General features: G+C 50.0%; 56 protein-coding genes and 3 pseudogenes (1 of these 59 running past the window's edge). 17 read left to right on the top strand and 42 right to left on the bottom strand.

Annotated elements, in window-relative coordinates; translation table 11 throughout:
- From DW800_RS02990 to DW800_RS20015, 10 genes are all read right to left on the bottom strand, one after another.
- On the bottom strand, positions 1-367 hold the beginning of the coding sequence (locus DW800_RS02990; RefSeq protein ID WP_119957787.1) for a TraG family conjugative transposon ATPase. The gene continues 2,150 nt to the left of window position 1, outside the view; only the first 367 of its 2,517 coding nucleotides appear in the window; the start codon lies at positions 365-367; the stop codon falls past the left edge of the window.
- Entirely contained in the window at positions 364-696 is a 333-nt protein-coding gene (locus DW800_RS02985; protein ID WP_018709714.1) for a DUF4133 domain-containing protein, read from the bottom strand. Before DW800_RS02985 ends, DW800_RS02990 begins: the two co-directional genes overlap by 4 nt.
- Before the next feature lie 36 nt (positions 697-732).
- Entirely contained in the window at positions 733-1,044 is a 312-nt protein-coding gene (locus tag DW800_RS02980) for a DUF4134 domain-containing protein (RefSeq protein ID WP_018709713.1), read from the bottom strand.
- 180 nt (positions 1,045-1,224) lie between these two features.
- Positions 1,225-1,902, bottom strand: a complete 678-nt coding sequence (locus DW800_RS02975) for a hypothetical protein (protein WP_118233205.1) — start codon at positions 1,900-1,902, stop codon at positions 1,225-1,227.
- Positions 1,896-2,069, bottom strand: coding sequence for a hypothetical protein (locus tag DW800_RS19580; RefSeq protein ID WP_165859882.1), 174 nt, complete (start codon positions 2,067-2,069; stop codon positions 1,896-1,898). The genes DW800_RS02975 and DW800_RS19580 overlap by 7 nt, the downstream gene beginning before the upstream one ends.
- Before the next feature lie 36 nt (positions 2,070-2,105).
- The gene (locus DW800_RS02970; protein ID WP_119957786.1) at positions 2,106-2,522 is read right to left on the bottom strand and encodes a DUF3408 domain-containing protein; all 417 of its coding nucleotides are present in this window, start codon (positions 2,520-2,522) and stop codon (positions 2,106-2,108) included.
- 5 nt (positions 2,523-2,527) lie between these two features.
- Positions 2,528-3,286, bottom strand: a complete 759-nt coding sequence (locus DW800_RS02965) for a ParA family protein (protein ID WP_118233203.1) — start codon at positions 3,284-3,286, stop codon at positions 2,528-2,530.
- Positions 3,287-3,402: 116 nt separating this feature from the next.
- Positions 3,403-3,576 carry a hypothetical protein gene (locus DW800_RS19575; RefSeq protein ID WP_165859881.1) on the bottom strand — a complete coding sequence of 58 codons (174 nt, stop codon included), beginning with the start codon at positions 3,574-3,576 and terminating at the stop codon, positions 3,403-3,405.
- A gap of 23 nt (positions 3,577-3,599) precedes the next feature.
- Positions 3,600-3,902, bottom strand: a complete 303-nt coding sequence (locus tag DW800_RS19570) for a hypothetical protein (RefSeq protein ID WP_165859880.1) — start codon at positions 3,900-3,902, stop codon at positions 3,600-3,602.
- A 37-nt stretch (positions 3,903-3,939) separates the two neighbouring features.
- Complete coding sequence (locus DW800_RS20015; protein WP_262703045.1) at positions 3,940-4,068, bottom strand: hypothetical protein; 129 nt, start codon at positions 4,066-4,068, stop codon at positions 3,940-3,942.
- 7 nt (positions 4,069-4,075) lie between these two features.
- On the opposite strand from DW800_RS20015, the gene mobA (DW800_RS02960) reads away from it, so the two are divergent.
- Genes mobA (DW800_RS02960) through mobC form a run of 3 tightly spaced genes read left to right on the top strand, consistent with a single transcriptional unit; the run spans position 4,076 to position 7,811 of the window.
- Complete coding sequence (gene mobA / locus DW800_RS02960; RefSeq protein WP_165859884.1) at positions 4,076-4,510, top strand: conjugal transfer protein MobA; 435 nt, start codon at positions 4,076-4,078, stop codon at positions 4,508-4,510.
- Positions 4,495-5,766: a conjugal transfer protein MobB gene (gene mobB / locus DW800_RS02955; protein WP_119957785.1), complete on the top strand. Its 1,272-nt coding sequence runs from the start codon at positions 4,495-4,497 to the stop codon at positions 5,764-5,766. Before mobA (DW800_RS02960) ends, mobB begins: the two co-directional genes overlap by 16 nt.
- A gap of 35 nt (positions 5,767-5,801) precedes the next feature.
- Positions 5,802-7,811, top strand: coding sequence for a conjugal transfer protein MobC (gene mobC / locus DW800_RS02950; protein ID WP_118940883.1), 2,010 nt, complete (start codon positions 5,802-5,804; stop codon positions 7,809-7,811).
- A 49-nt stretch (positions 7,812-7,860) separates the two neighbouring features.
- Here mobC and DW800_RS02945 read toward each other — a convergent pair whose 3' ends face one another.
- From DW800_RS02945 to DW800_RS02830, 25 genes and pseudogenes are all read right to left on the bottom strand, one after another.
- Positions 7,861-8,271, bottom strand: coding sequence for a hypothetical protein (locus tag DW800_RS02945; protein WP_118233200.1), 411 nt, complete (start codon positions 8,269-8,271; stop codon positions 7,861-7,863).
- Positions 8,272-8,365: 94 nt separating this feature from the next.
- Entirely contained in the window at positions 8,366-8,971 is a 606-nt protein-coding gene (locus DW800_RS02940; RefSeq protein ID WP_118233199.1) for a GNAT family N-acetyltransferase, read from the bottom strand.
- A 2-nt stretch (positions 8,972-8,973) separates the two neighbouring features.
- Positions 8,974-9,132 carry a hypothetical protein gene (locus DW800_RS19565; protein WP_165859879.1) on the bottom strand — a complete coding sequence of 53 codons (159 nt, stop codon included), beginning with the start codon at positions 9,130-9,132 and terminating at the stop codon, positions 8,974-8,976.
- 77 nt (positions 9,133-9,209) lie between these two features.
- Complete coding sequence (locus DW800_RS02935) at positions 9,210-9,851, bottom strand: RteC domain-containing protein (RefSeq protein WP_118940884.1); 642 nt, start codon at positions 9,849-9,851, stop codon at positions 9,210-9,212.
- 231 nt (positions 9,852-10,082) lie between these two features.
- Positions 10,083-10,526, bottom strand: a complete 444-nt coding sequence (locus DW800_RS02930; protein ID WP_243634899.1) for a dihydrofolate reductase family protein — start codon at positions 10,524-10,526, stop codon at positions 10,083-10,085.
- 298 nt (positions 10,527-10,824) lie between these two features.
- Positions 10,825-12,135, bottom strand: coding sequence for a sigma-54-dependent transcriptional regulator (locus DW800_RS02925; protein ID WP_119957783.1), 1,311 nt, complete (start codon positions 12,133-12,135; stop codon positions 10,825-10,827).
- Positions 12,123-14,447 carry a hybrid sensor histidine kinase/response regulator gene (locus tag DW800_RS02920; protein WP_119957782.1) on the bottom strand — a complete coding sequence of 775 codons (2,325 nt, stop codon included), beginning with the start codon at positions 14,445-14,447 and terminating at the stop codon, positions 12,123-12,125. Before DW800_RS02920 ends, DW800_RS02925 begins: the two co-directional genes overlap by 13 nt.
- 12 nt (positions 14,448-14,459) lie before the next feature.
- The gene (locus tag DW800_RS02915) at positions 14,460-14,930 is read right to left on the bottom strand and encodes a hypothetical protein (RefSeq protein ID WP_119957781.1); all 471 of its coding nucleotides are present in this window, start codon (positions 14,928-14,930) and stop codon (positions 14,460-14,462) included.
- Complete coding sequence (locus DW800_RS02910; protein WP_243634898.1) at positions 14,927-16,189, bottom strand: reverse transcriptase domain-containing protein; 1,263 nt, start codon at positions 16,187-16,189, stop codon at positions 14,927-14,929. Before DW800_RS02910 ends, DW800_RS02915 begins: the two co-directional genes overlap by 4 nt.
- A gap of 20 nt (positions 16,190-16,209) precedes the next feature.
- Complete coding sequence (locus DW800_RS02900) at positions 16,210-16,494, bottom strand: DUF1566 domain-containing protein (protein WP_119957779.1); 285 nt, start codon at positions 16,492-16,494, stop codon at positions 16,210-16,212.
- Entirely contained in the window at positions 16,475-16,849 is a 375-nt protein-coding gene (locus tag DW800_RS02895; RefSeq protein ID WP_118233191.1) for a four helix bundle protein, read from the bottom strand. Before DW800_RS02895 ends, DW800_RS02900 begins: the two co-directional genes overlap by 20 nt.
- 92 nt (positions 16,850-16,941) lie before the next feature.
- The gene (locus DW800_RS02890) at positions 16,942-18,510 is read right to left on the bottom strand and encodes a DUF1566 domain-containing protein (protein ID WP_119957778.1); all 1,569 of its coding nucleotides are present in this window, start codon (positions 18,508-18,510) and stop codon (positions 16,942-16,944) included.
- A gap of 11 nt (positions 18,511-18,521) precedes the next feature.
- On the bottom strand, positions 18,522-20,282 hold the full coding sequence (locus DW800_RS02885) for a fimbrillin family protein (protein WP_119957777.1): 1,761 nt from the start codon (positions 20,280-20,282) through the stop codon (positions 18,522-18,524).
- 200 nt (positions 20,283-20,482) lie between these two features.
- Positions 20,483-21,379, bottom strand: coding sequence for a fimbrillin family protein (locus DW800_RS02880; protein ID WP_119957776.1), 897 nt, complete (start codon positions 21,377-21,379; stop codon positions 20,483-20,485).
- Between the two features lie 35 nt (positions 21,380-21,414).
- The gene (locus DW800_RS02875) at positions 21,415-22,362 is read right to left on the bottom strand and encodes a fimbrillin family protein (protein ID WP_119957775.1); all 948 of its coding nucleotides are present in this window, start codon (positions 22,360-22,362) and stop codon (positions 21,415-21,417) included.
- A gap of 61 nt (positions 22,363-22,423) precedes the next feature.
- Entirely contained in the window at positions 22,424-23,275 is an 852-nt protein-coding gene (locus DW800_RS02870) for a FimB/Mfa2 family fimbrial subunit (RefSeq protein WP_119957774.1), read from the bottom strand.
- 47 nt (positions 23,276-23,322) lie between these two features.
- Complete coding sequence (locus tag DW800_RS02865; RefSeq protein ID WP_119957831.1) at positions 23,323-24,504, bottom strand: DUF3575 domain-containing protein; 1,182 nt, start codon at positions 24,502-24,504, stop codon at positions 23,323-23,325.
- Positions 24,505-24,848: 344 nt separating this feature from the next.
- Complete coding sequence (locus DW800_RS02860) at positions 24,849-26,705, bottom strand: helix-turn-helix domain-containing protein (RefSeq protein ID WP_165859878.1); 1,857 nt, start codon at positions 26,703-26,705, stop codon at positions 24,849-24,851.
- Between the two features lie 239 nt (positions 26,706-26,944).
- Positions 26,945-31,099 (bottom strand): annotated as a pseudogene (locus DW800_RS02855) (helicase-related protein); the annotation flags it as partial.
- Positions 31,100-31,501: 402 nt separating this feature from the next.
- Positions 31,502-32,974, bottom strand: a pseudogene (locus DW800_RS20110) (N-6 DNA methylase); the annotation flags it as partial.
- The gene (locus DW800_RS02850) at positions 32,964-33,413 is read right to left on the bottom strand and encodes a DUF1896 family protein (RefSeq protein ID WP_119957772.1); all 450 of its coding nucleotides are present in this window, start codon (positions 33,411-33,413) and stop codon (positions 32,964-32,966) included. The pseudogene DW800_RS20110 and the gene DW800_RS02850, both read right to left, overlap by 11 nt.
- A gap of 225 nt (positions 33,414-33,638) precedes the next feature.
- A complete protein-coding gene (locus DW800_RS02845) occupies positions 33,639-35,774 on the bottom strand; it encodes a type IA DNA topoisomerase (RefSeq protein ID WP_119957771.1) in 2,136 nt (711 codons plus the stop codon).
- A gap of 147 nt (positions 35,775-35,921) precedes the next feature.
- Positions 35,922-37,688 (bottom strand): DUF4099 domain-containing protein, encoded by a 1,767-nt coding sequence (locus DW800_RS02840; RefSeq protein ID WP_119957770.1) that lies wholly within the window; start codon positions 37,686-37,688, stop codon positions 35,922-35,924.
- A 277-nt stretch (positions 37,689-37,965) separates the two neighbouring features.
- Positions 37,966-38,382, bottom strand: a complete 417-nt coding sequence (locus DW800_RS02835) for a helix-turn-helix domain-containing protein (RefSeq protein WP_118940931.1) — start codon at positions 38,380-38,382, stop codon at positions 37,966-37,968.
- Positions 38,366-38,719 (bottom strand): helix-turn-helix domain-containing protein, encoded by a 354-nt coding sequence (locus DW800_RS02830; RefSeq protein WP_018709308.1) that lies wholly within the window; start codon positions 38,717-38,719, stop codon positions 38,366-38,368. Before DW800_RS02830 ends, DW800_RS02835 begins: the two co-directional genes overlap by 17 nt.
- Before the next feature lie 219 nt (positions 38,720-38,938).
- Between DW800_RS02830 and DW800_RS02825 the strand changes: the two genes are divergently transcribed.
- A complete protein-coding gene (locus tag DW800_RS02825) occupies positions 38,939-40,858 on the top strand; it encodes a P-loop NTPase fold protein (protein ID WP_119957769.1) in 1,920 nt (639 codons plus the stop codon).
- 116 nt (positions 40,859-40,974) lie between these two features.
- On the opposite strand, the gene DW800_RS02820 is transcribed toward DW800_RS02825, so the two are convergent.
- The 4 genes and pseudogenes from DW800_RS02820 to DW800_RS20105 form a co-directional block, all read right to left on the bottom strand.
- Complete coding sequence (locus DW800_RS02820; RefSeq protein WP_119957768.1) at positions 40,975-41,829, bottom strand: hypothetical protein; 855 nt, start codon at positions 41,827-41,829, stop codon at positions 40,975-40,977.
- A 13-nt stretch (positions 41,830-41,842) separates the two neighbouring features.
- Complete coding sequence (locus tag DW800_RS02815; RefSeq protein WP_119957767.1) at positions 41,843-42,784, bottom strand: ComF family protein; 942 nt, start codon at positions 42,782-42,784, stop codon at positions 41,843-41,845.
- Positions 42,785-42,961: 177 nt separating this feature from the next.
- Entirely contained in the window at positions 42,962-43,375 is a 414-nt protein-coding gene (locus tag DW800_RS02810) for a virulence RhuM family protein (protein WP_005650101.1), read from the bottom strand.
- A 44-nt stretch (positions 43,376-43,419) separates the two neighbouring features.
- Positions 43,420-43,611 (bottom strand): annotated as a pseudogene (locus DW800_RS20105) (tyrosine-type recombinase/integrase); the annotation flags it as partial.
- Positions 43,612-43,890: 279 nt separating this feature from the next.
- On the opposite strand from DW800_RS20105, the gene DW800_RS02800 reads away from it, so the two are divergent.
- The 4 genes from DW800_RS02800 to DW800_RS19560 are packed head-to-tail and all read left to right on the top strand — an operon-like array spanning position 43,891 to position 46,946.
- Entirely contained in the window at positions 43,891-45,120 is a 1,230-nt protein-coding gene (locus DW800_RS02800) for a site-specific integrase (RefSeq protein ID WP_119957765.1), read from the top strand.
- Between the two features lie 15 nt (positions 45,121-45,135).
- On the top strand, positions 45,136-46,353 hold the full coding sequence (locus DW800_RS02795) for a site-specific integrase (RefSeq protein WP_119957764.1): 1,218 nt from the start codon (positions 45,136-45,138) through the stop codon (positions 46,351-46,353).
- 24 nt (positions 46,354-46,377) lie between these two features.
- Positions 46,378-46,752, top strand: a complete 375-nt coding sequence (locus tag DW800_RS02790) for a hypothetical protein (protein ID WP_119957763.1) — start codon at positions 46,378-46,380, stop codon at positions 46,750-46,752.
- Positions 46,749-46,946 (top strand): hypothetical protein, encoded by a 198-nt coding sequence (locus DW800_RS19560; protein ID WP_165859876.1) that lies wholly within the window; start codon positions 46,749-46,751, stop codon positions 46,944-46,946. The genes DW800_RS02790 and DW800_RS19560 overlap by 4 nt, the downstream gene beginning before the upstream one ends.
- Positions 46,947-47,096: 150 nt before the next feature.
- Here DW800_RS19560 and DW800_RS02785 read toward each other — a convergent pair whose 3' ends face one another.
- Both DW800_RS02785 and DW800_RS02780 read right to left on the bottom strand, forming a co-directional pair.
- The gene (locus tag DW800_RS02785; protein WP_119957762.1) at positions 47,097-47,402 is read right to left on the bottom strand and encodes a helix-turn-helix domain-containing protein; all 306 of its coding nucleotides are present in this window, start codon (positions 47,400-47,402) and stop codon (positions 47,097-47,099) included.
- Positions 47,403-47,454: 52 nt separating this feature from the next.
- Positions 47,455-47,766 (bottom strand): helix-turn-helix domain-containing protein, encoded by a 312-nt coding sequence (locus DW800_RS02780; protein ID WP_119957761.1) that lies wholly within the window; start codon positions 47,764-47,766, stop codon positions 47,455-47,457.
- A gap of 64 nt (positions 47,767-47,830) precedes the next feature.
- Here DW800_RS02780 and DW800_RS19555 point away from each other — a divergent pair, with 64 nt between their 5' ends.
- The 9 genes from DW800_RS19555 (at position 47,831) to DW800_RS02735 (ending at position 56,995) form a co-directional block, all read left to right on the top strand.
- Entirely contained in the window at positions 47,831-47,983 is a 153-nt protein-coding gene (locus DW800_RS19555) for a hypothetical protein (RefSeq protein ID WP_165859877.1), read from the top strand.
- A gap of 262 nt (positions 47,984-48,245) precedes the next feature.
- Positions 48,246-48,713, top strand: coding sequence for a DUF3408 domain-containing protein (locus DW800_RS02775; protein WP_119957830.1), 468 nt, complete (start codon positions 48,246-48,248; stop codon positions 48,711-48,713).
- A gap of 282 nt (positions 48,714-48,995) precedes the next feature.
- Positions 48,996-49,418 (top strand): conjugal transfer protein MobA, encoded by a 423-nt coding sequence (gene mobA, locus DW800_RS02765; RefSeq protein ID WP_119957760.1) that lies wholly within the window; start codon positions 48,996-48,998, stop codon positions 49,416-49,418.
- 252 nt (positions 49,419-49,670) lie between these two features.
- Positions 49,671-50,492 (top strand): helix-turn-helix domain-containing protein, encoded by an 822-nt coding sequence (locus DW800_RS02760; RefSeq protein ID WP_119957759.1) that lies wholly within the window; start codon positions 49,671-49,673, stop codon positions 50,490-50,492.
- Between the two features lie 80 nt (positions 50,493-50,572).
- The gene (locus tag DW800_RS02755) at positions 50,573-51,193 is read left to right on the top strand and encodes a CatA-like O-acetyltransferase, family 2 (RefSeq protein WP_119957758.1); all 621 of its coding nucleotides are present in this window, start codon (positions 50,573-50,575) and stop codon (positions 51,191-51,193) included.
- Positions 51,194-51,442: 249 nt separating this feature from the next.
- Positions 51,443-52,732: an MATE family efflux transporter gene (locus DW800_RS02750; RefSeq protein WP_207814318.1), complete on the top strand. Its 1,290-nt coding sequence runs from the start codon at positions 51,443-51,445 to the stop codon at positions 52,730-52,732.
- Between the two features lie 12 nt (positions 52,733-52,744).
- Positions 52,745-53,371, top strand: a complete 627-nt coding sequence (locus tag DW800_RS02745; protein ID WP_119957756.1) for a CatB-related O-acetyltransferase — start codon at positions 52,745-52,747, stop codon at positions 53,369-53,371.
- On the top strand, positions 53,368-55,680 hold the full coding sequence (locus DW800_RS02740; protein ID WP_119957755.1) for an ATP-binding protein: 2,313 nt from the start codon (positions 53,368-53,370) through the stop codon (positions 55,678-55,680). The genes DW800_RS02745 and DW800_RS02740 overlap by 4 nt, the downstream gene beginning before the upstream one ends.
- Positions 55,673-56,995 carry a sigma-54-dependent transcriptional regulator gene (locus DW800_RS02735; RefSeq protein ID WP_119957754.1) on the top strand — a complete coding sequence of 441 codons (1,323 nt, stop codon included), beginning with the start codon at positions 55,673-55,675 and terminating at the stop codon, positions 56,993-56,995. Before DW800_RS02740 ends, DW800_RS02735 begins: the two co-directional genes overlap by 8 nt.
- A 263-nt stretch (positions 56,996-57,258) precedes the next feature.
- Here DW800_RS02735 and DW800_RS19785 read toward each other — a convergent pair.
- On the bottom strand, positions 57,259-57,445 hold a 187-nt coding region (locus tag DW800_RS19785; protein ID WP_119957753.1), incomplete at its 5' end, for a hypothetical protein.

Raw genomic sequence — 57,445 nt, 5'->3', positions numbered from 1 at the left:
TGCGTTCCTTCGTCGTCTTGGTCAGGAACAGGTAGCTCCTGTGGCTCAGATACGGGCGCTCGTTGAAGTGCATCCCGTTGCTCCGTGCCAGGAAGCCCGTACCTTCCTTCTCCCAGTCGGGGCGGTACAGCTCCTTCATGTACCAGTCCTGCTTGTGCAGTACCGAGTGGTCGGGCAGTACCTTGATTGCCTTGCACCACGTGGCATGGATACTCTCGTATTCCTCCGCCGTTACGGTATAGACCTCCGGCAGCTCCACCTCGAAGGCTGCGGTGATGTCTGCATCCTTCGAGATGATGCACCCGTGTTCCACCGCCAGCAGCGGGAACCGGCTCTCCAGTGTGGTGGCTTTCATTACGTTTCTCATTCTTTCCTTCCTTTCCTTTTTCGTCTCAACAGATGGGACACCCGTCTGCGGTGGAGCAGGTAGCGCGGGCGCATCCGTGCAGCGCCCAGCTTCATCAGCCCGTGCTGGCCGTACTTCGCGTTCAGCCGGAACGTGAGCCACACCACGGCGGAAGCCGCCGTGACTCCCAGGCCGATGCAGACCCACTGGCTCACGCCCGCCATGTACAGGATGACAAACAGGAGGAAGGCGGCAAGCAGCCCGCCCGCAAACACGAACAGGTACTGCGCCTTCAGCCCCTTGAACTCCACCGGACGACCGATGCCCTTGTTTACCGGGTATTCAGCCATTGTCCTTTTATCTTATTATATATGGGAAACGCCTGTTTAGAGGAAGAACGAGCGCAGGATGGTTGCGCTTACAATCAGGAAGATACAGGCTCCGAACCAGCTTGCGGCGGTCTTGCTCGTGTCCGGATCACCGGACGAGAACTTGCCATAGACCTTGATGCCTCCTATGAGTCCCACTACCGCGCCGATGGCATAGATGAGCTTTGTCGCCGGGTCGAAATACGAGGTCACAAGATTGGTTGCCTCCGTGATGCCCGCCATGCCGTTGCCCTGTGCAAAGGCGGAAATGTTTGCAGCCGTCAGAAGGACTGCCAGAATGATTTGTTTTTTCTTCGATGTTTCTGTCATAATCTTTTCTTGTTTTTATGCCTCCGGGCGGGATATTCCCTTCGGCGGTTGATACTTTTCTTTAATTTTTGCGGCTTCGGATAAAGCCGGCTTGTGGATTTAGTGGATTCGGTGGCTGGCCGGGATTTCAGCCGTAGTCAATTTTCTTTTTTCGCATCTTCGTTACGTTTTTTTACAGTGTTATACATAGTCGCGGATGTTGAAGTTCTCGTATTCCTTCCATACAGCCGCTTTCATCCTTGTTTTCTTCTCTGCGGGCCGGATGCTTGCAAGATAGGTTTCCACCATTTCAGACACCCTTGCCTCGTACCGGGCATTGTTGCGCCGGAACATGTCGTAGAACTCCGTTCCTTCCAGCTCGTGGAATACCTTGCCTGCCTGTAGGATGTCGGCTTTCCCTGCTTTCGGGTCCTTCACCGCCCTTGCCGCACGGTCGATTTCGTCAAAGGTATTTCCGCCTGCCTGTGGCTGCTCCCCGTCAAACTCCCCGTCCGTGTCGTGGACGCGGTTATCCCTGAAAACCTCGTCCAGTTCTTCATCGGGCACTTGGCGCGAGGGCTTTGTTTCCACCGAGTGGCTGCCGGAGGTTTCCATTTCGTCGGCAAAGGTAACGTCCTTCTCGTCCACCGCCTCGCTTTGCATTTCCGTGGCAGCATTTGGCGTCGGAGTGGTAGTTTGTGGCTTCGTTTCCGGCATCCTGAACCTGCTCTTGCCCATAATCTCGTCCGGCGGTCTTTGATGCGCATTTCCGGCATCCTCCCTGTTGTCCGCCTTCCGTGCCTCCTTGCGTTCCCATGTCAGGTAGAACAGAATCCACAGGTTGCACGCCATCATCAGGATTAACAGCAGCGTCACCATCGGCTTATCGTTATCTGTTCGACAACATCGTGGCTTTTCTCCCTGCATAGTTTTTCCTGCTCCGTACCGTGGCGTGCAAGGTGTTCGGTGCCTTCCGGCTTGTGGTACTTGCCCTTATAGGCTTCCTCTCTCTGCTTTCTTCTGAAAATGTGGATGTTCAGTTTCATTTCGTCTTTACTTTTTTATGTGATACAATGTCTTCTTCAAATCAGGTTGTCCCTGTTGCGGCGGTACAGGTCGTTGATTTCGTCCTTGTTCTCCTCAAAGTGGCGCATCAGCACCGTGTCGATGTAGCCGCCCACGGTTATTTCCTTGTCGGCGATGGTGTTCACTATCTTGGAAACGATGCTGTGCGCCTCCTTGCTGATGTACACGCAGTGCCGGAGTTTCACCTCGTTCCGTTTGAGAAAGGTCGAGCCGTAGTCTGGCTTCTTTCTTTTTGCGGGTTCGCTCCGTGCTCTCGCTTCCGTGGGCTGTACCGCATCTTCCGGTGCGTTGCCGGCATCGGGTTCGTCCGTTCCTTCCCTTGCCGGAGGTCCGCCCATCTGACGGGATTTTCCTATGGAGGCAAGCAGCAGGCTCTCGTCTATGCTCTCCGTATTCAGCTTTCGGCTTGCCATAAGATTCACCCGTTGATGATGGAACATATCTCTTCCGACAGCTCGCGGATACGGCTTCCTTTAAGCATGGAGGTGTCCGGCGGCAGGATGGTCGAGCGGAAGACCGACTTGCGGTCGTCCGACGGCTCGCGGCGGAAACGCTTGCTGTCGGGCAGCCTCGTGTCAAGGACACGGAAGTTGTTTTCGGCGAACAGTTTGCCGTACAGGTCGTACAGCCCGGTTTTCTCCCGTCCGTCCACCATCGTCCAGAATAGGGAGATGTCCTTTGTCTTGGCAAGCCCGGTGGTGACGAGGTTGTCGTTGAACATCATCACGAACTGCAACGCGCTTTCCACCACGAAGCGGTCGGCGCTGACGGGCGTGAAGATGTAGTCCATCTGCGACAGCGTCTTTATCACCCCGTCGCTTTTCAGCGTGCCCGGCAGGTCGAAGAACACGATTTCCGGCCGGTACCCTTTCTCCGAGAGCAGGCTGTCCGCATCGTCCAACGCTTGCACGGCGTTGCTTCGGACAATGGGGAATCCCTTGCGTCCAGATTTGCGGAAATGTTCATAAGCGACGGCCTTCAGGCTGTCGTTCTTTTCGATGAGTGCCGTTTCCTTGTCGCGCAGCCCGGCGATGCTGTGCTGCGGTTCGTCGCAGTCTATCACGGCGACGTCAATCCCCATCACGTTGTGGATATAGTTGGCTACGAGCGCGGTGACGGTCGATTTGCCGACCCCGCCTTTCTGTGTTGCGAATGCAACGAATGTTTCCTTGTTCATTTTTCTGTATGTTTTAATCGTTGTTGGTTTATGACTGTGGCGGTGTGTCTCCCCGCCTGTTCGTTTCTCCGCTTCCTCATATATGCGCAGACGCACTTTCTTGCATACCCGCATTTTTACGGAGGTCTTGGTTTGGTTCCCCACCGGTGTGCTGTCGTACGCCGATACGTCAATACGTCAGCACGTATGTATGTCAATGCATCAGTACGTATGTATGTCAGTACATCAGCGGAGCGGTGTGTCTGTCCGTCCGTGCGGACTTGCCTTTTCAAATGTCTGTTTCCATCCATGTTCATTTATTTGCCTTGTTGCTTCATCGTTTCTGTCCGCAAAGGAATATACAAATCCGCCGGTCTGTATCGTTTCCCCCTTGCGTGGCAGCATTTGGCGTTGTTCCGGTAGCTTGTGGCGTTGTCCGGCCCCTTTCCGGTGCGTTTTTACCCCGTATCTTTGCACCCAAGCGGCAGGGCAACGGTCCCGATGCGCACACCGCACCCCAGTTCCGTCTCTCTTTTGGGCAGCTGGGAGGTATCGGTCGCCCGATACCTTTGGGGTTGGTAACAGGCAGGTCTATCCCCAATCCGTCGTGTACGGATTCTTGTGTCCTTAAAGACACAGCAAGGTGTCCTTTGAGTAACTCAAAGGGTTTCCGGTTACTCCCGGAAACGACCTTGCCCCTTGCGGGGGCGGGCTTCCCCTCCGAAGTCGGGAAGCCTGTTTCCTACCTGCGGTATGCGTGCCGGAAGCTGCGCTTGTGCCGTGAAACGAACCACTAAATCCATAATAAAGATGAACAGGAAAAAGAACGTGGATGAAATGCCCAAATGGGGGCGGCATCCGAAAGAGAGCCGCAAGTCGCACTGCGTGATGGTGCGCTTCGACAATGAGGAATGGCAGAAGTTTCTTGCCATGTATGAGAAATCCGGCGTGTACGCGAGGGCGGTGTTCCTGAAAGCGCACTTCTTCGGACAGCCCTTCCGTGTGCTGGTCACGGACAGGACGCTGCTGGACTACTGCACGAAGCTTTCCGCTTTCCATGCGCAGTACCGCATGGTCGGCAACAACTACAACCAGACGGTCAGGGAGCTTCGCTGCCATTTCTCGGAAAAGAAGGCGATGGCATTGCTCTACCGTCTGGAAAAATGCACGGAGGAACTGGTCGCTCTGACGCGGCAGGTCGTGGAACTTTCAAGAGAGTTTGAGGAGAGATGGTCGCGAAGATAAGCATGGGAACATCGTTGTACGGCGCACTCGCCTACAACGGTCTGAAGGTGAACGAGGGCGAAGGCAGGCTCCTTGCCGTGAACAGGGTCTTTGACGACGGCAGCGGACGGGTGGACGTGGCACGTGCCGAGCGGGATTTCAAGCGGTTCATGCCGGAGCAGGTGCGCACACGCAACAAGGTCATCCATATTTCGCTCAATCCGCATCCCGACGACCGCCTGACCGACACGGAGCTGGAACAGCTCGCACGCGAGTATCTTGACAGGCTGGGTTACGGCGACCAGCCGTATCTTGTATTCAAGCACGAGGACATCAGCCGCCACCACCTGCACATCGTCTCCGTCAATGTGGACGAAAACGGCAGGTGGCTTAACCGTGACTTCATCCACCGGCGCAGCAAGCGCATCACCTCCGAGCTGGAAAAGAAGTACGGGCTGCACCCGGCTGACCGCAGGCAGTACCGTACCGACAATCCGCTCCGCAGGGTGGACACATCGCAGGGCGACGTGAAGCGGCAGGTATCGAATGTAGCCAAGGCGGTCATGGCAACCTACAAGTTCCAGACGATGGGCGAATACCGCGCCCTGCTCTCGCTCTATAACGTCACGGTGGAGGAAGCGCACGGCATGGTGGACGGACGCGAGTATCACGGGCTGGTCTATTTTCCGCTATCGCTCAACAACTCGTCCGCCACTGATGATGCCGGCAACAAGACCGGTAACCCTTTCAAGGCCTCCCGTATCGGCAAGTCCGTCGGCTATGAAGCCGTGCAGCGCAGGTTTGAATTTTCCAAAGGGCAAATCCGAGACAAGCGTCTGGCGGAGATAACCCGCAAGACCGTCGCCGCCGCCCTTGCCCGGACGTACCGCCGCGAGGAGTTTGTCGCCCTGCTCAAAGCGAAAGGTGTGGATGTGGTATTCCGTCATACCGAAGAAGGCCGCATCTACGGGGCAACCTTCATCGACCACCGCACGGGCTGCGTTCTCAACGGCTCGCGCTTGGGCAGGGAGTTTTCTGCCAATGCCTTGCAGGAACATTTCACCCTGCCTTATGCCGGTACTCCGCCCATGCCTTTTACTGTTACGGTGGATGGGCAGCAGTCCGAAGACCGTCACGTCGTGGAGCACGATGGGGGATATTCCTCCGGCTTGGGCTTGCTCGGTGGCGACACTTCGGGCGCACAGGCGGAGGAAGCCGCTTTCGAGCGTGACCTCAAACGCAGACGGAAGAAACGCCGCAAGGGGCTGGGGTTATGATTTATTTACCAACAACTTAAAAACAGAAACAGATTATGTCACAACAGGAAGACGATTTGAGGGCACTGGCGAAAATCATGGACTTTCTCCGTGCCGTGAGCATTATTCTGGTGGTCATCCACCTCTACTGGTATTGTTATGAAGCCGTAAGGCTGTGGGGCATCGACATCGGTGTCATGGACAGGGTGCTGATGAACTTCGACCGCACCGCAGGGCTGTTCCATCATATCCTCTACACAAAGTTCTTTGCCCTTCTGCTGCTCGCGCTCTCGTGCCTCGGCACGAAGGGCGTCAAGGAGGAGAAAATCACTTGGCGCAGGATTTGGACGGTGCTTGCCGCCGGGCTTGTGCTGTTTTTTCTTAACTGGTGGATATTGTCCCTGCCGCTCCCGGTGGAGGCGGTCGCCGGTTTCTACACCGCTTCGATGGCGGCGGGCTATGTCTGCCTGCTCATGGCGGGCACATGGATGAGCCGCCTCTTGCGTACCAACCTCATGGAAGACGTGTTCAATGTAGAGAATGAGAGTTTCATGCAGGAAACCCGCCTCATGGAGAACGAGTATTCAGTCAATCTGCCTACCCGCTTTTACTATAAGAAGAAGTGGAACGACGGATTTATCAACGTGGTAAACCCGTTCCGTGCTTCCATCGTGCTGGGCACGCCGGGCAGCGGCAAGTCGTATGCCGTGGTAAATTCCTTCATAAAGCAGCAGATTGAGAAAGGTTTTAGTCAATATATCTATGACTTTAAATATCCCGACCTTTCCACCATCGCCTACAACCATCTGTTGAATTATCCGGACGGGTACAAGGTCAAGCCGAAGTTCTATGTAATCAACTTCGATGACCCGCGCCGCTCGCACCGCTGTAATCCCATACACCCGGATTTCATGGAGGACATCACCGATGCCTACGAAAGTGCCTATACCATTATGCTCAATTTGAATAAGACTTGGGTGCAAAAACAAGGCGATTTTTTTGTAGAGAGTCCGATTATCCTGTTCGCCGCAGTGATTTGGTTTTTGCGCATCTATCAGGACGGGAAATACTGCACCTTTCCCCATGCCATCGAACTGCTCAACCGCCGTTACGAGGACGTGTTTCCCATTCTGACCAGCTACCCCGAACTGGAGAACTACCTTTCCCCGTTCATGGACGCATGGCAGGGCGGAGCGATGGAACAGCTCGCCGGACAGATAGCCTCGGCGAAGATTCCGCTCTCGCGCATGATTTCCCCGCAGCTCTACTGGGTCATGTCCGACAGCGAGTTCACGCTCGACATAAACAACCCCGACGAGCCGAAAATCCTTTGCGTGGGCAACAATCCCGACCGCCAGAACATCTACGGGGCGGCGTTGGGGCTGTACAACTCGCGCATCGTCAAGCTCGTGAACAAGAAGGGCAGGCTCAAGTCCTCCATTATCATAGACGAGCTGCCCACGATTTACTTCAAGGGTCTGGACAACCTGATTGCCACCGCCCGGAGCAACAAGGTTTCCACTCTGCTGGGTTTTCAGGACTTCTCCCAGCTCAAGCGCGACTACGGCGACAAGGAAGCCGCCGTGGTAATGAACACCGTCGGCAACGTTTTCTCCGGGCAGGTGGTCGGCGAGACCGCCAAGACCCTGTCCGAACGTTTCGGTAAAATCTTGCAGAAGCGGCAGAGCATCACCATTAACCGCGAGGACAAGTCCACCTCCATCAACACGCAGATGGAGAGCCTTATCCCGGCGAGCAAGATTTCCACGCTCACGCAGGGCATGTTCGTCGGGGCGGTCGCCGACAACTTCAACGAGCGTATCGAGCAGAAGATTTTCCATTGCGAGATTGTGGTGGATGCCGAGAAGGTCAAGCGTGAGGAACAGGCTTACAAGCCTATTCCCGTCATCACGGACTTTACCGATACCGACGGCAACGACCGCATGAAGGAGATGATTCAAGAGAACTACAACCGCATCCGTGCCGAAGTGCGGCAGATTGTCGCCGACGAGTTGCAGCGCATCCAGTCCGACCCGGAACTGCAATACCTCTTGCAGAACAAGTAACACGCCGCAAGCGAAAAAAGGAAAATCCGTAGCACTCCAATGTGAAATGTTACGGATTTTTCTTTTCTTGTATCTGTCTTTCTGCCTTGAGTAATTTGTTGACGGATGAAATGACAAGGGTCATCAGGTAGTTTTTCAACTCGGTGTCTTCTTTCAGCAGTATTCCATAGTCTTCGGCAAACGCTTCTGTCAGCCAGTGTCGGATGTCTGCCATACTTTCTCCGAAAGGTATCTGCTTCTCCGTTTCCCAATAATAGGTGATGGCTGACACCACCAGTGATTTGAAAGCCGCCTTCTGTTCCCTGTTCAGTTTCTTGAAACGTGTCCTTTCTGTTAGGGGAGGTTCACTGTACGGCATCATGGTTATCGGGTCATAGACGGACATCGGCTCACCTTCGTAATCAAGGATTATCGGTAAGTCGGTAGCTGTGTGCTGTTTCCGCTTTTTCTTTTTTGCCATTCCCGTTATAAATAGAATGCCTTCCAAAAGTATATAATAGCCCTACGTACTCGCATGGAAGGCTTGTTTTCTTTTCATTTGAATTGTCCCCTTGTCATTCTTCCTGCTCATTGACCAATGAAATCAGGTCAAAGTACATCAGACGTGTACGCAGTTTCGTATCCTTGTCAAATCCTGTATTCTCCGCCTCTTGGCTTTCGGTGGAGAACAGGAAAGTAAAACCGTTCTTCTGATAATATCCCAACGGAATTTCCTCGTTATAGGCATCTACTATCAAAAAACGGCAGCCGGTCTTGTTGCCTGCGTCTATGAACCATGACTTGATGAACTCCATCAGTTCGCTGCCTATACCACGGTGGGCAAATTCTGTATTGATACCCAAGCGTCCAATCAGTACGCCCGGATAACGCCGCATCTGCTTGGAACGGGGGATGTCTTTCTGCACTTTCTTTTCCCTGCTGTTCGGCAATATGTCCACACGGATGCTGTCATTGGAGAGCGTGAATGCACAGACAATGACGGAAGGGTCTTCGTCCAGCCGGAAACAATAGCTCTTTCCGAGCATCTGACGGCTGTAAAGCGGTGCGTCCTGCCGGAAAAAGTCGTCCAAGTCGGCATTGCCGCATGAGAAAGGACGGCATTTGCCTATGACTTCCTCGTCAAGCGGAGAAAAACTGCATTTGTCTAACAGGAATCCCATGCCTACAACATATTGGCTTTTTTCAGTATGGCACGGGCTATCTTTACCTGCTTGCTGAAGTCGGTCTTCTCCTTGCTTTTGTAGGCTTTGTCCGCTTCCTTCACGAAACGCTCTGCCTCTTTGCCTTTTAGCGTGGGGATTGCTTTAATTTCTAATGCCATAATCTATTGTATTATAATTGTTTCTGCAAAGGTAAGCAATTTTTTGCAGACTATGACGCCCATGCCTCATTTTCTCGTTATCTTTTCCGCATCCGCTCCCGTTCCTCGTCCTCCTGCATCCGCCGGTTCAATTTCTCCGCAGCCTTGTCGAAGAAATAGGTGCGGCTCTCGTTCTTCCGCCGCTTGATGTCCGCATAGGTATTGTAACACTGGCTCTCTTTTATTTCCATGCCGAACACCTTGCAGAAACCTTCCAGCAGTTCCTTGATACCCGTTTCACCCTCGTTTACCAGCTTCATGGCATCCAGCCCGTAAATCAGCTCCACCAGTTCAGCCATACTGCCCGTCCAGCGCATGGAAGGGGCATTGACAGGAATATCATTTTTCTTTTCACATTCAGAGTGGATGGTTGTGGATAGTGGCGGCACCTGCAGGCGGTTGGAGGGGATATGTTTCTGCATCTTGCGTATGAAAGACAAGGCTTTACGGACAAACAGGGCGGTATGGCTTCTCATACCCGCAATATACTGCGTGTGGTGGTATTGCAGTTCGTTTTCGGCATACGCCAGCGCAATCTTCGCCCCGTCCGTATCGCCGTCATGCATCAGTTCTACAACCGCCTTCACAAAACAATTGTATGCGGTATTCAGACCGGCTGTTTCATCGCTCCCGTTTATAAGACCGAAAAATTCGGTTTCTGTCAATATGAGGTATTCCATATCTCTTTCATTTTTATGTTATTACACTTGGATTAAAAGTGTAATAACATAAAATGATTGGACAAATACCGCTCCTGTCGAAACAGCCTTTCTGCTAAATAATAATATCCATCTGATATTCAGTAAAATAGAGTGAGAAAATATTTTTCGGCACAAACTTTCATGCCTCGTTTTTTGTTCAAAATCTGAACGTATGTTCACATTCTGAACGTCGGAAGCTCTTGAAAATGTTCATGTTTTGAACACAACCACCGGCTGGCGGGGTGTTTTCCGACCATAGGTTATCCGTATTATGTTGTCTTTCCACCGTTTGCTCTCCGTGCATGTCCATTCGCTTTCGGGCAGTGAGCCCTGAAACAGCCTGCTGCCGTTTCCCGCTATGACGGGAAGCAGGTAGAGGATGATTTCATCCACAAGGCGCATACGCATCATGCCGTTGATGATACCTGCCGTCTTTTCGCTGGCTTCTATCAGATAGGTCAATGAATCATCGGAGTTTTCTGTCCAACTGGAGAGGTGGGTAAGTGACGTGTTCTCATTCAGGATACAGATGGCGTCTTCTTTCAGCGCACCTGTCCCGTACTTGTCGGAACCGAGCCATTGTCCGCACAGAGCGGTTGTTTCTGCCGGACATCCGTCCATTGTCAGGACGGCGAGTAATCGGACTTTTGCCATAGCGGTCATTCTGTTGTGACCGTAAGCCGTAAAATAAAAAATAGCGCGCAATTCACGCTACCTCAAGTGTGGGTTCTGGTAAAACCCCTGAAAGATGTACGCGAATGCACGCTATGCCAAGGCATAGCATAAGCATCACGCAATTAGTCTCTTTCAGTTTCAATTTACCAGATTTACACTTGAAACGCCTTGCGGTCTTATTCTATACTATATTTTCATCAGCACATCAAAACACATGTTTGTCTGTGCCGTTCTGTCCTATGTTCATGCAAATATAGCAATTTCAGTTCATATTTGCTCATTTTTCCTTATTTTTCTGCATCATACCATATTCTTTCATCTTGTTATACAAGGTCGTACGACTGATTCCTAACAGTTTGGCTGTCGTTTCCCTATTTCCATCTGCCTGCACCAGTGCCTGCACGATACGTTCCTTTTCTTCATTCTCGTCTTTCAGCAGCAGTATGCAGCCAGCCTGTGCGCTACCTTCCGCTTCCAGTTTGTCGGCAGTGACCAGTTTCCCTTCCGTAAGCAATACGGCAGAACTGATGGTCTGTTTCAGTTCCCTCACGTTTCCCGCCCATGTACGCGCCATGAGTATCTTTTCCGCTTCCTTGTCGAATCCTTCGGTATGCCGTCCCAGTTCCCTGTTCGCAAGCTCCCGGAAAAACTCCGCCAGCGGCAGGATGTCCTCCCGGCATTCACGCAGCGGAGGGACCTGTATGACAAACTCTTTCAACCGGTGATACAGGTCTCTGCGGAAGCGTCCTTCTTCCACCGCCTTATCCAAATGCTCGTTGGTGGCTGCTATGATTCGGACATCCGCTTTCCGTTCCCGGTTGCTTCCTACCGGACGGTAACTTTTTGTTTGAAGTGCACGCAATAGCTTTTGCTGAACTTCCGGTGGCAGATTGCCCACTTCGTCCAAAAACAGTGTACCGCCATCCGCTTCTTCCATGCACCCTTTCTTATCTGCCACGGCTCCCGTAAACGAGCCTTTCCGGTGTCCGAACAGTTCCGAGGCGGCAAGTTCTCCAGTCAGCATGCCGCAGTCCACGGCTACGAACGGTCCGCCCGCACGCCGGCTTCGCTCGTGTACCTTCTCCGCTATGTGTTCCTTGCCCGTACCGTTCTCGCCCAGTATCAGCACGCCCATGTCTGTCGGGGCTACCAGCGAGATACGCCGGTTTATCTCCCTAAATGCGGTACTCCTGCGCTCGAATATGGAAATTTTGCGCCTTGCCTCCGCTTTGTGCGCCAGCTCCTTTATCCGGGGCAGCAGTTTTTCCTGCAACAGTGTTTTGGGAATGTAATCTTCCGCTCCGAGCCTCATGGAACTGACAGCCGAAACTACCTGTGCGTAGTCGGTCATGATGACAAAGGGGTTTCTCATGCCGGAAGCACGCATATATTCCAGCAATGACGTGCATTCCCCGTCGGGCAGACGCAGGTCGGAGAGCACTATATCGTCCGTTTCCAGTGCCGCCAGCAACTTGCGGGCTGTGGCGCAATCGCATGCAGTCCGGGTCGTGTAGCCTTCACTTTCCAGCATTCCGCATACATGGTCGCGGAATACCGGATTATCTTCTATCACTATTATTTTTCCCATTTCGTTTTCTCTATCTCCTTTTTGGCAAGCCGGATGATTTTCTCTCCCTGTAAGAGCACATTCCCGGCTCTTGCCTGTATTTCTTCCATTGTCCGGTTCTCATGTATTGCCTCATACAGTTCCTGCAACGGCTGTTCTGCCCTTATCAGCATCCATGAACTGCGGATATGGTGTATCCAGCCGTCAATTTTATCCTTGTCGGCATTGTCTATGGCTTTCCTGATGCCTGCCATTTCTTTCTCCGTTTCGCTTATCAGGCATTCCAGTCTGTGCCGTTTGTTTCCGTAGGCAAACAGCGGGGTCAGGTCAATGTATCGTGTCCGGTTTTCTCCGATACACTGTTCAGCCACTGCCAGCAGTTCGTCAATGGAAAACGGCTTGAACAGGACAGCGGAAAACCCTGCCTGTTTCAGTTCTTCTTCCGTAACGCTTCCCGAACCGGTTATCGCCAGTACCGGAATGGTACGCGAGTTTCCGATGTCGGATGAACGGAGCAGTTCCAGCACCTCATAGCCGCTGATGTCCGGCATTTTCAGGTCGGTGGTCAGCAGGTCATAGCGGCTGCCACGCAGTTTTTCAGTCAGTCCGCCCATGTCCATGCAGGTTTCATTATGTACCCCGCTTTGCTCGAACATATCATGCAGCATACCGAGTATCATCTGGTCATTGTCCATGGAAAGCACGGAACACCCGGAAAGATGATGCGTTACGGTATAGGAAGAGGGTTGTCTTTCCGTTTCGGTCGACTTTTCCAACGGCAGTGTGACGGTGAACCGGCTGCCTTTTCCCGGCACGCTTTCCACCGTGATGCTGCCGTCCATCAGTTCAGCAAGGCTTCTTACAATGGCGAGTCCCAGCCCGAAGCCGTCCTGCGTGGCGGCATTGCCGAGCCGCTCGAATGGCTTGAATATCCGGTTCTGCTTTCCCTTGTCTATTCCTGTGCCTGTATCGTCCACAGCCAACATGAAATTGCCGTCCGAATATCCGGTAATCAGTCTGACCGAGCCTTTTTGTGTAAACTTCAAGGCATTGGACAGCAAATTGCTGCCGATGCGGAGTATCAGGTTACGGTCACCCATGACAACCTCGTCCGCCTCATTGACCGTTTCAAATGCCAACCGCTTCTTTTCCATCTGTGGCATGAACTCCGTTTCCAGTATTTCCGCTATACTTTTTACCCGGAACGGCAGGGAGCAGACGGTTTCCTTTCCGCTGTCCAGACGGAAATAGTTCAGCAGCGTGTCTATCATTCCTGCCATCCGTCCGGAAGTATCGCCAATGGTTTTCGCATGGCGGATGCAAATGGAACTCTCTTTATCAGTCGCTATCATTTCCGCATAGCCCCGTATGGCGGACAGCGGAGAGCGCAGCTCATGGGTGATGGTCTGCATGATGCTTTGTTTTTCCCTCGTCAGTTCCTCGTTATGCCGGATAGTTTCCTGCAATTTCCCGATCAGTTCTTCCCGTTTCCTTTTTTCGTCTGCATTTCGCTTGATTTCCCGGTGTATGGTTAGGTAGGACAGAAAAAGCAGGATGATGGAGAGGGAGATGGCGGCGGTGAACAGGCGTATGGAGTTGTCCTGTGCTTCTGCCATCTTCCGCTCCCGTGAGGCAAAGGCGGTCTGTGCCTGCCCGTCGAGGTTGTTTATCAATCGGTTCAGCTGTATGTTCAGCGTACGGTTGCGGGTGCGCAAGCTGTCGGCGTAGGCATCCATCTCCTTCTCCTGCTTGCGCTGCATGGCGGTCAGGCTGTCGCTCAGGGCATGCAGTTCCCCGGCGGAGGGCATGACCCGTATCTCTTCTTTCTTGCCGAACAGCCCGGCGATGCCTTTTTTCTTTTGTCGTATGGTGCGTACCCTTGTCGCCCGTTTTGCCACTTCGGGCAGCTGGGTGGCAAGCAGGCTGTCGCGCTCGTCCCGGTGGTCGAGGTTCTGCATGATGCGCAGCAGGTGTGTTTCCTTCTCCGCCAGCAGGTGCCGCAGGGTATCTATCTGTCCGGGGTGCACATATTCCCGGCAGTGGGGCTTCAGCGTTTGCAGCAGGCTGTCCGTCAGCAGCCGGTGGCGACGGTAGTCGCGATAGTCCGCCTCTTCCCATGCCACTACGCTCTCACCCCGGATGGCAAGCCCCGTGATGCGGCTGTGTGCCTTGTTGATGTCAAGGCGCACCGAGCGGATTTTTACCGTTTCCGCTTCTATCTCACGCAGCCGTTTCCGCTCATGCAGCAAAGTGGCGGCCATGCTTCCTATGACCGCCACCAGTACCACGTATCCGAAAAGGATTTTATGTTGCAATGACATCTTCTTTCCCATATTCGGTATCTGTTAGACTGTGTTTTCTTTAATCTGTTTTTGCAGTGTGTCAAGAAACAGCATTGCTTCCATCGGGGTGGATCGGGAAAGGTCGAACGACATAATCCGTTCCCGTAAGGTTGCCTTATCCTTCCGAATCCCCGTATCTTTATGTTCTTTCGGCGGTTTCTGCTCCGAAACCAGCCCGTCGTCCTCACTGCCGTCTATGCCGGCAAAAACGAAACAGTCTGTTTCTTGAACAACAATCTCGCCGCCGCAGGCGGCTATCTGCTCCAGTACATTCGCCAGACGGCTTTCCGGAAATCCGGTGGTCAGCACGGAGTGTCCCCCTTTGCGCGGACGGCGCATGACGCGGTAGCCGGTGGCACGCGCCAATGCAAATGCTCCGCAACCGTAGGCACAGAAGAATTTGCCGGAGCGTGTCACTGCAAAACGGCTGTCCCCGTACTCTTTTTGCTTGTTGATGAGTTCCTGTTCGGTCATGTCATTTTTTTTAGTTCCGTAATCTCATTCCTTATCTCTCTCTTTTTCCGCTCCGCCGGTCTGTACCGTTTTTTCAGGACGGCTTTCTCTATGTGTCCTTCAAAACAGACCACCCTCCACCATTCCTTACCCACGCGCGTCATGACCTTGCGTCTCTGGTTGTACGAGGCGAAATGCCGCATCATGCCCAGATAGGAATTGACCGTGCTGACAAACTCCTCCCCGTGTGTCAGGACATAGTCGGGCGAGCTTTCCGCCAGGCGGTTCAGGCGGTCTATGGCATCGTAGCAGAACCCCACCGTGCGGTTGCTCAGGTATTTCCTTCCCGGCAGTATCATGCCGCCTACAAACAGCACACCTTTCGTATAATGTTGCAGATACATCTTGCGGGGGTGCAGCGACAGTCCGTGTGCGGTGAGCCATGCGGCGATATTCGCCTTGACCGCCAGCAGACGCTCTTTGGACGGATGCACCAGCACCATGTCGTCCACATACCTGCCGTAATGTTCAATGCCCCACTCTCCGGTAATCAGATGGTCCAGTTCATCGAGAAAGTTCAGGGCAAGCAACTGGCTGGTCAGGTTGCCGATGGGCAGGCCGCAAGTGCCGTCGGAATGGAAAAGGCTTTTGTCCTTTGGTAATCCGCGCCAGCTTTGGGGAGGCGTGCGGCGGATGCAGTTCTTTTCCGGTCGGTTGAACACCGTCTCCCGGAGCAGATAAAGCAGCACCGGCAAGTCGTTTCCCTCGTACCGCTCCCGCAGAAGACGCTCCGTCAGGTCATACAGCCGTTGCTTCGATATTTTCATGAAGAACGAGCGGATGTCTATCTTCAGGATGTGGCAGTTTTTGGTGTAGTTTTCCGAGCATTGGCGGATGTGTTCCTCCACCTTCAGTATGCCGTACAGTGTGCCTTTGCCCTTGCGGGTGCTGTAGCTGTCGTCAATAAACTGCGCTTCCAGCAAGGGAACGAGCCTTCGGGCTATCAGGTGGTGCACCACGCGGTCGCGGAAATCCGCGGCGAAGACCTCCCGCTTCACGGGCTTGGTAATGATGAAAGCGATGGAACGCGAAGGATGGTAGGTGCCGGAGTTGATTTCCCGCCACAGCTCTACACACTTGCGTTCGTATTCGCTCTCGAAGGCAAGGGCATTGCAGGTATTGCGCTTCTTCTTGCGGCACTCGAAGTATGCCTCGAAGACATCCTCCAATGGGATGCCGCCGAGTTCCTCTTCCGTGAAAAGACTTTGTTGTAACACCATATCTCAATACTCTTTTTTGTTTATCGTAAAGTTTTTATTGAAAAGGCGAGGACGGCACGCACATCGTTCGTATTGTTCTTATTGTTGTTGTTCGTGTTGCCATTGTTGAAGTTCACGTTCCACGCGTTGTTCGAGTTGTTCGAATTCTCAGTGGACGACCAACAGATGCTGCCTGTGTTTATCTTTGCGAGCTTCCCTGCACGAGAGAAGCCTGCCGGCAGCCCTTTTTCAATTAAAAACAGTTCGCTCCGGGAAGCCTTGACCGCCCGGATTCCGACTGATAAATCATTGCCTTTTTTCTTCATTCTTTTTCATTCCGCGTTCGTTATACTGCTTCCAGCTTGTAGCCTGTTTGCCTATCTTCTCCATCAGCAGCCCGAAAGAGGCGTATTTCCGCTCCGTTATCACCTTCTGCTCCACGCATACGCGGAAGAGCATCTGCAACATCCGGTAGCGGTCGAGAAATTCGGTCAGTATGCCCACTTTCTCATAGCTGCTGTTGGCTTTATAAATCAATGACAGCATATCCAGAGTCAAATCCACCATGCGACTGCCCATGCTGTAACGGAAGAAGCGCGGGAAATCCTGCGTAAGCGCCAGCAGGTTGTTCAACAACCGGTAAGTGTCCCGGTACAGGGGTAAATCCTCGGATAATGCCATAGCTTCAATTTTTTTAAATTTTTCGACCCGCTTCGCGGGACTTTACTCTCTATAAGTCTTTAATAGATAAATAGATTAAATAGGTAAATAGATCAGAAAGCGAGGACGGCACGCACATCGTACGTACGGTACTTACCGTTGTAGCTCGTGTTGCCATAGTAGAAGTACACGCTCCACGCGCTGCCCGAGTAGAGCGAACGCTCAGTGGACGACCAATAATACCAACCTGTACTGAACCAACGGATATGATCTTTATCCAGACTCTTGACATTGTCCATTGATGTGGCAAGTAAATTCGCATTATCACGATTCAAGGAATAAAGAGTTGTCAGCTGGTTGCACGACGGTAGGAACCATCCGCTGGTATTGACCGGTGCGGCGTATCGACGCTGCCAGTCATCACCTTGGTCCGTCCCATAAAGAGAGCACCAATATGCCGCTTCAAAATGTTTCAATTCCCATCCATCCGAATTGTTGTCGGCAAAATTTTCGATGGCTTTCTGATTGCTGTACCCTTTCCAATCCCCCGTATTTGTACTCGTTCCGGCATTCTGACTGTATGCACCATCCTTGTATGCCCAACGATATGATCCCACATCGGTCAGGGCAACCGCGTAACCATGGAATTTGCCATCCTTAAATTGGTTCTGATACACAGACATGGCATCATCCTTTTCAGCGTTATGACCGACATGGAACACCACACCGATCGGATTGGTCGCTGCTTCGTATGCCTCCTGCGGCACGATGAACCAATCATTTCCATCGTTTGTACGGCAAACGAAATCACCTACGCGTATCAAGCCGCTTTCAGAGTAGTTACCAATGTCGAAGCCATTGTTTCGCCATTCGTAATACTGGCTTTCAGCCAGTGTCTGTCGGGTTTCAAGGATGAGACTTTTGTCATTTCCCGACAAACAGGCTCTCAATTCACGTTCCTGATTCGATGCAGGGATGACGACCCTGTACTGATTCAGATTGTTATTGGTCCAGTTCATTGCCTTATATACTTTGCCGCCTACGGTAACGGCTACATTCGTTATCGGAGCGGAAAAACTGTATGAATTTTCGGAAAATTGATAATAGGTATCATACGCATTGGGCAGTACCAGCAGCGTGTGCAGGTATTTCATTTCGAAACGGAGCGTCTTGCTGCTGCTCTCCCATTCACCCTCTGCCGCCATAATCTCGGCAGTGGTATATTTGCTTATATCCGACTGGTCCAATGCAGGAGGAAACGCCTGCCGCAGTTCACTGATACTTTTCAGCCCGCTTGCCTCCTCCTTGTAGGGATAATATGCGATGTAGGTATAACCGGAGTTATAATAGGAGGATCCGTCGGCGAAGCTCCATTTCGAGCCATCATAGTTGAGCGGGACATTATTCAATTCCGGAACGACACTTCCGTTCTTGTCGACAGCAATCAGCCCTGCCTTGTCCCCCGATGCGAATGTGGTGGTGTAATTGGAATTTGTATTGTTCGACCGCGAGGCGGGGGACTGCGAAAAGTTTGCCGCCTCGATTTGGATGACAAAAGAGGTTTCCGGCTGTCCGAGCTCGTCCAAGTAACTGTCGGAAGTACAGGACGCGGACAGCAGTTGCATGATGAATGCAGCGGCGGCAAGAAGATGCCGGTTGCGTTTATGGTGAAATAATTTCATTGCAGGTCAATTTAGAATGTTAATATAGGTCGTGGATTCTGTCCGTAGTTTTTAAAGCCGAGGCGCAGACTGCCGCCTTCTATGTCGTAGATACCGTAGATGTCATTTTTAGTATCGTCCCTTTCGGTACTTGTACCCAAGTATTTGATATTTGTAGCATCGCCACAATTACTTATGGGAGCGGTTATCACACCGGACACATCGATTACCTTTTTCATCTGTGCGGCAGAACCCAGATACCAACCGCTTGTCTGACTCGGAGCGGTGTTTTGGTTATATGTGGTGGCATAATAGACATGTGTATAGTTGTCTGCCGACAAGGTTATGTTTTTATTTTGGGCAGAATTGATTATCATCTTCGTATTCTTGTATCCGCACCAGTCGTCGGGTCGCTCATGAGTGCCGATAAGCTCTTTCTGGTAATTTGGATTGCACCAAGAAGGACGATCACCATTACAAGCAGGGTAGGCAGCGAGCACATAGCCGTGAATGGCATTCAGCTTGCTATCATAGGCAGATACCTCGTCTCCCGGACCTGGACCGACATGAAAAACCACACCGACACAGTTTTCCTTTTTATCGAGCATTTGGGTCGAATAGCTGTTATCGGTATAATAATAGTCCCCGACAATGGGTGCGGAGTGCGGGTCTATCGATATACTTATGTCGGAAGACATGTCGGAAATTTCCATGACATAAAAGTCGCCCTCTTTTCTTCCCGATATTTCGGCATAACCTCCTGTCGTTCCGTCGCGGCGGAACGGAGGTTGTACGGTTTCGGCTATCTTATACCTGACTATGCAGCCTTGGGTGGACAAGGAATAAGTGTTTTCTGATTTTGGGGACAGAGTTTGACCTCCTTTATCCGTTACCGATATCTCCTGAATGTCATCTGTGCAGGCTAAAAAGAGGTTGTATGTCTGGGTTTCCTCAATGCCTGAGGTGAAGTTTCCACCACTTCCCCAAGTAACGCTCTGCCCGGCTTCCACCACGATTTCGTTTCTCTTGACAGTAATGGTGTAGGTGTTATGACAGCCCGCTTTCAGGTTTCCGGCGGTTTCGTCAGACGGGGTGTAGATGAAGTCTTTGCCGTTGATGCTGACCTTGATAAGCGGTTTGCCCGTCATGTCTTTCGGCACGAGCAGGGCATCATTGTCGGAAGCCGGAGTAATCCAGCCGTCATCCGTGCCTGTCAGTATTCCTTCAGAGAAGGAGGCTTTTGTGTAGCCGGCAATCTGTACGGTGGCTCCTTTCAAGTCATCTTCCGTGATGCCATCGCCAGCCTGAAGCGTATAGCTCACCTTTGCCATTTGGTGCTCGAACTTTAACGACACAGAGCTTTGGTAGTTTTGTTCCGGTGCCGTAGCGGTCAGAAAGTCAATGTTTACAAAGCCTTTCGATTGGTCGGAGATGTCCACGCTCTTTTTTCCCTCGTAGGGATACCATGCCGTTACAGTGGAAGAGGCGGTATTCTGCCAATACACCGGGGTGATGACATTCTTCATCGAGCCGTCGCTGTTTAGCTCGTAGCAGCCTGTCGCATCATCCGTGCCGATGCGCACGCCTATCATATCGCCATCTACCCATGCGTCCTTGCCGGTGGCGCGGGTATTCATTCCGTCCACCGAAGCGGTGAGCGTCAGCGGATATTCACCCTCGGGCAGTGGGGTGCCGCCTGTCTGCGGCATGTCGTCCTGCGAGCACGAGGCTGCACTCGCGCAAAGCAACAGTGCCGCCATATTCCGTAACAGATGTAATTTGCTTCTATTCATATCGTTGTCTTTTCTTGTTTTTAACTTCACTTCGTTCGTTTTCCTCCTTCGCACCTCGGCAGAACCTGAAAATGTCCGGTTTTCTACTTTCGGTTTGTCGTCGGTTTTCTTGTGCCACCGCCCCCTGCGAGAGGGGCAGTTACACCCTATCAATGTGTACCTCCGTGCTTGACGCTGCCGCACGGGATGGCTGTGTCGGGTTATTCCATTGTGGCGTCGCCTGTGCCGGTCTGCAATGACCACGGATGGATTTCGGACTTTGTCACTTTTGCACCGGTCTTGTTCAGCGTGATGGTGTACTGATAGTCGGTGCCGGCTTTCAGTTCGCCGCCGGCAAACGCCAGCTCACACTTGTAGGTCTGACCGTCCTTGACAATACGCAGCACCACCTGGCCTGCCGTGGTCTGCGGATAGACAATAATCGACGGGCGTGCGGTGCCGCTTATCACATTCTCGACATTGAGGGTAAGCGTTTCCGAATCCATTTCTTTCGCTTTTGCCTCACCTGTGGCGGGATTGAACGTACCCTCGAGCACGAGCCCGTCAAACGAGTAAGATTCTATCTTGTTCACATCGGTGCCCTCTCCATCCTGGAACGTCATCGTGATTTTGCTCATCTTGTGGGCGAATTCGAAATTGATGTTCGGCTGGCCCTTCTTGCCCACACGGCTGTCCCAGAGGTAGTCGAAATTCGGCTGGTTTCCAAGCGTCTGCTGTTCGGCCCGGGTATTGTTCTCGATTATGGCGGGAGCTGTGCCCTCGGTTCCGGTGAAAGGATAGTAGGCGGTGAAAGTCACTTCGGCCTGTGCGTCCTGAAAGTACATGGGCGTGCCGGTGAACTTTCCTTCACCGTTTTCGGTGGTGTATTCCATATTGACGTACTTGCTCTCGTTCACTCCCTGCTCGTTTTCGCGGAAAGTGGTGATACCGATTTTGTCGCCCGTATCCCACGCCGTTCCGGCGGCACGGGACGAGATGGAATTGCCGATGTTGGCGGTGATCTGTGCGGCTACCGGTTCGTTGTCCACATACTTGTCGTCATTGTCGCAGGCAGCCAGTGCAAGCGCAACGACTGCGAAAAAATAAATTTTTCTCATGTTTTTTTCGTTTTTGTTATATTTAAATATTTTGTTTATTGTTCAGCATCTATGTTGCCTCCGTTCACTTCCTCCCAAGGCATGATGGAGCAGTTGTCAAGTGTGATTCCGGTCTTGTGGAGCGTCACCGTGAGGTTGTACCGGCGTCCCGCCACCCATTCGTTTTTGGCGGTAACGCCGTCCTTTTCACGGTTGGCGGCAGTGAAGTCTATCTCTGCCTTGAGGGTTTGTCCACCCGCCAGCTTCGCAAAAAACGGCAGCGGCTCGTCAAATTCCTGCGGGAAGAAGATGAGCGGGAATGTCACCATGCCCTCGGTATCGTTAAAGATGGCGGGCGCGTTGTAGTGGGCGTTTTCATTGCCCGCGAACTCCCACATCGCCGTTGTGGCATCGTCCACGGATGTGCTGCCGTCGGTAATGTTGAAAGTGCCTTTGTGTCGGAATTCTTCCAGCGACAGCAGGGCGGCTTTTACCTCGTCATAGCCCACACCGTTGCCGGGCTTGACGCTCAGCACCACTTTCGTCATTCTGTGCGCGAAAGTAAAAGCCACCTGTGGCGCCGCTTTCTTGCCTGAAGCCTGTGCCCAGAGGAAGTCGAAGCTTTTCTGATGTGCCTGCGCCCATGTGTCGGCGCTGATTGCCTCGGCTGTTTCGAGACTGTTCCACGGATAATAGGCTGTGAAGGTCACTTCGCCCTCGTCCTGGAAATAAATCTCGCTGCCTGGCGTTTTCACGGTGAATCTGCCGTCGCCCTCTTTTGTAAGGTGGCATACGTTGGTGTAGCTGCCGCCGCTGATGCCGATTTCGTCGCCGGCTTCCCAGCTGCTGTCGAACGCACGTGTCTGCACGCCGCCGATGGTAGCCGTAAAGTCGGGACTGCACTTTCCGGCATTCGCATCCGGCAGGTTCTCTCCGCTGCTGCACCCTGCGAGCACCGCAAGGCACAGGGCGGCAGTGATGATTGGTTTCATTTCACTTTTCATGCGTTTTCTGTTTTATTGGTTTAATTTTTATCGTTTTATTGTGCATTGATGTTTCCTGCATCTATTGTGCATTGATGTTTCCTGCATCCACTTCCTCCCATTTGTCGATGGTAGCGGTGATGCCGGCTTCTCCGGGTGCATCCACCATCGAGCCGCCGAGCGTGAGCGGCGAGGTCTTGTCGGTGTTGAACCGGGCAAGCACCTCCGAGAGGTCGCTCTCAATGTTGACGGGCTTGGGATTGCCCCCTGCGAATGTCACCGTGGCCGCCAGCTGCTGCACGTCGCCGGTGATGCCGAGCAGGCGCACCGTGGCTTTCCATTTGTCTGCATCGGTGCCTTCGGTTATCTTCGTGAAATCCAGTTCCACATCCGACGGGTTGCCGTGCGTGGCTGTGGCGAAGTCGAGTGTGCTGGCGACGCCTGAGAGTGTTCCGGCGATGCTTTCTATCTTGTCAGCCGTGTCGCCTGTGGGCTCGATAATCAATGTGAGCTGCCTTACCTGCTGCCGCATGGCGGCGGTGAACAGGTGGTCGTGGTCTTTCGCTATGGCGATGTCCTGCACTGCAGTGAACAGCCATCCTGGGTTGCCGCTGATGAGGGCGTCTCCTCTTCTGCTGGATGATGCGGATATAGTGGCGGTGGTGCCTGCCACCGTCATGCCGTCGGCGGGGTTGTAGGTTGTCAGGCGGTAGTTGCCCGGCTCGAAGAGTTGGCGCACCTCATGGGTGATTCCTGTCTCTTCGGCTGTGTAGTCTCCTATGCTTATTGCCCATTTCCCCGGCGCGGGAATGCCCTCGCCGCGTTCCGTCCAGTCGGCTGAGACGGTCAACGTACCGTGGTCGGGATGAGGAGTGTCGTGAAGTTCGTCCTTGACGCAGGAGGTGAGCGACAGAGCCATTGCCGCTGCTGCCATTATATTATATATAGTATTGTTTCTGTACATTGTTGCCTCCTTTTCATTTAGAATATCGTCCATGCCAAAGTTACTCCGGCAGAGGTGGGTCCCCACCAGTTGTTGCTCTCCTTGCCCTGACGGACACGGGTGCCGTCGGTGACGGTATATTTCTTATAGTCGGCACGGAGACAGCCCAGTGAGAGCGAGAAGTCCATCGACAGTGCCTTGCCAAGCCTCAGCTGATAGCCGCCAGTGATGCCTCCGCCCGTCAGGTCGCCCTGCTTGCCGGTGGCGGACAGCTTGTAGTTGAACTCACCTGCCTTGTACATCGCACCGATATATCCGCGCTTCTCCTTACCTATATAATAACGCACTTCGGGAGCCACTTCCCACAGTGCATAGCGGCGTGCTTTGCCGTCCCAGCTCCATGTGGTCCACGAGCCGTTGACGGTGATGCCCACATTGCGGCTTATGCGCCACTCCACGCCGAGGTCGGGAGTGAGCGTGGCCCAGCGCAGAAGGTTGGCACGCAGGGCTACGTGATATTGTTCCGGTTCCTTCTGTATCTTTGGGGTAGTTCCTTTTGCATCAGTGTGTTCTGCCTCCGTTGCCTTTCTTTCGGCTTCGTTTTTTTCTGCGACTATCCGTACTTCCTCCTGCCTAATCCTCTCTTCTTCAGCTTTCATACGAGCTTCCCCGGCTTGTACTCTTGCTTTCTCTGCGGCAATGCGCTCGCGTTCCGCCTCGCCCGATACCTCTTTATTATAGGCTTCTACCTTGGTTGCGGCTTCCTCTCCGGCTATTTCCGCTACCTTGTCCGCAGAGGCGGGAAGTGTAACGATGACTATGTTGCGCAAGGATTTACCGTTCTCATCCGTATAGCCGGCATCAAAAGAACGGTCTGTAACGAAATGCGTTTCCTTTACCTTGCCGCGCATAATCAGTTCCGACTTCACCCGGTTGCGGCGTACTTTCGCCACTTCTGTAGCCGGCTGCCCGGCATTTCCGTCTGTGCCGTAGCTTGTCACCAACAGGTACATTTGCCCCGATTCAATGGCAGAGCGGTTCTCATCGACGCATTTCAACAGGCGGGCGAGCTGTTCGCCGTTGCCGTTCCACGGGGAGTAAAACATGTCCTTGTCCGCCACGAAGCGGAACAGATAGGTCGTGTCCTGCTTTTCCTGCGCTTTCATCGGATATACCGCGACAAGGAAAAAGAGGGATAAAAACATCAGTCTTTTCAGCATATTATGTATGATTTCTGTAAATTCTTCGGGCGTGATGTCCCCGCGGTTCATGAAATTGGGGCGTTCGTGCGCGGGCAACTTCTCTTTCATGTCGAGATTCTCGTTAATCAGGCGCACCATCGCTTCCTGACAGCGACTCAGCCTCCGCCTGCAACGGCAGAGGGCAAAGGCAAGCACCGCTATGACGGGCAGGGTTGCAATGAGAAGTATGTATAAATAAAGTTGCTCCATATCATTTCTGTATTTCAGTTTGACATGGAGCAAAGGTAATTAAGAGGTGATAAAAAAGAGTGCTTTTCAAGTGGGTAGGAGTCCCAAAAAATCACATTAGGAGTTCCAAAAAATCACATCTCTGCGTTAATATCTTGACTATCAACACTCTGTCGATTTGAGGTTAATTGTTCCTTTTCAATATAATTGGACGGACTCATACCATACTTCTTTTGAAATTGCCTGAAAAATGAAGTTTTAGACATTTGTGCTTCCTTGGCAACAGCATCCATGCTCCACTGAGGATACTCATGCATCAGATTGATGGCATAGTCAATCCGGCAATCCTGTAGGTATTGTGTGAAACTGCAACCGCCAAACTTCCTGAACAGTGCGGCAAACTTGTAAGCCGGTACATGAATCTCCTTCATCAGCCCGCTTTTGTTGAAATCGGGATTCAGATACAGCTTGCGGCTGACAATCTCATGACACATGCGGTCGTACAGCACACGGTCATTTTCGGTCAGTTCAAGTGTCGGACTGGAATCTTCCTTCTCCTGCGTACTGTCCGGCTCCTGCATATCCTCCGTACCGGAATTTGTCTGACTTTGTGCTTCGTGGAATTGCCGCAGCTCGTCACGCAGGCGTATGTTCTCTTCCCGTCGGATAAAAAGTTCGTTCTTGTAGGTCATCAGCTCATTGATGGTCCCTACCATAGCCTCATTTTTCTTCTGGATGACACGCTTGTCGCGCAGGATACGGATGATGAAGCCTACCGCCACAACCAGCAGCAGGGCTGTAAAGGAAAAGATGAGGGTACGTATGCGTATGGTGTTTTCCTGTTCTTTCAGTTGTGCCGCCTGTTCGTTGGTCTTGTATATTTCCGCCAGTTCAAGCGCTTTTTCGTTACGGTCCCGGATGCGCAGTGAGTCATTCAGTGTCTGTATGGTATGAAGGACACGGTTGGCGGAACGGATGTCGCCAAGTTTTTCGTGCACGGCCAGTTCCGATTCCAGATGGTTCCGGATATAGCTGTAACTTATGGTGTCAATGTTGGCCTGCCAATACTTCTTTTCTTCCTGCAACTTTCGCAACGCCTCACGGTAGTCACCTGCCTCAAACAGATAGGGAATCGTAAGCTGTCCGGCGTCCGGGGTTTTGGAATACTCCGTAGAACAAAGTTTCAGATATTCCTCATGTGCTTTGTCCTTCTCGCCTTTTATGGCATAGAGATGGGCTGCCATGCCATAGCCGCTGGCCCGACGCATATCAATAAGACCGTCCGGTATCTGCTCCTTGGTTTCAAGCCGTCTGACGGCATCCTCATATCGGGGGAGCAAACCGGTCGCTTTGTCATAATAGCCTTCGTTCCTCAGTGTACCGATTAAAATGGCAAGCGTATAGATATAGTCATCGCTTGTTTCCCAAGTGTTGTCCTTCTCCGATTCCCCGTCAAGAATGTCAACTGCTTTGAAGTAATGTCCGAATCCCTCGTCTTCACGGTTCAGGACCAGCAGGTTCCTGCCGAGCTTGAATGTCAGATTCGCCTCCGCACTTCTGATGACGCTGTCTTGGGCAATCTTTATGCCCTTTGTGCAAAACTCGACACTCCGGGCATAGTCGCCGTTCAAATAATACTGGTTGGCTATCATTTGGATAAGGGAAAGAAACTTCCTGATGTCTTCATGCGCCGAAGGAGAGTCATATGCCTTCATTGCATATTCCAATGACTTGTTGTTATCCGAAAAGCCGTTATGGTATACCACGGCACGCAACCGGTTGAGCTCAAAATCATCCATCAGCCCTTGCTGTTCTGCCGTGTCGAGCAGGGCCAACGCTTCCTTCGGATTCACGATGGACAAATTCTGTATGTGAACTGCCACATAGGTACTGTCACACTCTGTTCCGGACGCTTGTTTCTGATTTCCTGTACAACCTTCTGTGATAACTATGGTGCATATAAGTAGGATTATATGTAATATTTTGCTCATAATCAATAAAAAAACAATTTTCTCATTGCAAAGGTATATCAAATTATTATCGCAGCTATACATTTCGGATAAAAAAACTGTTTCTTCCGGATTATATAATATGTTTACAGACCGGCAGCAGGATAAAAATCCGTTTGCCGGTCTGTATTGTTTATTCATAGCTTCAAACCCTTGTTGTGATGGGAAACGGAAAAAGTGGTCGAATCATGTAAATCGGACTTTACAAATTCCGGTTGGGCTATAGCTTCCGACTGGGGCCTCATGTCATTGTTTTGTCCGTGGTCGGGCGCTTCTTCATGCTTGGGAGCCAGTTCCAGCTGTATCTTGCGGTCCAGAGTGGCGAGTTCGGACTTCAACCCTTTCAGTTCGTCTTCTTTCTTCCACTCCTTGCCCGCTATTGCTTGGAGCTGCGGAATTTCCTGTTCCAGCACCTCGTTTTTCTTTTTATACTGGTCGATGATGCCCGGTATCTTCTCCAGAGCGTTCAGGAAGTTCGTGGCGGCGGCGTGCGTGTCAGCCATCGCCAGATGCCCGTTGTTGTAGTTGTACCTGTAATTGCCCGCCACCACGAAACGGTTGTCGGTGAACTTCAGCCCGTCCCTTAGTGTCGGTTCGCTGACCACCTCGATGGGGAAGCCGTACAGTTCGCCCACGCGCTTATACTGCCCGCCCGTCGTGGCGTTCTTGGCTATCTCCTGTAAACGCTTTCCGATTGTCTTTTCGTCTGTCGAATCCAGACCGTCAATCTTCAGCAGGTTCAGCCGGTTGCCCTCCTTGTCTGTCTGTGCTGCGGCGGTGAATTTCTCCCAATCCTCTGTCATGGCGGCTATGGCGGCTTGGTTGTTCCTCTGTTCCCCGGTCTTGCACTCCAGTTTCAGTTCCGACTCGCGCTTGCCCTTGTTGAACGACTTGCGCTCTCCCTCCAGCGAGGCGATGCGTTTCTCCAGCTTCGCCTTGTCCAGCAGGTCGGTGTTCCCTGACAGGATAGCCATGTACTCCGAGAAGTTCATGCCCGACTTCTCGTCCATCGCCCCCTCGTCTATGGTTCTTGCACCCATCGCACCGCTTTTGAGCTGCGAGATGAACGTCTGCTTGCAGTGCAGCAGGTTGAACTTGTACGAGTCCAGCGACTTCTCCACTGCGTAGATGATTACGTCCACCTTGTTGTCAGCGTACAGCTTCGCTATCTCGTTGCCCTTTCTAACCGCCCGACCATCGCGCTGGGCGAGGTCGGACGGTCGCCACGGCGTATCGAGGTGGTGGATTGCCACCGCCCTGCGCTGGGCGTTCACGCCCGTGCCGAGCATCGAGGTCGAGCCGAACAGCACGCGCACATATCCCTCGTTCATCGCCTCTATCACCGCTTTCCTTGACTTCTCGCTCTTGCACTCCTGAATGAAGCGGATTTCATGGGCGGGTATGCCGTAGTCCTCCACCAGTTTGCGCTTGATTTCGGTATATACGCTCCACCCGCCCGGCTGGTAGGTACCCAAGTCGGAGAATACGAACTGCGTGCCGAGCTGCTCGTCATACTTCCGGTAATATTCCGCAATCGTTCTTGCACAGTGGCTCGCTTTGTTGTCCGGGTGGTCTTCATATTCCGGGTCTATCATGCGCATGTCCAGCGCCATCTTCCGCGCGTAGTCCGTGGCGATGAGCATTTTCGCCTTTTCCTCCGTTTCCGACAGCGGCAGCCTGCCCAGCAGGGTGGCGTCACCCGTCTTGGCAAATTCCATCAGCTGTTTGATGAAATACTCCTGGTCGGGGGTGGGCGGTATGTGGTGCAGCACCTCGTTCTTGTCCGGCCTGTCCACGCCCACGTCCTCCGCCGTGCGGTAGTCGGTGATTTCGTTGTAGAACGCCGCCAGCTCCGGCACCTTGATGAAGTAGCGGAAGCGTTCCTTCTGCACGATGTTGTTCGTCACGTTGAACTCGAAGTCCGTCGTCTTCTTGGCGAATATCGCCGCCCATGCGTCGAAGCATCGGATGTCCTGCCTTTCCAGCTCCTTCGGGCGGAGGTACTTGAACAGCAGGTACAGCTCCGTCAGCGAGTTGCTGATAGTCGTGCCCGACAGGAACGTCGCCCCCAAGTCCTTTCCCGTCCGCTCCTGAATGGTGCGGATGGCAAACAGCAGGTTCAGTGCCTTCTGGCTGCCTTCCGAGTTGCCCAGACCCGCCACGCGGTCATGCCTTGTGTTGAATGTCAGGTTCTTGAACTGGTGCGACTCGTCCACAAAGATATGGTCGATGCCCATCTGCCTGAAGTCCACCACATCGTCCGTCCTCGACTTTATCGCGTGTTCCACCTTCTCCAGCTTGGCTTGCAGGTTGAACTTGCGTTTCTCCAGTCCCTTCAGCATCGCACGCGACACGTCCTTGCCCTGCGAACGCAGCACTTCCAGATTTTCCTCCACCGTATCCAGCTCCGCCTGCAATATCCGTTGCTGCAGTTCCGGCGACTGCGGTATCTTCCCGAACTGGTCGTGGCTCATGATGATGCAGTCCCAGTCGTTGTTCCGTATGTCGTTGAAGAAGCGCACCCTGCCGGATGCGGCAAAATCCTTTTCCGAGGCATACAGCACTCTTGCGTTGGGGTATGCCGTGCGGTAGCATTCGGCTATCTCCCTTACATTCGCCTTCAGCCCGATAATCATCGGCTTGTGCACCAGCCCCAGACGCTTCATCTCATGCGCTGCCACGCACATGATCAGCGTCTTGCCGGTTCCCACCTCGTGGTCGGCTATTCCTCCGCCGTTCTGTTTCAGCATCCAGATGCAGTCCTTCTGGCTGGGGTACAGGTCTGTGATTCCCAGTCCTTTCAGATTCAGTTCCGGAAATTTCTGGTGCGAGCCGTCATATTTCGGTCGCACGAAGCAGTTGAACTTGTTGTTGTACATGTCCGTCAGCCGTTTCTTGAACTCCGGCGACTGCTCTTCCAGCCATTCCGTAAATCCGTTTCTGATTTCGTCAATCTTCGCGTTCGCCAGCTGTATGCCCTCGCTGTCCCGCACCTTTATGTCGTTCCCGTTCTCGTCCTCGCCGACCTTCTTCATCATGTCGGGGCAGGTGTTGTGCAGGGCGTGTTTCAGCAGGTGCATCCCGTCATAGTGGCGGTAGTACCCCTTCACCAGAAACTCGTCGGTGATTTTCATCGTCCTGTGGCCGCACGCCACCGAATACTCGTCAAGGCTCTCCGAGTAGCTTATACGCACGTCCGTGTCAAACAGACGGCTCATGTAGGCGGCATACACGCCCGTGGGTATCCATCGTTCCCCGAAGTTGAAGTCCAGGTCCTCAAACGGGATCTGTTCCGGCATGGCTTCTTTCAGCGCTTCCAGCGACTCCCTTGCCTGCGGCAGCATCCCGTGCTCCCCGTGTCCGCTTATCCATTCCTCCACATCGGCGGCCTTCTGTACCACATTCCTGGCTATGAAGCGGTCGGCTATCTCGTAGCCCTCTGCCAGCGGGTTGTAGAATACCCGTCCTTTCAGTGCCTCCAGCATGTCCGCCTGCGGCATGTCGCAGATGGATTCCATGTAGGGCAGGTTTACTCCGCCATACAGGTTCAGCGAGGTGGACAGGGCTTCCTCCGGCGATTCCGCGGCGACTGCCGTTTCCTGCGAAAAGGAAACGGGGCGGTCGAATATGTCCGCCTTCACCATCGTGCCACCCTCGCTGCGTTCCAGTGCCAGCATGTTGCGCCCCGAAGCGTCCATCATCAGCAGCTTCACGTTCTGCTTGGCGTTCAGGCAACCGTACCGCATCGCGAACTCGTCATAGTAGGTGTTCAGGTGGCGGCGCAGCATTTCGTTCTCTTCGTGCTTCTCCGCTTCGTAGGCATAGAGCCGTTCGTAGGTGTTGCGCAGGTCTATGTATAGCTGTGCCTTCTGTGCCTGCATCCCGTCCATGTCCAGCGGCTGGAATGTGGCGCCGTAGCGGGTGACATCCTTCAGCACGCCCACCTGGAACCGTACGCCTGCCGTGTATTCCCATGCCAGCGAGCCGTCCTTCAGGTGCGGCTCCAGTATGCCCTTGAACGGGCGCGGCATCATTTCCTCCTCCCGTTTGCGCTGCCGTTCTTCCGGTGTCAGGGCGGCCTCCTCACGGCGCATGGCTTCTTCCACCTCCGCAATCCGGCGCTTCCTTTCCGCCTCGAATCCGTTTTCCACCGGATAGACTACCGTAGCAGTCGTATCCTGCGTTTCCGCCGTTTTCCCCGCATCGGCTTTTTCTCTTTTCGCCTCCGTTGTTCCGGTCGCTTGTCTGGCGGCGTTGGCTTCCATCTTCGTCTTTCCCAGCCGGCGCAGCTCCGCACGTCGTTCCGGTGTAAGGTCCATCATCATTTCATAGAATCCGTTGATGGGCGGGTTCGTTTCCCAGTCCAGACTGCGGTACACTTCATCTTCCGGGTCATAGGATTCTTCCGTTGCGGTGCCGGGCCCCGTCTTTTCCGTTGTCGGGACAGCCGCTTCCGGTTCGGCAGCCGTCGGCGCATCCGTTCCGCCGCGTATGATTTCGTCCATTTCACGTGCCTCTTCCGGGGTGATGCCGGCAACCGCTTCCGCATTTCCCTTGTCCGTTGTCCTTTCCGTATCCTCCGCTGGCAGGGAGAACAGTGTCGGCTGCACGGGTTTCTTCCCTTTGTACTTTCCGCCTTTCTTCCTGTCCGGTTTCAGACCCTGTTCAGCCATCCGTCTTTCCTCCTGCGTATAGCCGAACAGGTCATACAGGTCCATTACCGTTCCTCCCGTCTGTCTGCTTTGCGCTTCCTGTGACATGCCGGTCATCACTTGCACTTTCGGCTGCACACTGTTTTCTTCCCGTTTTGTCCCGTCCGCTACACCAGCAACAGAGGTGGAGTTTTCTCTTTTCACCTCCGCCCGCTCACCCTCAACCGGATGGGTATTTTCTCTTTTCGTCTCCTCCAGCTCACCCGCAGCCGAAGCGGAGTTCTCTCTTTTCACCTCCTCCCGTTCACCCTCAACTGGATGGATATTTTCTCTTTTCATCTCCTCCAGTTCTCTCGCAACCGAAGCGGAGTTTTCTCTTTTCACCTCAATACCCTCGGTCTGTACGGCAATGTTCTGCCGCACATCCTCTCTTTCATGCCCCATGCCGTTGTAGCGTTCCATGTCCAGCCGTGCCGACAGGTCTTCCGACAGCATCCTGTACAGGTCCATGGCAATACCCTCCACACCTCCGCTGTGCGTATATACCATCGCCGGTTTTCCGTACGTGTCGGTACCCCTCTTCGCATCGGTATGTATGATACGCTCCGTGTGGTAGGCAAAATAGGCGTTGTCCGTCAGTCCGCCGTTATGTTCCGTCTGTATGATGGTCAGAACCCGTTCCTCCTGTGTCAGTCCCTTCTTTTGCAGGTCTTTTTGCAGGATGATCAGGTCGCTGCCGGCTTCCGTGCCTGCATTGTCGGTAAACAGGTTGTTGGGCAGTCGTATTGCCGATACCAGATTCGCCTTGCTGAACATCTCGTTCCTGACGGAAACCCTCGAACTGTTCAACACCCCCTGCGAGGTGACGAACGCCACGATGCCGCCGTCACGCACCGCATCCAGACCTTTCAGAAAGAAATAGTCATGGATGGCTTTCTGTGCCGAACGTCTGCCGAAGGATGCGCTGCGGCTGAACTCCGCATCAAACACTCCGAAATCCCCGAAAGGGATATTGGAGATGGCAAGGTCAAAATGGTTCAGAAACGGCTTTTCTATTTTCTCGAAACCCTCCGTGCGTATCTTCTGCTGCGGGTACAGGCAGCCCAGCAGCTTGCCCGTCAGCAGGTCTTTCTCAAATGCCATCACCTCCGCCTGCGGATTGTTCGACAATACCGGGCTGATGAATGCGCCCATACCCGCCGATGGCTCCAGCACCAGCTTTGGGCGTACTTTGCGGTCGTGCAGCACGTCCGCTATGGTGTCCGCAATGGCCTGCGGCGTATAGAATGCCGTCAGCACCGATGCCTTCAGCGAGTCCACATACCGCCTGTACTCCGTTTCGTCCCGGCTGTTCTCCCGTATCAGACGGTGCAGCTCCACCGTCGGGGCAAACAGTTCGAGGTCTGATTTCGCCCAGTGTACGGCATCCGTCAGTTCCCTGGCGGGATTCAGTATGCACTTCAGTCCCCCGAAGCCGCAGTACCTCTCCAGCAGCGCCCGTTCCCGTGCGGTGGGCGTGCGCCGTTCTTTCTCTAGTGTGAATGCCGTCCGTATCGCCTCGATGTTTTCCCTGAGCCTCTGCTTCTTGTTAAACGCCATAAGCCTCCAGATAAAGCATTATCGCACCCGTCAGCTCCGTATAGAGCAGGTCGTGTTCGGGCGACAGGGCGAATGTGTCGTCCGTTGTGGGATAGCCGGCAAACAGGTTTTTCAGATGCGGGAATATCTCCCGGCAGAACGCCTCGCGTTCCTGTTCCTGCACCTCTTCGGAAAACTCGTTTTCCACCACCTCAAGCAGCAGTGCGTAGGGGGAGAAGTGCAGCCCTTCGAGCAGGACGCGCATGGCTTCCTCCTGTGCGGCTTCCACCGTACTTCCCGCCGCCCTTTCCTTCTCGAATGTTTCCGAGGCGGCTTCCTCCCTTCCAGTAATGAATGGGGTGTTTGATACTTTGTCCGGATGATATTTTCTCAGATAGTCCAGCAGATACAGCCCGTAGTAGGACAGCTCCGCCGGAGCGGTTTTCTTGTTCTGTTTCATTTTATGATGGATTTAGTGGATAAATGATTATGGAAATGAAAAGGAAAAAGGCACCCGGTATCCCTCCGGGTGCCACCACTAATTGTCGTGCAAATGAGGGCAGAGTCGGACTTGTCAGAACTATGCCGAGTGCAGCCGACAATCAGTCACCACTAAATCCATGTAAATAAAAAGTACAACCAGGTTGAAACAGATTATGACATGAATCAGTGGCAAAATTACTCATTATTTTCTTCTTCCTTTCGTTTTCGTACCTTTTCTTTCGCCTTTACTCTCCGCAAACACCAGCTTCGTGTTGAACTCCGCATCAAAAGTCACCGCAGCGCTGAAGGGCTTGCCCTGCTTGCTCTTGAACCCGCCAAGCATCGCCGTCTTTCCTTCCGTCAGCAGACCGGTCATTTCCTCGTCGGTAAGTGTCTTGCCCGCTATCTGGCGGAACACGGGCAGCAGGCAGTCCGGATTGTCACAGCGCACAACCTTACCGTAGAACTGCATCGTGCCCGTGCCGCATTTGGGGCAGGTACAGCCCGATGCCTTGTGCCCGAAAATGCGGTCACACGCAAGCAGGTCCGTGGTAATCTTGCGGGTATAGCTTTCTATGTCCCTCATAAAAGCCTCATGTGGTGTCTTTCCCTGTTCTATCTTTGCCAGTTCCGCTTCCCAGCGTCCGGTCATCTCCACATTGGCGATGTCCATTTCCTTGACAATGGAATACAGGGCTAGTCCTTTCTCCGTCGGCACCAGCGATTTCTTCACACGCACCATGTATTCCCTTCTGAGCAGCGTTTCGATTATTGCGGCACGTGTGGCGGGTGTGCCGATACCGCAGTCCTTCAGGGCCTGGCGTGCCTCCTCATCCTCCACATCGTCGCGTCCGGCGGTCTCCATCGCTGCCAGCAGCGAACTTTCCGTATGCAGCGGTTTCGGTCGGGTCATGCCCGAACTCATCGAGCATCCTGCCATCACCAGTGTGTCGCCTTCCGCCCAGTCCGGCAATGCCGTATTCCCGCTGTCCTCGCCGTACTCTCCGTACACGCCGCGCCAGCCTGCCTTGCGCACGATGCAGCCTTTCGCCTCAAATGTCAGGCTCTCGCATCTTTCGCCTGCGTCCGGCACCACCTCCGCTACTACGGTAGCCGTATCCTTCACACATTCCTCCGAAAATGCCTCTACCATGCGTCCGGCAATCATGTCGTAGATGATCTGCTCGTTCTTATACAGGGCAAGCGGGCGGTTGGGTGTCACCAGCAGGGCATGGTGGTCAGTCACTTTCGAGGCATCCACACAACGGCGGTTCAGTTCTCCCAGTTCCCCGATTTTCTCCGCAAGGGCGGAGTGTCCTGCCAGCCGTTCAAACAGCAGCGGTATTTCAGCAAACACATCTTCCGGAATATGGCGGCTCGATGTTCTCGGATAGGTGACGAGCTTCGCTTCATAGAGCTTCTGTACCAGTTCCAGCGTCTGTTCCGCCGTGAATCCGTGTTTCGTGTTCGCCTCCTTCTGCAGTGTGGTCAGGTCGTACAGCAGCGGAGGGTTCTCCACCTTCTCCTTCTTTTCCACCTTAGTGACGGTGGCGCACATCTTCGCCTTTACCTTATTGTATGATGCAGCCGCCTCTTCCTTGTCCTGCCACTTCTTTACCGAGGAAAACTTCACTACCGTATCCGTACCCACCGGTGTCACCGAGAAATGCAGCTGGTGTACCGGCTCCGGAGTGAAGCGTCTGTTTTCCCGGTACCGCTTGCAGACCATCGCCAGTGTGGGTGTCTGCACACGCCCCACCGAGTATGTGCCGCGCCCGGCGGCGACGGTCAGTGCCTGCGTGCCGTTGATGCCCACCAGCCAGTCCGCCTCGCTGCGTGCCTTTGCCGCCAGATACAGGTCATCATATTCATGCCCGTCCTTCAGTTCCTTCAATCCTTTGCGGATGGCGGTGTCCGTAAGCGAGCTTATCCACAGGCGGCGGAATGGCAGCGTACAGCCCGTATAGGCATACAGGTATCTGAATATCAGTTCCCCTTCGCGTGCGCAGTCCGTTGCCACTATTATGCCGTCGCTCTCGTTCCACAGTTTCGTAATCACTTTTATCTGTTTCACCGCTGCCGCGTCCGCCTTGTAGCCCTTGTCCGTCTTTACCTGGCGTGGTATCAGCATGAACTCCTCCGGTATCACCGGCAGGCTGTCCCTGCTGAATCCCTTGAAGCCGTAGCCCTCAGGCAGGGCAGGTTGTACCAGATGCCCCAGTGCCCATGTCACATGGTATCCGTTTCCTGTATAAAATCCTTCTTCCTTTCTTGTTGCTCCGGCGATGCGTGCTATCTCACGTGCCACGCTCGGTTTTTCTGCCAATATGGTAATCATACATTTTCTGTTTTAATCATTGATACTTTTGTTCCTTGTGGAGTGGAACGGGGTACGCCGGTTATCCGTGGGATATGCGGTACATGGCGCATGAGGCCCCGTTTCAATCCGTTGTTTATTCTCTTGTAATGAATTTAGTGGTGGCACTCAGGATACCTTCATGCCTTTGCTCTTCTTCGGTTTTTCCTGCTGTTGTTTCTGGGTGTCGTCCTTCGGGGCGGTCTGTCCCTGCTGAAGCGGCTCCTTCACATGTCTGGTGGCCTCGTTCGTCTTGCCCTCGTTGTTCACCGCAAGCTGTGTGCGGCTCTCGTTCGACGGGGCAACGGTCTGTGCCAGGTCAGGGTTTTCCGAATAGGTCAGCGGTCTGCCTTTCTCACGGTCGAACTTCAGGTATTTTGTGCAGGGCTGTCCCTTGTCATCCTTCGCGTTGGCAAGCACCACGACCTTGCCCGCCACATAGTCCGCCTTCTGCTGTTCCGTGAATTTGTCGTCCTTCCATTTGCCTATCGGACGTATGCTTCCGTCCTCGTTCGTCCACGAGCGGTTGCGCCGCTGTCCGTTCTCCTGATTCCCGTCTTCCTTCTGCTGCTGTCCGGTAGCATCCGGGGCTTCCGGGCTTTTCTGTTTTTTCTCCTGTCCGTTTCCGAGTCGCTGCGACTGTCCTTGCCACAGATGCTCCGGCACAAACTCCACGTCGCGCTTGTCAGCGTTCACCTGCAGCATGGCCTCGAACTTGCGCCCGCCCTTCAGTGTCACCTCCTTGGGCAGTGCCAGCCCCGCACGCAGGATTTCCTGTTCCGCCTTCGACAGTTCCGTCAGTCCGATCCGGTTCGGGATGCGCACCTTGTTCGTCGGTACGTCCACAATTTCATTCGTCAGTCGGTCGATGCTGACATACGCCAGGCGCATCTCTCCGGTCTTCGTATCGGCAACGTTCACCAGCTTGCCCAGGTTGCCCGTCTGTTTCAGTGCCTGCTTATCCTCGTCCGTGAATGTATAGCCGTTGTATGGCACGTCGAGTCTCGGCTCATGGCGTACGAAGTGGGGGGTAAGTTTCAGCTTTCCGTCTTCCGCTTTCTGCAACGAGAGTCGGGCTTGCAACTCATAGCGTTCTCCACCCAGTACCGGTTCCACCGTCACCAGCCTTGTCTTCCCGTAGTTCATCAGGGCTTTCATGTCCTTTTCTGACAGGTTTTCCCTTTTCACACCGAACTGCTCCAGTTCCTTCCAGTCCACATCGCTGTCCGCAATCAGGTTCGGTTTCTCCGGTTTTGCCTGCGCTTGCCCTTCCTGTGCAGGCTGCTGTCCCTGTGCCGTCTGCGTTTCCGCTGCCTGCGGCTGCTGTTCCTGATTTTTCTGTTTCATTTCTTCCATTTTCTCGTCCGTTTTCTGTTCCACATTATTTTCTTCCGTATTTTCTCTTTTCACCTCCTCCGCAGCCTGCTGTTCCTCAGTCTCCGTTTCAGTATTTTCTCTTTTCACCTCTTCCGTAGTCTGCTGTTCCTCAGCCTCCGTTTCGCCATTTTCTCTTTTCGCCTCCTCCGCAGCCTGCTGTTCCTCAGTCTGCTGGTACGCCGATGTATCCACTTTGTGCGGTGCGAGCAGGTCAGTATTCGCCACAGGGTCTTTCAGCAGGTCCTTGATAACCGGAAGCAGAGCTTCCACCGTGTCCGCTGCCACCCTGTAGAAACCGAATCGTGTCGGCTCCTTACACTGGCGGTAGAAATTTCTCATGAAATTGTCTATCGCATCCCCGTGGCGGTCAAAGCGCAAAAACTCCTGCGAGTGTTCCGCCTTTGCCTGTGCCCTCTTGGGATAGCCCCTGGCATCCAGTCCGGCAACCACACTGATTTCGCCCGTCTTCTCGTCGCGGACGACCAGTACATCCTCTTGCTTTTTCTTTTTCTGTTCCATTGATTGATTTTTTTATTGTTTGATGATAGTCCCGCCGGTATTCCCGTACAGGTCTGTTTCACTTTTCGTTCCGGTTTCCCGTTCACCTTTCACTCCCGGTTTGCATCAGGCTCGCCCTCAGCTTTCCGTTTACATCCGGTTCACCATCCACTTCCGGTTTCTCTTTTCGCATCCGTTTCACGTATGCTTGTCAGTCCCGGTTTGCATCAGTCTCACCCTCAGCTTTCCGTTTACATCCGGTCACCATCCATTACTGATTTTTCTTTTCGCATCCGTTTCACGTGTGCTTGTCAGTCCCGGTATTCCTTCTGCCTCCTTTTTTCCCTTTCGCCGTTTTGCCCGGAGCTTTCTTTCCCGTTCCTTCCTTCACTTTCAGCACCTTTTTGCCGTCCAGCGTCACCTCTTCCATGTTCCGGCTGATAAACTCCAGCACGTCCGATTCCTTGTAGTAGGTCTTGCGGCTGATTTTCTGGTAGCGCAGTCCGTATTCGCTGCGGAACCGCTGTAGCGACCGTTTGCTCGTTCTCAGCATCTCGCACAGGTCCTGATTGTCATACAGCCGTTCTCCGTCCATGTACTTCACGCCCGCCGCTTCCTTGTTTATCAGTACCGATATGATGCTGTCCAGCCGGTCAATCCGTTCCATGAGACGCTTCATCCATTCCTCGAACATTTCCTTACCAATCCCTTCCATCATCCGCCTCCTTTCTGGTCATCAGGTAGTTATGCTTGAACTCCTCCAGCGTCTTGGGATTGCAGTGTACGATTTTCCGTCTCACGCATTCCTCCAGATCCGTCAGTCTGTACCGGCACTTGCTTCTCACCATCATGTAGGGAATAGTCTTGTCCTTTCGCATCCGTTGCAGTGTCCTCGTGCTGATTTTCAGCAGGTCCGCCGCCTCCTCGCTCGTCAGCAGGATTTCCGCTTCCTCCTTCGGCACGTTGTCTTTCTTGAAAACATAGTCCGCTATGCGGTCTATCTTCTCCATCATCGTCTTCACGACCTCGTTGTCCATCGTTATTATTTCCATATCCTTCCGTATTGGTTACGCTGCAAAGGTGCGCAACTCCGCGCAGGCACAATCCATAGTATTTCCATAGTAGGGAATGATTTTCCTTATTTTTCTTCCATAATCCCCGTTTTCCCCGCATACGGGCACAAAAAAAGCGGCTCCATCCGGCACTAAAGCACGGATGAAGCCTTCATAAAATATTTATTATCTTTGCGTTAGAATATATATAAGTAACCTATGAGTAATATTGATTATATAACTAAGTATCTGAATGATTATCTTAATATGGATAATCCTCAATATGCCGTATTAATACAAGGAAAATGGGGATGTGGTAAAACATTTTATATTAATCAACTGATAGAAAAATGGAAAAATAAAAATAATGAAACAGTACCCCAAAATTGTATCAAATTAAGACCAATTTATATTAGCCTTTATGGGGCTTCTTCTATTTCTCAAGTTTCATATCTTATACGTAAAGAGTTAAGACCTTTTTTGTATTCTAAAGGTATGAAAGTTGCAAAAAAAATTTTTTGTGGGATAATAAAGACAGCCACACAAGGAAATTTCGACTTTAATGGTGATGGCAATACAAGGGATTTTTCTGCTATTTTTGACACAGAAAGTATTATTGAAATTCTTTCGAAACCCAATGATTATGTCAAAGGAGATAAAATTCTTATATTTGATGATTTAGAACGATGTAAAATTCCAATAGATGAAATCTTCGGCTATATAAATAATTTGGTTGAACATTCTAAATGTAAAATTATAATAATAGGGGATGAAGATAAAATCAAAAAGCAATCTGAGAATAATACATTACCATCAAAATATGCGGAATTTAAGGAAAAATTAATTGGTCAAACTTTTTCAATAAGACAAGATTTAGACACTATTATAGATACTTTCATCAACGATAGTCACAATCACCACCTTCAGGACAATAAAGAGTTAATATCTGACTTGTTTATAGCTTCACAGACAGAAAATCTCAGAATTATCAAACAGTGTTTCTCTGATTTCAATAGACTTATTTCAAGTCTTGATGCTACAAAATACAATAAGAGCTTATATGAAATATTTATTCAAAATGTCATAGCTTATTTCATTATCACATATTGTGAATATAAGAATGGGAATAATTACATTAAATATTTTCAAAATCATACTTCATATTTCACAGATGAAACTGTAAAAGAGAATGTATCAAACATAGAAAATAAATACATTTCTATTTTAGAAAAATATAATATAAAGTATTCTTACAACTCTATCACAATAAAAGATATAATCAGTTTTATAGACAATGGTTATATTTCGAATTTAACAGCAACTTTAAATAAAAGTGACATGTTAAATATTCCTCATAGTCAGGATTGGGAGCAATTATGGTATTATGGAAAATTAGATAATAATACTTTTTTGGAAAAACTCAAATCTGTAAAAAATTTATTTTATAAAGGAGAAATCAAATATGTGAGCATTGTATTGCATATTACAGGAATGTTTATCCATTTCAATCGAATAAAACTGGCTCATTGTAACGAAAGTTTTTTAAAACAAAAAGCACTAAATCACATAGATAAAATATTCAAAAAGCAAAACGATAATGAGTGTTTTCTTATCGGATCTTATAATGCTTCTTGGGGAAAACAATATATGGAATACACATCAGAAATAATGGTCGAACTGATTAAATATGCCAAAAATAAACTAGACAATTATTTTGAGAAAGAGAGAGTTAAATTTTGTAAATCATTTTGGGAAAACATTGATGACGATAAAGCTGGAAATATCAGCTCCGTTTTTAAAGAAAGCATACCAAGTGGGTATTGCAGTTATGAGCTGTCTTCTATATTTCAAGGAATCAATACTAAAAGAGTTGCTTCAAGGCTTTCAAGGCTCTCAAATACATCAAAAGAAAATATTGAGATGTATCTATCTATAAGATATTATTTGCCTGAAACAAAGATAACAGGTGCAATATCACAATATCATTTAGACGATCTTGAATATTTAAAAGGTATCAAAGATTCATTAATTAAATTGACATCCAAACAAAGATTAATTGATAAATTAACAACAAAGAGTCTTATATGTACATTGGACAAATGTATTAACCAACTCATATCTTCTCCAAAAACGGTATAGCATTTTTTAATAGTACGCATTTAGCAGAATTAAATGCGTACTATTTTCCATAAAAGAAAACAAAGGTACAATACAACTTACTTTTATTTAGCATAAATATCGACTTATAAAACATTCTAGTGTGTACTTGAATGTTTATGTTCTTTTATATAGTTTTTTATTTGTTCAAATTCATCTTTTGTTGGATGATAATTATATTTCATAAATAGCACTGAGTTTATCTTTGCAATTATATCAGTACCTTTCGGTATATTTCTTACATCAAAATCTGGATGGATTGCACCTAATTCAGCCCATTTTACTTTTCCTTTTAAGGCCATAGTTAGGAAATTTGCAAAATGTTTAATTGATGCCGAATACAAATAAAAATCATCCATAGTGATACTATCGGGCATATTTGGAGCTTTTCCTTTAAAAATAGGGTAATCTTTTTCAAATTCGCCCAAAGGTATTTTTAGGTATGCTTTCATACATCTATCTTCGTCTTCCTGAACATGAGCCGTACTATTACGTAATAGGCGATAATAATCAAGTAAAGGTAATAACCACTTTGGAAAGTTTGGTACTATATTATTAGTTTTCAAAGCCCTTACTAACTTTTCCACATTACTTAATCCATCAGTATCACACAATTTGAAATTTGGATCAATCAGACTTCTTATATCCAATTTGTATGATTGGATAAAATCACCTAATAATGCATGTGAATTTACCATAAATGATTTATACAAAGCTGGTTCATGATTAGGAAGTGTTACCCCACCTCTTAGATTTACACTATGCTCTATAGCTTTCTGTGTTACATAATCTTCAAACTTTTTCTTTCTATCCCATTTTTTCTCAAAATCACGTAAAGCACAAACTGTGTACTCTGCAAGTGTATCATATTCACCCATCTTTTTAAAAAGTTTTTCACGTGATGGTAATTTAAAATCCACACCAACCTTAAAATTATAAAAACGCGTTCTCATATAAAAAAGTTTATTACACTGTTTTTCCCAGAAACACCCCGATAACCGACAATGCCCCCAGTTGTTTCATCTTTCGTTGCAGTTGCCTGAAGCTCTCCCCGGTCGTGAGTACATCATCCAACAAGACAACATTCTTTCCTCTGATATACCGCCGTGTGAATTGCAGGTTCCGCAGTATGTCCTTATCCTTTCCCTTTCCTTTCAGCTGCTCGCGGTCTTCCTCTATCCAGATGGCCTTGAAACCGTCCGTAATGCCCAGCCATTCCGACAGGTAGTAGCATACCACCGGAAAGCGTTTCCGCTGTCTTTCCCTTGTTGATGCGGGTATAGGTATCAGTACCGTGTCTTCCTTCGTTCCGTTGAATCCCGCATGTTTCAGACACAGTGCCAGTATCCGTGCGACCAGCTCGCCACAGTGTCCTCCTTCCTTAAAACGGAATATCAGGTTGCTTACCCGTTTTTGGTGTGCATTCGTCTTTTCAATCTTCGTTGGGTAATAGTCATGCAGGTAGTGACACCTGCACCCGTCTATAAGAACTTCTCCCTTGAACATCGTTTCGTACGGGTAGAAGTCCATTTTCTTCTCCCTTTCAAACGTAAAGTTCAGCACATCCCTCATCATGGCATTCCATTCCTTCGACCTGCCCAGCGAATACCATCCCGCATGTTTCCCGGCTTCCATCAGGCACATGCCGATTTCCATCGCCTCGCTGAACCGCTGGTGCGAGACGATGTACCACCCGTGTTTCCGGCACAAGCCGGCAAACTCCTTTATGTCCGCAGTCAGGAAGTACATCATGCCTTCCTCTCTGATGACTACCGTCAGTTCCGACTTCGGTTTCTCCCTGCAGAACAGGCTCTCGCTGTAATTCACTCCGTGCCATACCGACTCCGTGCATTCCTCATCGCAGAACTGCACTTCCACCTCTTCAAGCAGGTCAAATTCTTCCACCATACCGTTTCTGTCTTTAATTACAGGTTTAAGAGGGATTTAAGTTACACATTATTATCGGTTTACGGATAAGCGTGTTTACGATTTTACATTTTTTAACTTGCATAAAACACGTGTCGGGACAGCCTCCCGAACAGGGGAGACTATCCCGACACGTATATCCGCCATATCCTGCGGCTTTCAGTTCCAGCTGTTTCTCTTTTCGCCGCTCATGCAGAGAATCACCGTACTTTTCTTCTTTTCAAATGATTCTGCCAGCCGTCTTGCAGCCCACTTTCTGAATGCCTCGCATTTCAGTCCCTTCATGCGGAATCCCAGTGCAATGATGGTTGCCAGACTGTAGAGGTCCACACTGCAATCTTTCCCGTTATAGGTGAAATGTTCCACCCGCACATCCCGGTATTCATCAAAGTCACCGGTTTTTGCAAGGGATTTCAGTCCGGCATTTACCGACTGTACAAACACGCCATACGCCCGTGCGATGTCGCATTTCGGCAACCATACCTCGCCCTTGTCGTCCGTTTCTATCCTTACGCTCACCTTATCAGGTGCATTACGGTTATATTCCACTTCAAAATTGCCAAATCTCACCATAATAGTTGCTTTTATACATTATATATGGAATCTCAGCATGGAGGTCATAACATGGCATCCAGTTTTCCCGCAAGGACCTCCATATCCTTTCTTATCTTCTCATTAGTTATGCGGGCATAGATTTGTGTCGTTTCAATGTTCGTATGCCCCAGCATTTTCGACACCGTTTCAATCGGCACGCCTTTAGCCAGAGTTGTGGTCGTAGCAAATGTGTGACGTATGAAATGAAAAGTGATAGGCTGTGCAAGGAAAAGCAGACAGGTGAGGATGAAACGTAAGCTGTTTGAAATGAGCATTGTTTCAGTATTTTGCCAAATGGAGAAAACGCAAATAACAACGGAATATTGAGGTTGTTCAGTTACCAAACCGTTAGCCATCCAGTTACCGAAACGGGAATAGGTAACGGAAGGCAATGAAAAGAAGTCCTCACCGTTTTGTTTGCTCTCATACACAGTGCTTTGCACATCAAGGAATGCTTATATGGCAAGTAAATTTGCACTTAAAAATATAAGCGTATGAAAGTAGAAAAATTCAAGGTACTGCTCTACCTCAAAAAGAGCGGACTGGATAAGTCGGGCAAAGCCCCGATAATGGGAAGGATCACGGTGAACCGCACAATGGCGCAGTTCGGTTGCAAGTTGTCCTGTACTCCCGAACTGTGGAATCCACGTGAGAGCCGTCTGAACGGGAAGAGTCGCGAGGCGGTGGAAACCAATGCCAAGATTGACAAGCTATTGTTGGCGATAAACACTGCGTTCGACAGCCTTGTGGGGCGTAAGGGCGATTTTGATGCCACCGACGTGAAAGACCTTTTTCAAGGCAGCATGGAAACGCAGATGACACTCATGAAAATGACCGATGTAGTCTGTGACGACATCAAGGCGCGTATCGGAATAGACCGTGCCAAAGGCACTTATCCCGGCTATCACTATATGCGGCTGGCACTTCGAGAGTTCATCGAGACCAAGTACAAGGTCAGGGATTTGGCTTTCGGACAACTGACGGAGCAATTCATCCACGACTATCAGGCTTTCGCCATGGAAGAGAAGGGATATGCGATAGATACAGTCCGCCACCATCTTGCCGTCTTGAAGAAAATTTGCCGCCTCGCCTACAAGAAAGGGTATTCCGAGAAATGCCATTTCCGGCATTTTGCCCTGCCCAAACAATCGGAAAGAACCCCACGGGCATTAAGCCGCGAATCGTTCGAGAAAATCCGAGACGTGGAAATACCTGCATACCGCAAATCCCATATGCTGGCAAGGGATATGTTTCTCTTTGGATGTTACACGGGTGTATCTTATGCGGATGTTGTTTCGATTACCCATGCTAATTTGAATACAGATGAGGGCGGAACGTTATGGTTGAAATACCGCAGAAAGAAAAACGAACTCCGTGCCAGTGTAAAACTATTGCCCGAAGCGATTGCACTTATCAATAAGTATCACAGTGAGGACAGGGAAACCTTGTTTCCTTTACTTCGCTGGTCAAATCTCAGAAGGCACATGAAGGCGTTGGCGGCATTGGCAGGAATCAAGGATGACTTGTGCTACCATCAGGCGAGACATAGTTTCGCCTCGCTGATAACGCTTGAAGCGGGCGTGCCGATTGAGACCATCAGTAGGATGCTGGGACATTCCGACATTTCCACAACTCAGGTTTATGCCCGTGTCAGTCCGAAAAAACTTTTCGAGGACATGGACAAGTTCATAGAAGCTACAAAAGATTTTCAATTAACCCTTTAACACCGAATACACAATATGCGAAGCACATTTTCATTGTTGCCCTACATTAACCGCAGCAAGGTAAAAGCTGACGGTACGACCGCTGTCCTGTGCCGTATAACCATCGACGGTAAGCAGACGGTCATAAGCACCGGAATTTATTGCCGACCGGAGGACTGGAACGGCAAGAAGAACGAGATAAGAACCGTAAGGGAGAACAACCGCTTGCGGGAATACCTGCGTCTGACGAAGGAAGCCTATAATGAGATACTGAAATCGCAAGGTGTTGTCAGTGCGGAGATACTGAAGAACCATATCACCTTGAACAACATTCATCCGACCACCCTCCTGCAAATGGGCGAATGGGAAAGAGAACGGTTGAAGAAACATTCCAAGGAAATAGACTCAACCTCTTCTTACCGAAGTTCAATGTATTACCAGAAATACCTGACGGATTATATCGTGTCGTCAGGTAAAAAGGACATCAATCTTGAAGAAGTTACAGAGGACTTCGGCAAATCCTATAAAGCCTATCTGAAGAAGTGCAAGAATTTCGGGGCATCCCAGACGAACCATTGCCTGCGATGGCTGAACCGCCTGTTGTATCTGGCGGTTGATAAGGAGATAATCCGGGCGAACCCCTGTGAGGATATGGAATATGAAACCAAGCCGGAGGCAAGGCACAGGTACATCAGCCGTGAGGATTTCAAGAAGATACTTTCCACTCTGATGTATGACAACAGGCTGGAGCTGGCGAGACGGGCTTTCATATTTTCCTGCCTGACCGGGCTGGCGTACGTGGATATACAGTTGCTGCATCCGCACCACATCGGGATGAATGCGGAAGGCAGGCGGTACATCCGCATAAACCGCAAGAAGACGAATGTGGAGGCGTTCATTCCCCTGCATCCCATAGCGGAACGGATACTGTCGTTGTACAATACGACCGATGACGAACAGCCCGTGTTTCCGTTTCCCAGCCGTGATGCCCTGTGGTTTGAGATTCACGAGATAGGCGTAATCATTGGCAAAGAAGATAACTTGTCCTATCATCAAAGTCGGCACAGCTTCGGAACATTCCTGATTTCGGCGGATATCCCGATAGAGAGCATCGCCAAGATGATGGGGCATTCCAATATCCGGACGACACAGGGCTACGCACGGATAACCGATGATAAAATCTCAAAGGACATGGACAGGCTGATGGAACGGAGAAAGAAAGTATCGGCTAGCGAAAAGATAAATAGCGAATAATAACCAATATCAAATCAACATATTATGGACAGAGGAATAATAACAATAAGTGAGACGGGTACGGTCACGATACCGACCGTACCCGTGTGGATGACACAATTCGAGATTGCCGACCTGTTCGGCGTATTTTCCTGCCATATCCGCAAGGCAATCTGTTCCATCTACAAGAACAAGGAAGTGAGTGAACTTGATACAATGAGGTACGTCAGGCAAGCGGATGGAATCAGTTATGACGTTTACAGCCTTGAAATGGTTATAGCCATTGCATTCAGAATATGCAGTAAAGAAAGTATCCTGTTCAGACGGTTTGTAATAAATGAAATCAGCAGCACTAAGAGAGAAACTCCAATTACATTGTTTGTTTCCTGTGGCAGAGGCGGCAACCGATGGTATAGTTGAGGCTTATTCCGCCAGCCACTTGTTCCCGATGCACGGATGCAAAGGTAGCGTATGGCTCTGATGGCGGCGGCAAGGTCAGGCGGCAGAACCGTTTCGGGCGGAATCTTCCTCCTGTGGAGCGTATTCAGTCCGAAAACCTTGCCACCGCCAGCCATACGCTTGAAGGGCATCCGGCAACGGAAACAAGCGACTGACGGAAAATCAGAAGACAGAAAAAAGGAAACGGCTTACAGACGAAGCAGGATTTTGACGCTTCATCTGTAAACCGTTCCTTTTTCTTTTTGCCGAAAGTCCATTGCGGCGCAATCACAGGGCAGACGGCAAACTGCGCTCCTTCAAGAAAATCATGTGCCTGTCAGTCTGTATGCGGAGCGGTAGCCGTCGTTCAGCATCCTTTCGATGTCGGATTCACGGTAGAGGATTTTGCCGCCCAACTGGATATAGGCTATCCGTCCCTCGTTGCGGTAGTCCTGAAGTGTCCGGCGGCTCACTTTCAGCCGTGCAGATACTTCCTTGTCGGTGAAGAAACGTTCTCCGCCCAGTGTCGGGCGATAGTTGGCGGTTAGATGCTCGAAGCTGTCAAGCAGACGGTCAATGCTGCCCATGAAGTGGATTATCCACTCGCTGTCCTTGTTTATCAGTTCATTCATACATTTTGGATTTAGTGGGTATTGTTATTTTACTTCGTTCATTGAATCAAGTTCATATCGTCCTTCCCTTGAATCTCGCTTCTTTTCGTCTGTCTTCTACAACGGAAACGACACGCTGCACGTCTTCGGGACGGTAATACGTCTTATGGTTTATCTGCGAGTAAGCCAGCGTGCCGTTGTCCCGCAGGGTCTGCAACGTGCGCGGGCTGATGTTCAGCATCCGGCACACGTCCTGATTGTCCATCCACTCGCCCATCTTCTTTTCTCCGTGCCGATGGCAGATGGCATCCATGCGGCTGACGAAACGGTCGAACTTGGCGACCATCGCCTCAAAGGTCTTTCTTTCGATTGATACAATTTCCATATACTTTTTCTTTGATGTTATTGTTCCTTTTGCCGCAAAGGAATATATAATGCGTTATCCGACAATGGATTTTTCGGAAATGGCAGCTTGTGGCACCGATACGGCAGAGGTTGTCCGGGGTGGCAATGTCTATACTTCCATAAAATGCGCTCCTTTTGACTGCTATGTCATTATTATAATAGGTAAGGGAGGAAAGCTTCCGTTGCCGTATTCTTGACAAGAAGAAACAAGCCATCGGTAAGGCTTTTGATAAGCCCTTATTCTATTTTCACATCGCATCCCGGTTGATTCAAGCATTCCGGCAAATCGGTGAAATCTACACCGATGCCCAGACTGGTATTAAGCAAAGCCATACAAAATTGCTGAATCGAATCCAAACGCTTGACTGACTGTATTAAAACGCCTTATTTCGCTGGCAACAATCGGTCGAGGTACTGACCAAGACCACAGTAATAACTTAATCAACCTGTTTTATGACAATGAAAAGAGAACCAAGTATCAGTGAGCAGCAGGCTCGTGAAATCGTGGAAAGAATGGGACGCAGGGAATCCCGCAGTGAGAAGTCTATGGACGACTTCTACAGGAACATCGGTCTGGATCCGGAACAGCTGGCACAACCCGGCAAGACCGTCACGAAAAAAGCGGAAACTGTTACAACGGATGAACCGTCAGGCGGAACGCCCGAAGATATGGCAATGCCACAGAAGCGTGTCAGCAGCAAACAACGCAAGCTGTCGCTGGACGAGTACCGTACCACCTACCTGCAAGTCCCCAAGATAACCGACCGCAAGCCCGTGTTCGTCAGCGGTGAAGTACGTGACAAACTGGACGAGATTGTCCGCCGCCTCGGAGGACGTGGCATGAGTGCATCGGGGCTTATCGAGAATCTCGCCCGCCTGCACCTTGAAGCCTACCGGGAAGACATCGAGCAATGGCGCAAACTCTGAGCGGATTGCGGTGGAACCGGTCAAGCCGCTGGATGCACTCCATCGGTTTGACCGATACGCCGGAAGAGTTATTGTACTGACAAACCAATCCGACTGGCGGAGGATTTTTTGTGTCCTCAAAGACACAGCAAGATATATTTTCAGTTACCCGAATAATTCTAAGTAACTGAAAATCCTTGCACCGCCGTGGGCAGAATTATCCTCCGCAGTCGGATAATTTCCAAGTTTTTTAATCGGAGATTAGACAATGGATGAACCATTAAATTGAAAAAAGAAGATAGAATGAAAAAGAACAGCAAGTACGGGAGAAATCCCGTGTCAGACCCGAAGACGCACTGTGTAATGGTGCGCTTCGACGATGTGGAATGGAACAAGTTCCTTACGATGTATGAGGAATCACAGGTGTATGCGAAAGCCGTCTTTCTCAAGGCGCATTTCTTCGGACAGAAGTTCAAGGTGCTGAAGGTGGACAAGACGCTGGTGGACTACTACACCAAACTGTCGGACTTCCACGCCCAGTTCCGTGCCATCGGTACGAACTACAATCAGGTCGTTAAAGAGTTGCGCATCCATTTTTCGGAGAAGAAGGCGATGGCGTTGCTCTACAAGTTGGAAAAACATACCATCGATCTTGTGAAACTGAGCCGGGAAATTGTAGAACTTTCAAGAGAAATGTATGCCAAATGGGAACAACGGAAAGGATAAATTCCATTGTACACCTAAAAAATACAGTAGATACACAGCCCTGTGAAATAATGCGAAACGCCGAGAATTTCATAGGGTCCGGCATATCATCATCGGACATCCGGAACTATATGCGAAAGATGGAAATCGACCGAAAGGATTGAAAATATAATTCTTATCATAGAAACGACTTTGTCATTATGCGCAGTCGTTTCTATGTTTCATTTACCTCTTTTTACTTAGTAACTAACACGAAATTGCTACTTTTGTAAAATGATTCAAGAGAAATTCGATTTTTACAGACCATGTAAGCTATTGCAACCTTATGTGAGATATTATTGGGTATTCAAAAGTAACCAGTTTTTGAATACCCTGACTTTTCCTATCGGTTGTCCTCAAATCATCTTCCATAAGCAAACACCACTATATATTCCCGAATTGAATGCTGCACAAGATAAACTTACCATCAGCGGACAAGTTAATTTTTCATCCCATTTGTATGCTGACGGCAATACGGAAATGATAGTGGTTGTATTCCACCCTCACGCTATGAGTATGTTTCTGAACATACCGACTTCACTCTTTTATAATCAAGAAGTGTCCGGTTACAGCCTTGAAAACAAAAGTTTGAATGAACTGGCTACACGAATATTCGACTGTGAGAATAATTCTATTTGCATAAGCTATATAGAAAAATGGCTGGTGTCACAAATTGCCGATAATTTAGCTGATACCACATACAGAATTAAAAGAATAGATGCCGCCATACAGCGAATATATATCACTCCGCAAATCTCTGTAAACGAGTTATCTTCCATTGCCTGCCTGAGCAAAAAGCAGTTTGAGCGGTTGTTTCATTTATTTGTAGGCATCAATCCTAAAGAATATACCCGTATCGTCCGTTTCCAAAAGGCTTTGGCGCAGATGCAGCATCAAGCGGGCAAAGAAATCAATCAGGCACAAATAGCATACGCCAGCGGTTATGCCGACCAGTCGCACTTTATCCGGGAGTTCAAGAAGTTCTGCGGATATACGCCCATGTTTTTGCTGAAAGTATCAAATCCTTATTCCGATTTGTTCACCAATCCCGTATAAATGTCCCGTTTGTTCTATCCGGGGTCAAACGCTTCTCCTACTTTTGCTATCTGATTCATTAAATGAAAATAGCATTAAGTATGAAAGAAGTAAATCCCCAAGAAACCAGCCGGGCATACGCCTTTGAAATGTGGATGAACGCACCCATGCCAATGGTGACGTTCTTTAAGACACTCAACGTGTCACGCCTTGTGAAAATCAGCCGGAAATCGGGCATGAAGTTTAATATGTTGATGTGCTGGTGCATCGGCAAAGCCGCAAGGGACGTGAAAGAATTTTATACGCTGCCCGTTGGCGGTAAACTGATGCAGTACGATACCATTGCAGTAAACACCATTGTAGCTAACAGAAAAGGCGAGGTAAGTTCGTGTGATATTCCTTTCTGTGATGATGTATCTTTGTTTAACCAACACTATCTGCAACTTACCAAACAAGTGGCTGAAAGTTGCGTCAATCACGACTTGACGGAAAGCATGGTTATCGGAACTTCCGCATTGGCACAATATGAAATAGACGGTGCTGTCGGCATGTATAGCGGCATTTTTAATAATCCGTTTCTTATTTGGGGCAAATACAAACGTCGCCTGATGAAAACGACGCTCACCGTTTCTTTCCAGTTCCACCACACGCAAATGGACGGGGCGCACGCTTCCCGCTTTTTGGACGGGATTCAGAAAGAAATTGATAAATTGAGAATATAAGTTCAGGGAAAAACGCTATCTTTGCAGAACTAACAGAAAAATAAATAGTTGTTCAACAATATGAAATGGCAGTTGTGCATATAGCTACGTTCAACGAATAGCACTTCCAATTATTGCTATTCAGCAATAGACAGGCTTATGTTTTAAGTTTGCGTGTCATTGTTTTGTCATTATTCCTTATTATAAATCTATAAGATTGTCGTGCTGCTTAAAGCGGCAGGATGTATTGTATCATATTGGTTTGAACAAATGAATTATACCTATAAGAAAATCTGGCTCATCGTTTTTCCTGTAATGATGAGCATCCTTATCGAACAACTGATAAATATTACCGATGCTTTGTTTTTAGGGCATGTGGGTGATGTGGAACTGGGCGCATCTGCTCTTGCCGGAATATGGTTCTTGGCAATTTATATGCTCGGCTTCGGGTTCAGTTTGGGGTTGCAAGTGGTAATTGCCCGTCGTAACGGAGAACAGCGGTATGCAGAAACGGGAAAAACGTTCTTTCAGGGATTGCTTTTTTTGTTGATGCTGGCTGTACTCCTCTGTCTGCTGTCCAAGATATTTTCTCCCGTTCTGTTGAAACATCTGATAACTTCGGATGATGTTTATAATGCGGTTATCCGCTATTTGGATTGGCGTATTTGGGGATTGTTGTTCTCTTTCCCGTTCCTTGCCTTACGTTCGTTTTTGGTCGGTATCACACAGACAAAATCCCTGAACATGGCGGCTTTCACTGCCGTACTGGTGAATATTCCGCTGAACTGGCTCCTTATATTCGGCTTCGATATGGGTATATCGGGAGCGGCTATCGCTTCTTCATCTGCCGAAATGTGTTCGCTGGCTGTATTGGCTGCATATATGTTTAGACACATTGATAAAAAAGTGTATGGCTTATACTGGCGTATTGATATAACGATATTGAAAGAGGTATTTTCTATCTCGGTATGGAGTATGCTCCAGTCCTTTACAAGTGTAGCCATTTGGTTTCTGTTCTTCGTGGCTATCGAACGTTTGGGAGAAACGGAATTGGCAGTATCAAACATTGTAAGAAGTGTTTCCGCACTGTTTTCTGTTATCGTCAATGCGTTGGCAGGTGTCACCGGTTCTTTAGTGAGTAATCTGATTGGAGCAGGTGAAAAGAAAAAAGTTTTTCCGCTTTGCCATAAGATTATCCGTTTAGGATACGCAACAGGCATTCCATTGATTGCTTTTGCGTTGTGCTTTCACCAGCCCATTATAGGGGCTTATACGGAAAATCCCGCTATCGTACAGCTTGCATGGTCGCCTTTTCTTGTCATGCTGTTAAATTACTTCTTTGCACTACCCGGTTACGTCTATCTGAATGCCGCCACAGGAACGGGAGCGACACGGACGGTATTCATTTTTCAGGTGACAACTACGATTGCTTATCTGTTCTGCTTATGGAGATTAGATTCTTGTGATGTCCCGTTAGCGACATATTGGGCTGTGGAATACTTATATGTGATACTGCTTGGTACACAATCCGTCATTTATCTTAAATATAAACAATACTAAGAACTGAAAGTTATGATGAGCAAGATATATCCCCGTAAGGGTGACACGCAAACCGTTTATTTGAACGCTGTCGTAAAAGACCCGTCTATCAAAATAGGCGACTATACCATTTACAATGATTTTGTTTCAGACCCGTGTCTGTTTGAGCAAAACAATGTGTTGTATCACTATCCGATTAACCACGAACGGCTGATAATTGGAAAGTTCTGTTCTATTGCTTGTGGAGCAAAATTTCTGTTCAACTGTGCCAATCATACCCTAAAATCACTATCGACATACACATTTCCGCTGTTCTATGAAGATTGGGAATTGGATAAGGTAAATGTGGCTTCTGCTTGGGACAACAAAGGCGACATCGTGATAGGCAATGACGTGTGGATAGGATATGAAGCCGTAATTATGGCTGGTGTCCATATCGGTGACGGGGCTATTATTGGAACAAGGGCGGTTGTGACGAAAGATGTGCCGCCCTATACCATTGTGGGTGGTGTTCCTGCCAAAGAGATACGAAAGCGGTTCAGTCCTGATATAATAGAACAGATGCAGACTTTGAAATGGTGGGACTGGTCGGTAGATAAGATACGGGAGTTTTTGCCTTATCTGAAAGATGGACGTTGGGATAAATTACAGGCAGTATGAAGTCAATCAAGAATTTAATTTCACTCGGCTATTTGCTGATGGCATTATTGGTTATCGGCATAATGTATATTTGGTATAAAGAATGGTGCGATTTAGAGAAATTGGAAGTTCAGAATCGTCATATAGATACTTTTCGCCAAGAATCGCACGAAATATTTGTTCTTCTTATTGAACTTTCTTTATCGGGCGAAAGCGTATTGGAGTGGGATGATAAAGATTTGGAACATTACCATACCCAGCGTATGGCGATAGACAGTATGCTGTGCCGCTTCAAAGCGATTTATCCGGAAGAGCGCATAGACAGCGTGCGTCAGCTTTTGGAAGATAAGGAGCAGCAGATGCGCCAGATTGTTCAGGTGCTTGACGAGCAACAGGTCCTCAACGAGAAGATTGCACGGCAGGTACCTGTAATCGTGCAGAAAAGTGTGCAGGAACAGCCGCAAAAGCCAAAGCGGAAAGGATTTCTCGGCATATTCGGCAAGAAAGAAAAGCCAAAGCCAACCGTGACCACCACGATGCTTCGCTCTCTCGACCGTGATATGATTGCCGAGCAACGGGCACAAAGCCGCCGTCTGTCGGAACACGCCGACAGCCTTGCGGCACGGAATGCGGAACTTAACCGGCAACTGCACGGGTTTATCCGCCAGATGGATAAAAAAGTGCAAGCCGACCTGCAAAAACGTGAAGCCGAGATAACCGCCATGAGGGAACAGTCGTTTATGCAAATAGGTAGCCTGACAGGATTCGTCCTCCTTCTGTTGGTGATCTCCTACATCATCATACACCGTAATGCCAATAGTATCAATAGGTACAAACGAAAAACGACGGACTTGATCGGGCAGTTGCAACAGTCGGTAGAGCAAAATGAGGCACTGATAGCCTCCCGCAAGAAAGCTGTCCATACCATCACCCATGAACTGCGTACGCCTTTAACAGCAATAACCGGTTATGTTGGACTGATAGAAAAAGAGAATGGCATAGATAAAACAGGTACATATATTCAGAACATCCGACAATCCTCCGAACGTATGCGTAAAATGCTCAACACCCTGCTTGACTTCTTCCGACTGGACAACGGCAAAGAACAGCCGAATTTGTCTCCTTACAGGATTTCAGCAATTACACAGACTCTCGAAACAGAGTTTATGCCTATGGCGATGAACAAAGGGCTGGCTCTTACCATAACAAACCAGACAGAAGCTATTGTCTTGGTAGATAAAGAGCGCATACTGCAAATCGGGAACAACTTATTGTCTAATGCCGTCAAGTTCACGGAGAACGGTACCATATCATTGACAACAGGTTATGATAATAGTGTCCTGACAATCATTGTAGAAGATACGGGTACTGGTATGACAGACGAGGAACAGAAAAGAGTGTTCGGTGCGTTTGAACGTCTGTCAAACGCCGTCACAAAAGACGGCTTCGGGCTGGGACTTTCCATCGTACAGCGCATCGTGGCGATGCTCGACGGCACTATCCGGCTGGAAAGTGAAAAAGGCAGGGGCAGCCGTTTTATAGTGGAAATACCCGCGCAGCCCGCCGAAGAACGACAGCCACAACGGATAGTCCGGAATTATACCCGCAACAACGAGAAATACTATGATGTTGTCGCTATTGATAATGACGAGGTGCTTCTTCTGATGCTGAAAGAAATGTTCAATCAGGAGGAAATACACTGCGACACCTGCACTGATGTGGCAAAGCTGATGGAATTGATACGGAAAAAGGAATACGCCCTGTTGCTTACTGATCTGAATATGCCGGAGATAGACGGCTTCGAGTTGTTGGAACTGTTACGCTCGTCCAATGTGGGCAATTCAAAGGCTATCCCGGTAGTGGTGACAACCGCTTCGGGTAGTTGCATCAAGGAGGAACTTATGGAACGTGGATTCGCCGGATGCCTGTTCAAGCCGTTCTCCATATCCGAACTGATGGAAATTTCAGACAAATGCGCCATTAAAGGCATATCGGACGAAGTGCCGGACTTCTCCACCCTGTTGTCCTACGGCAATGAATCCGCCATGCTGGAGAAGCTGATATTGGAAACCGAAAAGGAAATGCAGGCGGTCAAAGATGCAGAACAAAAGAAAGACCTGCAAAAACTGGATGCCCTTACACATCATTTGAGAAGTTCATGGGAGATACTCCGTGCCGACCAACCGTTGAGGGAACTTTATAAACTGCTTCATGGCGAGGATACTTCCGATTGGAAAACGATACCCCATGCAGTAACCGCCATACTGGATAAAGGAACGGAGATAATCCAACTGGCAAAAGAAGAAAGGAAGAAATACGATAATGGATAAGACAAAAATCATCGTAGTGGAAGACAATATCGTGTACTGCGAGTTTGTCTGCAACCTGCTGGCACGGGAAGGATTCCGTACCGTGCAGGCTTTCCACCTCTCGACCGCGAAGAAATATCTGCAACAAGCCGCAGACGGGGACATCGTGGTTTCCGACCTGCGCCTGCCCGATGGCAACGGTATCGACCTGTTGCGCTGGATGCGTAAGGAGGGCAGGATGCAGCCCTTTGTCATCATGACTGACTATGCCGAGGTGCATACGGCAGTCGAAAGTATGAAACTCGGCTCACTGGACTACATACCCAAGCAACTTGTAGAGGATAAACTCGTCCCTTTGCTCCGTACCATATTAAAAGAAAGGAGTATCGGAAGAAACCGTATGCCAGTGTTCTCCCGTGACGGTTCGGCTTTTCAAACCATCGTGAAACGAATAAGGCTGGTGGCTCCTACTGACATGAGCGTGCTGATATTTGGCGAGAACGGTACAGGCAAAGAGCATATCGCACACCAACTGCACGACAAAAGCAAACGGGCAGGAAAACCGTTCGTTGCAGTGGACTGCGGTTCACTCACCAAAGAACTTGCGCCATCCGCATTCTTCGGACACGTCAAAGGAGCGTTCACAGGAGCGGACAACACCAAGAAAGGCTATTTCCACGAGGCTGAGGGTGGCACGCTGTTTCTGGACGAGGTGGGCAACCTCGCAATGGAGACCCAGCAGATGCTGCTCCGTGCCATACAGGAGCGGAGATACCGACCGTTAGGAGACAAGACGGACAAGAGTTTCAACGTCCGAATCATCGCTGCCACCAACGAGGATCTGGAGGCGGCTGTGAACGAAAAGCGATTCCGGCAAGACCTGTTATATCGTCTGCATGACTTCGAGATAACCGTCCCGCCGTTACGCGACTGTCAGGAGGACATAATGCCGTTGGCTGAGTTCTTCCGTGAAATTGCGAACAAAGAGCTGGAATGTGATGTTATCGGATTTGACGGAGAAGCCAAAAAGACATTGCTGACCCACGCTTGGCCGGGCAATGTCCGTGAGCTTCGACAGAAAATCATGGGTGCGGTGTTGCAAACACAGACAGGGATTGTCACGAAAGAGCATCTGGAACTTGCCGTGACAAAACCGACCTCTCCCGTCAGTTTCGCCCTGCGCAACGATGCGGAGGATAAGGAGCGTATCCTACGCGCTTTGAAGCAGGCGAACGGAAACCGAAAGGTTGCCGCCGGATTGCTCGGAATAGGACGCACAACGCTGTACAGCAAGCTGGAAGAGTATGGGCTGAAATACAAATTCAGGCAATCATAGCCGGTAATTCACCAAATTTTCGTTATTACGAATATCAATATTGCATTTTATCCAATATAAAGATATCGGTTTCAAAATTAGTGTCATCTCTGAATACAGAGGAGTTGGATTAATAGTGATGAGCCACAAAACATAGAAATTAGGAATGTTACCAAATAATTTAGTCTTTGGTATGTAGCAAATATTACCGAAGTTTTTAACCATACGACTTCTATTAAAATAGCCAAAGAGCAACCTAATTGTTAAAGTTGCTCTTTGGCTATTTAATAGGCATAATCTATAAAGCCCATATTTATTAGATAATCCACAATATTATTCATATTCCTTTTCCGCAGTTCTTGAATTAAAATATGTGGAGGAGGCCAGTTGCTAACATATGGATTACTACATGGACCTGTGTAAAGTCCGCCACCGGGACCTGTGTAAAGTCCACCACCGGGACCTGTGTAA

The sequence above is a fragment of the Bacteroides sp. AM32-11AC genome (assembly GCF_003603515.1).
GTDB classification, from domain to species: domain Bacteria; phylum Bacteroidota; class Bacteroidia; order Bacteroidales; family Bacteroidaceae; genus Bacteroides; species Bacteroides uniformis.
Note: the sequence above shows the minus strand (reverse complement) of the source record. Positions and strands in the feature narration are given on the sequence as shown.

Excerpts from the sequence above, each read along its gene's own strand:
- DW800_RS02985 (WP_018709714.1), bottom strand. The coding sequence starts at position 696 with ATGGCTGAATACCCGGTAAACAAGGGCATCGGTCGTCCGGTGGAGTTC.
- DW800_RS02980 (WP_018709713.1), bottom strand. The coding sequence starts at position 1,044 with ATGACAGAAACATCGAAGAAAAAACAAATCATTCTGGCAGTCCTTCTG.
- DW800_RS02975 (WP_118233205.1), bottom strand. The coding sequence starts at position 1,902 with ATGGTGACGCTGCTGTTAATCCTGATGATGGCGTGCAACCTGTGGATT.
- DW800_RS19580 (WP_165859882.1), bottom strand. The coding sequence starts at position 2,069 with ATGAAACTGAACATCCACATTTTCAGAAGAAAGCAGAGAGAGGAAGCC.
- DW800_RS02970 (WP_119957786.1), bottom strand. The coding sequence starts at position 2,522 with ATGGCAAGCCGAAAGCTGAATACGGAGAGCATAGACGAGAGCCTGCTG.
- DW800_RS02965 (WP_118233203.1), bottom strand. The coding sequence starts at position 3,286 with ATGAACAAGGAAACATTCGTTGCATTCGCAACACAGAAAGGCGGGGTC.
- DW800_RS19575 (WP_165859881.1), bottom strand. The coding sequence starts at position 3,576 with ATGGATGGAAACAGACATTTGAAAAGGCAAGTCCGCACGGACGGACAG.
- DW800_RS20015 (WP_262703045.1), bottom strand. The coding sequence starts at position 4,068 with ATGGATTTAGTGGTTCGTTTCACGGCACAAGCGCAGCTTCCGGCACGC.
- mobA (WP_165859884.1), top strand. The coding sequence starts at position 4,076 with ATGAACAGGAAAAAGAACGTGGATGAAATGCCCAAATGGGGGCGGCAT.
- mobB (WP_119957785.1), top strand. The coding sequence starts at position 4,495 with ATGGTCGCGAAGATAAGCATGGGAACATCGTTGTACGGCGCACTCGCC.
- mobC (WP_118940883.1), top strand. The coding sequence starts at position 5,802 with ATGTCACAACAGGAAGACGATTTGAGGGCACTGGCGAAAATCATGGAC.
- DW800_RS02945 (WP_118233200.1), bottom strand. The coding sequence starts at position 8,271 with ATGGCAAAAAAGAAAAAGCGGAAACAGCACACAGCTACCGACTTACCG.
- DW800_RS02940 (WP_118233199.1), bottom strand. The coding sequence starts at position 8,971 with ATGGGATTCCTGTTAGACAAATGCAGTTTTTCTCCGCTTGACGAGGAA.
- DW800_RS19565 (WP_165859879.1), bottom strand. The coding sequence starts at position 9,132 with ATGGCATTAGAAATTAAAGCAATCCCCACGCTAAAAGGCAAAGAGGCA.
- DW800_RS02935 (WP_118940884.1), bottom strand. The coding sequence starts at position 9,851 with ATGGAATACCTCATATTGACAGAAACCGAATTTTTCGGTCTTATAAAC.
- DW800_RS02930 (WP_243634899.1), bottom strand. The coding sequence starts at position 10,526 with ATGGCAAAAGTCCGATTACTCGCCGTCCTGACAATGGACGGATGTCCG.
- DW800_RS02925 (WP_119957783.1), bottom strand. The coding sequence starts at position 12,135 with ATGGGAAAAATAATAGTGATAGAAGATAATCCGGTATTCCGCGACCAT.
- DW800_RS02920 (WP_119957782.1), bottom strand. The coding sequence starts at position 14,447 with ATGGGAAAGAAGATGTCATTGCAACATAAAATCCTTTTCGGATACGTG.
- DW800_RS02915 (WP_119957781.1), bottom strand. The coding sequence starts at position 14,930 with ATGACCGAACAGGAACTCATCAACAAGCAAAAAGAGTACGGGGACAGC.
- DW800_RS02910 (WP_243634898.1), bottom strand. The coding sequence starts at position 16,189 with ATGGTGTTACAACAAAGTCTTTTCACGGAAGAGGAACTCGGCGGCATC.
- DW800_RS02900 (WP_119957779.1), bottom strand. The coding sequence starts at position 16,494 with ATGAAGAAAAAAGGCAATGATTTATCAGTCGGAATCCGGGCGGTCAAG.
- DW800_RS02895 (WP_118233191.1), bottom strand. The coding sequence starts at position 16,849 with ATGGCATTATCCGAGGATTTACCCCTGTACCGGGACACTTACCGGTTG.
- DW800_RS02890 (WP_119957778.1), bottom strand. The coding sequence starts at position 18,510 with ATGAAATTATTTCACCATAAACGCAACCGGCATCTTCTTGCCGCCGCT.
- DW800_RS02885 (WP_119957777.1), bottom strand. The coding sequence starts at position 20,282 with ATGAATAGAAGCAAATTACATCTGTTACGGAATATGGCGGCACTGTTG.
- DW800_RS02880 (WP_119957776.1), bottom strand. The coding sequence starts at position 21,379 with ATGAGAAAAATTTATTTTTTCGCAGTCGTTGCGCTTGCACTGGCTGCC.
- DW800_RS02875 (WP_119957775.1), bottom strand. The coding sequence starts at position 22,362 with ATGAAAAGTGAAATGAAACCAATCATCACTGCCGCCCTGTGCCTTGCG.
- DW800_RS02870 (WP_119957774.1), bottom strand. The coding sequence starts at position 23,275 with ATGGCAGCAGCGGCAATGGCTCTGTCGCTCACCTCCTGCGTCAAGGAC.
- DW800_RS02865 (WP_119957831.1), bottom strand. The coding sequence starts at position 24,504 with ATGCTGAAAAGACTGATGTTTTTATCCCTCTTTTTCCTTGTCGCGGTA.
- DW800_RS02860 (WP_165859878.1), bottom strand. The coding sequence starts at position 26,705 with ATGAGCAAAATATTACATATAATCCTACTTATATGCACCATAGTTATC.
- DW800_RS02850 (WP_119957772.1), bottom strand. The coding sequence starts at position 33,413 with ATGAAACAGAACAAGAAAACCGCTCCGGCGGAGCTGTCCTACTACGGG.
- DW800_RS02845 (WP_119957771.1), bottom strand. The coding sequence starts at position 35,774 with ATGATTACCATATTGGCAGAAAAACCGAGCGTGGCACGTGAGATAGCA.
- DW800_RS02840 (WP_119957770.1), bottom strand. The coding sequence starts at position 37,688 with ATGGAACAGAAAAAGAAAAAGCAAGAGGATGTACTGGTCGTCCGCGAC.
- DW800_RS02835 (WP_118940931.1), bottom strand. The coding sequence starts at position 38,382 with ATGGAAGGGATTGGTAAGGAAATGTTCGAGGAATGGATGAAGCGTCTC.
- DW800_RS02830 (WP_018709308.1), bottom strand. The coding sequence starts at position 38,719 with ATGGAAATAATAACGATGGACAACGAGGTCGTGAAGACGATGATGGAG.
- DW800_RS02825 (WP_119957769.1), top strand. The coding sequence starts at position 38,939 with ATGAGTAATATTGATTATATAACTAAGTATCTGAATGATTATCTTAAT.
- DW800_RS02820 (WP_119957768.1), bottom strand. The coding sequence starts at position 41,829 with ATGAGAACGCGTTTTTATAATTTTAAGGTTGGTGTGGATTTTAAATTA.
- DW800_RS02815 (WP_119957767.1), bottom strand. The coding sequence starts at position 42,784 with ATGGTGGAAGAATTTGACCTGCTTGAAGAGGTGGAAGTGCAGTTCTGC.
- DW800_RS02810 (WP_005650101.1), bottom strand. The coding sequence starts at position 43,375 with ATGGTGAGATTTGGCAATTTTGAAGTGGAATATAACCGTAATGCACCT.
- DW800_RS02800 (WP_119957765.1), top strand. The coding sequence starts at position 43,891 with ATGAAAGTAGAAAAATTCAAGGTACTGCTCTACCTCAAAAAGAGCGGA.
- DW800_RS02795 (WP_119957764.1), top strand. The coding sequence starts at position 45,136 with ATGCGAAGCACATTTTCATTGTTGCCCTACATTAACCGCAGCAAGGTA.
- DW800_RS02790 (WP_119957763.1), top strand. The coding sequence starts at position 46,378 with ATGGACAGAGGAATAATAACAATAAGTGAGACGGGTACGGTCACGATA.
- DW800_RS02785 (WP_119957762.1), bottom strand. The coding sequence starts at position 47,402 with ATGAATGAACTGATAAACAAGGACAGCGAGTGGATAATCCACTTCATG.
- DW800_RS02780 (WP_119957761.1), bottom strand. The coding sequence starts at position 47,766 with ATGGAAATTGTATCAATCGAAAGAAAGACCTTTGAGGCGATGGTCGCC.
- DW800_RS19555 (WP_165859877.1), top strand. The coding sequence starts at position 47,831 with ATGGATTTTTCGGAAATGGCAGCTTGTGGCACCGATACGGCAGAGGTT.
- DW800_RS02775 (WP_119957830.1), top strand. The coding sequence starts at position 48,246 with ATGAAAAGAGAACCAAGTATCAGTGAGCAGCAGGCTCGTGAAATCGTG.
- mobA (WP_119957760.1), top strand. The coding sequence starts at position 48,996 with ATGAAAAAGAACAGCAAGTACGGGAGAAATCCCGTGTCAGACCCGAAG.
- DW800_RS02760 (WP_119957759.1), top strand. The coding sequence starts at position 49,671 with ATGATTCAAGAGAAATTCGATTTTTACAGACCATGTAAGCTATTGCAA.
- DW800_RS02755 (WP_119957758.1), top strand. The coding sequence starts at position 50,573 with ATGAAAGAAGTAAATCCCCAAGAAACCAGCCGGGCATACGCCTTTGAA.
- DW800_RS02750 (WP_207814318.1), top strand. The coding sequence starts at position 51,443 with ATGAATTATACCTATAAGAAAATCTGGCTCATCGTTTTTCCTGTAATG.
- DW800_RS02745 (WP_119957756.1), top strand. The coding sequence starts at position 52,745 with ATGATGAGCAAGATATATCCCCGTAAGGGTGACACGCAAACCGTTTAT.
- DW800_RS02740 (WP_119957755.1), top strand. The coding sequence starts at position 53,368 with ATGAAGTCAATCAAGAATTTAATTTCACTCGGCTATTTGCTGATGGCA.
- DW800_RS02735 (WP_119957754.1), top strand. The coding sequence starts at position 55,673 with ATGGATAAGACAAAAATCATCGTAGTGGAAGACAATATCGTGTACTGC.